At 45.1% G+C, this 57,671-nt stretch carries 43 protein-coding genes (2 of these 43 running past the window's edge); 15 read left to right on the forward strand and 28 right to left on the reverse strand.

Annotated elements, in window-relative coordinates:
• Window positions 1-1,017, reverse strand: the 5' portion of a protein-coding gene (ilvD, locus tag MJ595_RS00475; protein ID WP_263080562.1) for a dihydroxy-acid dehydratase. The gene continues 849 nt to the left of window position 1, outside the view; only the first 1,017 of its 1,866 coding nucleotides appear in the window; its start codon is at window positions 1,015-1,017; its stop codon lies off the left edge, out of view.
• Between the two features lie 248 nt (window positions 1,018-1,265).
• Here ilvD and MJ595_RS00480 point away from each other — a divergent pair, with 248 nt between their 5' ends.
• The gene (locus MJ595_RS00480) at window positions 1,266-1,826 is read left to right on the forward strand and encodes a hypothetical protein (protein ID WP_263080563.1); all 561 of its coding nucleotides are present in this window, start codon (window positions 1,266-1,268) and stop codon (window positions 1,824-1,826) included.
• A 128-nt stretch (window positions 1,827-1,954) separates the two neighbouring features.
• Here the strand turns inward: MJ595_RS00480 and pulA are convergent, their stop codons facing one another.
• Complete coding sequence (gene pulA, locus MJ595_RS00485) at window positions 1,955-5,182, reverse strand: pullulanase-type alpha-1,6-glucosidase (protein WP_263080564.1); 3,228 nt, start codon at window positions 5,180-5,182, stop codon at window positions 1,955-1,957.
• 232 nt (window positions 5,183-5,414) lie between these two features.
• Between pulA and MJ595_RS00490 the strand changes: the two genes are divergently transcribed.
• Window positions 5,415-6,014 (forward strand): acyloxyacyl hydrolase, encoded by a 600-nt coding sequence (locus MJ595_RS00490; RefSeq protein ID WP_263080566.1) that lies wholly within the window; start codon window positions 5,415-5,417, stop codon window positions 6,012-6,014.
• A gap of 13 nt (window positions 6,015-6,027) precedes the next feature.
• On the opposite strand, the gene MJ595_RS00495 is transcribed toward MJ595_RS00490, so the two are convergent.
• The 5 genes from MJ595_RS00495 to MJ595_RS00515 form a co-directional block, all read right to left on the reverse strand.
• The gene (locus tag MJ595_RS00495; protein WP_263080567.1) at window positions 6,028-7,260 is read right to left on the reverse strand and encodes a transposase; all 1,233 of its coding nucleotides are present in this window, start codon (window positions 7,258-7,260) and stop codon (window positions 6,028-6,030) included.
• Window positions 7,261-7,654: 394 nt separating this feature from the next.
• On the reverse strand, window positions 7,655-12,556 hold the full coding sequence (locus tag MJ595_RS00500; RefSeq protein ID WP_263080568.1) for a hypothetical protein: 4,902 nt from the start codon (window positions 12,554-12,556) through the stop codon (window positions 7,655-7,657).
• 91 nt (window positions 12,557-12,647) lie between these two features.
• The gene (locus tag MJ595_RS00505; RefSeq protein WP_263080569.1) at window positions 12,648-13,748 is read right to left on the reverse strand and encodes a hypothetical protein; all 1,101 of its coding nucleotides are present in this window, start codon (window positions 13,746-13,748) and stop codon (window positions 12,648-12,650) included.
• Window positions 13,749-13,909: 161 nt separating this feature from the next.
• Complete coding sequence (locus MJ595_RS00510) at window positions 13,910-15,028, reverse strand: hypothetical protein (protein WP_263080570.1); 1,119 nt, start codon at window positions 15,026-15,028, stop codon at window positions 13,910-13,912.
• Between the two features lie 219 nt (window positions 15,029-15,247).
• Entirely contained in the window at window positions 15,248-15,985 is a 738-nt protein-coding gene (locus MJ595_RS00515) for a hypothetical protein (protein ID WP_263080571.1), read from the reverse strand.
• A gap of 341 nt (window positions 15,986-16,326) precedes the next feature.
• Between MJ595_RS00515 and MJ595_RS00520 the strand changes: the two genes are divergently transcribed.
• The 3 genes from MJ595_RS00520 to MJ595_RS00530 all read left to right on the forward strand — a co-directional run bounded on the left by MJ595_RS00520 (window position 16,327) and on the right by MJ595_RS00530 (window position 19,633).
• The gene (locus tag MJ595_RS00520; protein ID WP_263080572.1) at window positions 16,327-17,550 is read left to right on the forward strand and encodes a hypothetical protein; all 1,224 of its coding nucleotides are present in this window, start codon (window positions 16,327-16,329) and stop codon (window positions 17,548-17,550) included.
• A 55-nt stretch (window positions 17,551-17,605) separates the two neighbouring features.
• The gene (locus MJ595_RS00525; protein WP_263080573.1) at window positions 17,606-18,940 is read left to right on the forward strand and encodes a transposase; all 1,335 of its coding nucleotides are present in this window, start codon (window positions 17,606-17,608) and stop codon (window positions 18,938-18,940) included.
• 114 nt (window positions 18,941-19,054) lie between these two features.
• Window positions 19,055-19,633, forward strand: a complete 579-nt coding sequence (locus MJ595_RS00530) for a hypothetical protein (protein WP_263080574.1) — start codon at window positions 19,055-19,057, stop codon at window positions 19,631-19,633.
• Window positions 19,634-19,664: 31 nt separating this feature from the next.
• Here the strand turns inward: MJ595_RS00530 and lipA are convergent, their stop codons facing one another.
• The 6 genes from lipA to mltB all read right to left on the reverse strand — a co-directional run bounded on the left by lipA (window position 19,665) and on the right by mltB (window position 25,241).
• Complete coding sequence (gene lipA / locus MJ595_RS00535) at window positions 19,665-20,654, reverse strand: lipoyl synthase (protein WP_263080575.1); 990 nt, start codon at window positions 20,652-20,654, stop codon at window positions 19,665-19,667.
• Between the two features lie 48 nt (window positions 20,655-20,702).
• Window positions 20,703-21,344, reverse strand: a complete 642-nt coding sequence (lipB, locus tag MJ595_RS00540) for a lipoyl(octanoyl) transferase LipB (RefSeq protein WP_263080576.1) — start codon at window positions 21,342-21,344, stop codon at window positions 20,703-20,705.
• A complete protein-coding gene (locus tag MJ595_RS00545; protein WP_263080577.1) occupies window positions 21,341-21,619 on the reverse strand; it encodes a DUF493 domain-containing protein in 279 nt (92 codons plus the stop codon). The genes lipB and MJ595_RS00545 overlap by 4 nt, the downstream gene beginning before the upstream one ends.
• Window positions 21,620-21,690: 71 nt before the next feature.
• Window positions 21,691-22,947, reverse strand: coding sequence for a D-alanyl-D-alanine carboxypeptidase (locus MJ595_RS00550; RefSeq protein WP_263080578.1), 1,257 nt, complete (start codon window positions 22,945-22,947; stop codon window positions 21,691-21,693).
• Window positions 22,948-23,112: 165 nt separating this feature from the next.
• Window positions 23,113-23,871 (reverse strand): septal ring lytic transglycosylase RlpA family protein, encoded by a 759-nt coding sequence (locus tag MJ595_RS00555; protein WP_263322430.1) that lies wholly within the window; start codon window positions 23,869-23,871, stop codon window positions 23,113-23,115.
• A gap of 158 nt (window positions 23,872-24,029) precedes the next feature.
• The gene (gene mltB / locus MJ595_RS00560) at window positions 24,030-25,241 is read right to left on the reverse strand and encodes a lytic murein transglycosylase B (RefSeq protein ID WP_263080579.1); all 1,212 of its coding nucleotides are present in this window, start codon (window positions 25,239-25,241) and stop codon (window positions 24,030-24,032) included.
• 151 nt (window positions 25,242-25,392) lie between these two features.
• On the opposite strand from mltB, the gene MJ595_RS00565 reads away from it, so the two are divergent.
• Entirely contained in the window at window positions 25,393-26,085 is a 693-nt protein-coding gene (locus MJ595_RS00565; RefSeq protein ID WP_263080580.1) for a hypothetical protein, read from the forward strand.
• A gap of 100 nt (window positions 26,086-26,185) precedes the next feature.
• On the opposite strand, the gene rodA is transcribed toward MJ595_RS00565, so the two are convergent.
• From rodA to MJ595_RS00595, 6 genes are all read right to left on the reverse strand, one after another.
• Window positions 26,186-27,325, reverse strand: a complete 1,140-nt coding sequence (rodA, locus tag MJ595_RS00570; protein ID WP_263080581.1) for a rod shape-determining protein RodA — start codon at window positions 27,323-27,325, stop codon at window positions 26,186-26,188.
• Between the two features lies 1 nt (window position 27,326).
• Window positions 27,327-29,114: a penicillin-binding protein 2 gene (gene mrdA / locus MJ595_RS00575; protein WP_263080582.1), complete on the reverse strand. Its 1,788-nt coding sequence runs from the start codon at window positions 29,112-29,114 to the stop codon at window positions 27,327-27,329.
• Between the two features lie 138 nt (window positions 29,115-29,252).
• Window positions 29,253-29,720 carry a 23S rRNA (pseudouridine(1915)-N(3))-methyltransferase RlmH gene (gene rlmH / locus MJ595_RS00580; RefSeq protein WP_263080583.1) on the reverse strand — a complete coding sequence of 156 codons (468 nt, stop codon included), beginning with the start codon at window positions 29,718-29,720 and terminating at the stop codon, window positions 29,253-29,255.
• Window positions 29,720-30,076: a ribosome silencing factor gene (gene rsfS / locus MJ595_RS00585; RefSeq protein ID WP_263080585.1), complete on the reverse strand. Its 357-nt coding sequence runs from the start codon at window positions 30,074-30,076 to the stop codon at window positions 29,720-29,722. Before rsfS ends, rlmH begins: the two co-directional genes overlap by 1 nt.
• 83 nt (window positions 30,077-30,159) lie before the next feature.
• Window positions 30,160-31,398: a glutamate-5-semialdehyde dehydrogenase gene (locus MJ595_RS00590; protein WP_263322431.1), complete on the reverse strand. Its 1,239-nt coding sequence runs from the start codon at window positions 31,396-31,398 to the stop codon at window positions 30,160-30,162.
• 197 nt (window positions 31,399-31,595) lie between these two features.
• Window positions 31,596-33,155 (reverse strand): response regulator, encoded by a 1,560-nt coding sequence (locus MJ595_RS00595; protein ID WP_263080586.1) that lies wholly within the window; start codon window positions 33,153-33,155, stop codon window positions 31,596-31,598.
• A gap of 155 nt (window positions 33,156-33,310) precedes the next feature.
• On the opposite strand from MJ595_RS00595, the gene MJ595_RS00600 reads away from it, so the two are divergent.
• Together MJ595_RS00600 and hrpB are read left to right on the forward strand one after the other, a co-directional pair.
• The gene (locus tag MJ595_RS00600) at window positions 33,311-34,198 is read left to right on the forward strand and encodes an NAD(P)-dependent oxidoreductase (protein WP_263080587.1); all 888 of its coding nucleotides are present in this window, start codon (window positions 33,311-33,313) and stop codon (window positions 34,196-34,198) included.
• Between the two features lie 3 nt (window positions 34,199-34,201).
• The gene (hrpB, locus tag MJ595_RS00605; RefSeq protein WP_263080588.1) at window positions 34,202-36,736 is read left to right on the forward strand and encodes an ATP-dependent helicase HrpB; all 2,535 of its coding nucleotides are present in this window, start codon (window positions 34,202-34,204) and stop codon (window positions 36,734-36,736) included.
• Between the two features lie 73 nt (window positions 36,737-36,809).
• On the opposite strand, the gene MJ595_RS00610 is transcribed toward hrpB, so the two are convergent.
• From MJ595_RS00610 to MJ595_RS00630, 5 genes are all read right to left on the reverse strand, one after another.
• Window positions 36,810-38,930, reverse strand: coding sequence for an efflux RND transporter periplasmic adaptor subunit (locus MJ595_RS00610; RefSeq protein WP_263080590.1), 2,121 nt, complete (start codon window positions 38,928-38,930; stop codon window positions 36,810-36,812).
• Window positions 38,931-38,933: 3 nt separating this feature from the next.
• Complete coding sequence (locus MJ595_RS00615; protein ID WP_263080591.1) at window positions 38,934-40,262, reverse strand: efflux RND transporter periplasmic adaptor subunit; 1,329 nt, start codon at window positions 40,260-40,262, stop codon at window positions 38,934-38,936.
• A gap of 3 nt (window positions 40,263-40,265) precedes the next feature.
• Window positions 40,266-41,075: an efflux RND transporter periplasmic adaptor subunit gene (locus MJ595_RS00620; protein WP_263080593.1), complete on the reverse strand. Its 810-nt coding sequence runs from the start codon at window positions 41,073-41,075 to the stop codon at window positions 40,266-40,268.
• A complete protein-coding gene (locus tag MJ595_RS00625) occupies window positions 41,041-43,206 on the reverse strand; it encodes a TolC family protein (protein ID WP_263080594.1) in 2,166 nt (721 codons plus the stop codon). Before MJ595_RS00625 ends, MJ595_RS00620 begins: the two co-directional genes overlap by 35 nt.
• Window positions 43,207-43,397: 191 nt before the next feature.
• Complete coding sequence (locus MJ595_RS00630) at window positions 43,398-47,990, reverse strand: DUF4347 domain-containing protein (protein WP_263080595.1); 4,593 nt, start codon at window positions 47,988-47,990, stop codon at window positions 43,398-43,400.
• Between the two features lie 218 nt (window positions 47,991-48,208).
• Here MJ595_RS00630 and MJ595_RS00635 point away from each other — a divergent pair, with 218 nt between their 5' ends.
• Complete coding sequence (locus MJ595_RS00635) at window positions 48,209-48,952, forward strand: FAD-binding oxidoreductase (RefSeq protein WP_263080596.1); 744 nt, start codon at window positions 48,209-48,211, stop codon at window positions 48,950-48,952.
• Here MJ595_RS00635 and MJ595_RS00640 read toward each other — a convergent pair.
• Both MJ595_RS00640 and MJ595_RS00645 read right to left on the reverse strand, forming a co-directional pair.
• Window positions 48,937-50,220 (reverse strand): hypothetical protein, encoded by a 1,284-nt coding sequence (locus MJ595_RS00640; protein WP_263080597.1) that lies wholly within the window; start codon window positions 50,218-50,220, stop codon window positions 48,937-48,939. The two genes, MJ595_RS00635 and MJ595_RS00640, sit on opposite strands and share 16 nt — an antisense overlap.
• A 32-nt stretch (window positions 50,221-50,252) precedes the next feature.
• A complete protein-coding gene (locus MJ595_RS00645; protein WP_263080598.1) occupies window positions 50,253-51,482 on the reverse strand; it encodes a bifunctional DedA family/phosphatase PAP2 family protein in 1,230 nt (409 codons plus the stop codon).
• Window positions 51,483-51,620: 138 nt separating this feature from the next.
• On the opposite strand from MJ595_RS00645, the gene trmH reads away from it, so the two are divergent.
• The 6 genes from trmH (at window position 51,621) to MJ595_RS00675 (ending at window position 55,785) form a co-directional block, all read left to right on the forward strand.
• On the forward strand, window positions 51,621-52,319 hold the full coding sequence (gene trmH / locus MJ595_RS00650; protein ID WP_263080599.1) for a tRNA (guanosine(18)-2'-O)-methyltransferase TrmH: 699 nt from the start codon (window positions 51,621-51,623) through the stop codon (window positions 52,317-52,319).
• A gap of 79 nt (window positions 52,320-52,398) precedes the next feature.
• Window positions 52,399-53,478, forward strand: a complete 1,080-nt coding sequence (locus MJ595_RS00655; protein ID WP_263080600.1) for a polysaccharide deacetylase family protein — start codon at window positions 52,399-52,401, stop codon at window positions 53,476-53,478.
• Window positions 53,479-53,538: 60 nt separating this feature from the next.
• Window positions 53,539-53,862 carry a cytochrome c gene (locus MJ595_RS00660; RefSeq protein WP_263080602.1) on the forward strand — a complete coding sequence of 108 codons (324 nt, stop codon included), beginning with the start codon at window positions 53,539-53,541 and terminating at the stop codon, window positions 53,860-53,862.
• A gap of 107 nt (window positions 53,863-53,969) precedes the next feature.
• Window positions 53,970-54,515: a hypothetical protein gene (locus tag MJ595_RS00665; RefSeq protein ID WP_263080603.1), complete on the forward strand. Its 546-nt coding sequence runs from the start codon at window positions 53,970-53,972 to the stop codon at window positions 54,513-54,515.
• A 46-nt stretch (window positions 54,516-54,561) separates the two neighbouring features.
• Window positions 54,562-54,864, forward strand: coding sequence for a hypothetical protein (locus MJ595_RS00670; RefSeq protein ID WP_263080604.1), 303 nt, complete (start codon window positions 54,562-54,564; stop codon window positions 54,862-54,864).
• 60 nt (window positions 54,865-54,924) lie between these two features.
• Complete coding sequence (locus MJ595_RS00675; RefSeq protein WP_263080605.1) at window positions 54,925-55,785, forward strand: hypothetical protein; 861 nt, start codon at window positions 54,925-54,927, stop codon at window positions 55,783-55,785.
• Window positions 55,786-55,812: 27 nt separating this feature from the next.
• Here the strand turns inward: MJ595_RS00675 and MJ595_RS00680 are convergent, their stop codons facing one another.
• Together MJ595_RS00680 and mpl are read right to left on the reverse strand one after the other, a co-directional pair.
• Entirely contained in the window at window positions 55,813-56,400 is a 588-nt protein-coding gene (locus MJ595_RS00680; RefSeq protein WP_263322432.1) for a UbiX family flavin prenyltransferase, read from the reverse strand.
• A 30-nt stretch (window positions 56,401-56,430) separates the two neighbouring features.
• Window positions 56,431-57,671, reverse strand: the 3' portion of a protein-coding gene (mpl, locus tag MJ595_RS00685; protein WP_263080606.1) for a UDP-N-acetylmuramate:L-alanyl-gamma-D-glutamyl-meso-diaminopimelate ligase. Its footprint extends 106 nt past the window's final position; 1,241 of the gene's 1,347 nt are visible here — the last part of the coding sequence; its start codon lies off the right edge, out of view; the stop codon is at window positions 56,431-56,433.

Consider the following 57,671-nt stretch of genomic DNA (forward strand, 5'->3'; position numbering starts at 1 on the left):
TGCCCGATCCAGCTCACCAAGAATAGCCATCACTCCACCAGCACGGTGAACATCTTCCATATGATACGTCTGAATATTAGGCGCCACTTTGCATAATTGCGGGACTTTTCGTGAAAGACGATCAATGTCTTTCATTGTAAAAGAAACCTTTCCTTCCTGTGCCGCTGCCAGGAGATGCAGGATCGTATTAGTGGACCCTCCCATGGCAATATCAAGACTCATGGCATTTTCAAAGGCTTCAAAACTGGCTATGGAACGTGGTAAAACACTGTAATCATTTTGCTCATAATATCGCCTGGTAATATCAACAATACGACCAGCCGCATCCAGAAACAGTACCCTCCGGTCAGCATGGGTTGCCAACATAGAGCCATTGCCGGGCAATGCCAGTCCCAGTGCCTCAGTGAGACAGTTCATTGAGTTGGCAGTAAACATGCCGGAACAGGAACCACAGGTTGGGCAGGCCGAACGCTCAATCTCAGCAACGGTTTCATCATCCGCATCAGAAGCAGCAATGACCATGGCATCCACAAGATCCAAACCATGACTGGCAAGTCGGGTTTTTCCTGCTTCCATAGGTCCGCCCGAGACAAAAATGGTAGGAATATTCAGCCGCATAGCCGCCATTAGCATGCCCGGCGTAATCTTGTCGCAGTTGGAGATACACACCAGTGCATCCGCAGTATGGGCATTCACCATATACTCTACGGAATCAGCAATAATATCCCTGCTGGGCAGGGAATAGAGCATGCCATCATGCCCCATGGCAATCCCGTCATCCACAGCAATGGTATTAAACTCCTTCGCCACAGCCCCATGTTTTTCAATTTCCCGGCAAACCAGCTGCCCCATATCTTTTAGATGAACATGCCCCGGTACAAACTGGGTGAATGAGTTAGCCACAGCAATAATCGGCTTGCCGAAATCATTGTCGCCCATACCCGTGGCACGCCATAAGGCACGAGCTCCAGCCATATTACGGCCATGGGTTGAGGTTTTGGAACGGTATGCAGGCATGAATCACCCTTAATATCTTGTCTTTCTTATTGTCCCTGGAAAACGGGCACCATTCCTTGGTGAGACTGGGGATTATAACGGATAAACCCTGTTATTTTAGAAGTAGTTTTGAAGTAATCTTTACTATCTAAAGAGAAGGGCGTTAGAGCCATCCCTAAATCATTACAATTTACACAATCCAGTCCATACTTTTTACTTTCAACTATTATTAATGACTCAAAAGCCGTTCAGTTTTAATAGAGCTACTTATGAAACATACAGTCATATTTTTTACCCTACTATTTTCCAGCAAGGCTTATTGCTTGTATTATTGTAGTTATGAATTTTTCACTAATCTTTTAAGCCAGATAAAAACTTTTTTTATTATATTTCTCATAGCTGGTAGTGAATCAAATATTCTCCATAATAAATTCGGAAGACCAGTACTCACCTCGTTAGAGGTGGAGCCTGGTAAACTAGAACCAATGTTTTCAATTCCCGAAAATGAGCTTCCAAATTATCGAAAAATTATAGATTATTCTTGCAATCATAGAACAGTAATTAAAGCCCCAAATGAAGAGGCTGAAAATTTTTTACTAAATCATAATAATAAATATGATGAGCGAGAAGTTGGCGTATGCACTATGATCCCCAGTAAAAATCAACTTCCTGAGTGTAAAAGAGGTCAAAAAAAAATCAAACTAAGCACTCCATTAGACTCTGACCCAGATCATTTTTGCCTATCAGTACCATATTCGGCCGCAAGAAAGGCAATCCAGCAACTCGATCGTCAGCATTGGACGAAAAAAACTAAACATGATGAATTATGACTTGCACTTGAAAAACTGAACAAGGGAATCCAGTACTATCAGTAAATAGTTTTAGGCATGGCCTTTGCGTCGCTCTGCTCCCCACATCTCGCTGGAGAGCGGAGCTTAAAGGCCTTAAAGATTATTCACTAACTTTTGACAAATATAACCACGCTTCGGGCTGGAATACTAAAACTACCATTTTTAAAAGCAGATTGTTTAACAACACTGTCGGTAGATTGTTGCTGTACTGGGTGTAACTGATAGCCAACCGCTCCCTTTACAGTCAAACTCTGACTTGCAGCCGTCGCATTAACCATCACCATAATCTTCTTATACTGGTTATCCAGATTCGTCTGGCTGTCATCCAGTTCCATGGCAATCAATCCTTTAACCTGCTGCGGACCAACATTATGGAATTTTACCACCTGACTGACCTGTTCAGCCGTTTTAAGATGGAAAAGCGGACTGGATTTACGAATATTCAGGTATTCCCTGAACATCTCAGCGGCAAACCTGGCATGCTGGCGATTAACCTGTGCTTCATCATTGGCAACGATTTTTCTAATCAAATCCCAGTTACCGGCATCCTTATCCCCACGTGGCAAACCATGATTCCAGGTATTATTCCAGTCCTGATCATCAAGGTTAAACATCACCTTGTTATACCAGTCACCAGAGTCATAGCTGTCCCGTTCCATAGACTTGGAGCGAAGGATATCGGAACCCATATGGATAAATGGCACACCCTGACTGAGTACAGGAAGGGCTAACGACAGCACATGCATACGCACACGATCATCTGTGGTCAGGTTTTCTGCCAGTTTATACTGGTGATTATCCCAAAGTGTCTGGTTATCATGCTTGGAGACATAGTTAACAGATTCAACCGGAGAGGCAGTATAACCCGCAGGCTGGCCGTTATAATCGATATCTTTGCCAAAAACCGTTTCTCCCTTGTAATTTTTTAAGGGGTAGTCCCTCAGGTTTCCAGCCATTCCCAGACGAATAATATCGATATTATTCAGTTCATTTTCGATTCGTTTATCATCCACATCCTGATTTAATTCATTTCTCACTTCCCAAAACCCACTGCCAAACCCCTGGGTTCTTCGAATGCCTTCGCCTCCATCAAAGGGACCACCGCCACGAACTGCATCCCGCAGGCGATCGGTAAAGGTGCCAATGCCAGTACCGTCCATATTTTTTTGTACCGCTGATTCACCGATACGGCCATTCGCTATTTCACCAAACTCCCAACCTTCACCATAGAGATAAATATCTGGATTGATTGCTTTCAACTCTTTCTGGATTTTCTCCATATTGGCTTTCAGGTGATGCCCCATCAGGTCAAAACGGAAGGCATCCACCTTATAATCCCTGACCCAGACTTTCAGGGTATCCACCATCAGCTTTTCCATCATGCTGACTTCGCTGGCAGTATTTGAACAACAGGTACTGGTTTCAACGGTTCCACTTTCAATATTCAGGCGCTGGTAATAATCAGGAACAATCTTATCCAACACTGATTTATCAGAGAGACCCGCCGCGTTGGTATGGTTATACACCACATCCATGACAATATGGAGTCCCATATCATTCAGCCCCTTTACCATGCCACGAAACTCTTTTACCGCTGTAATACCATCAGTTTTAGAGGCATAGCTATTTTCGGGAGCGCCATAATGATAAGGGTCATAGCCCCAGTTAAAGCTATCAAACGGGCGGAGGTAAGCACTTAATGCCTGAGCAGCTTCTTCATCTCCCCTGGTGGCTTCAAACACTTCACCGACGGTTTGGCTGGAAGCGCAATATCCTGCGAACAGATTGTCGTTTTGGATTTCAGGATTGAGTTCACAAAGCTTGTCAAAGCTATCCGTCAAATCAGCCACTTTTTCAGGATTTTCATTGACGGTGGCAATATCAAAGGCTGGTAATACCTGTACATAGGTCAGCCCGGCCTGCTGAAGCTTCTGTAAGTGCTTCATGCTGGGACGGTCAAACTCAGTGAAGGCGTTATATTTACCATTGTTTTGACCATCAACATTAGCAGGGCACTGCCCATCGTTGGCCTTATAGCTCAGGCCACAGTCGAAGGTGCTGATATCACGGATATGGGTTTCATACACGGAAATATCATTAGGCTTGTTTTTGCTGATATTGTCCCAACCCGCTGGCTTAAGGTCATCATCATCCAGATTAACAATCTGGGTAAACCTGCCATTCTCAGTGACAGCAAGGCTATAAGGATCAGTAACAGTGGTCGTTTCCACCTTCCCGGTATCACGACGATAGACTTCTACCTGATAGCGATAAAACTTCCTGTCCAGCTCTGCTTTAGAGCCAGAGTAGCTCCAGACACCTGTTTTTTTATCAAATATCATCTCCCCGGCAGTTAATGAGTCAACAGATGCTTCTGCATCACCCGCTAACAATAGTTTTACTGACTTTGCAGTGGGCGCCCAAACCCGCAGATCTACACGATCACCATTATATACAGCGCCAAGCTGCATGGAGCCAAGTTTCGTATTATCAAAGTAAAGGGCGTCCAGACCAAACCCGGCCTGCACCTCTGTGGCTTTCAGGGCTTTACCATCCTTGTCTTTCGCCAGAATCGCCAGCTGGCCTTTCAACATTGACTTCAGGTCAGTACCTTCTGGTAAAGTCCAACGTTGTTTTCCTGAAAGATAGGGATATTCCCCAGCCTCTTCAATGGGTAAAGTACCATCACTTTCCAGCATGATCCGGCGATCCACCGCATCCAGATCACTGCTATCACTATTATTAGTCAGGCCACCATTTCGGGCACTTACCAGTTCTACCTTCTCTGTTCCTGATGGTGCATCCCAAACCAGAGAGCCAGCTGTTACCAGATGAGCGGAGACCTCTGATAGCAGGGGCACAGTGATGGGTTCACCGGAAACTTTATTATATCCAGACACAGTATAAGCATCCTTACCAAAGCTTTTTACTGTGTATACCAGATCACTGCCATCGATGTCTTTTTCATCACCGGAATGCACAATAAATTTGAAATCCTGGCTATCATTTCTGTTGGCATTTAAATTGACAATAAAATAAGCGCCGTACTTACCATCAATGGCATCAGGCTTGAGAGGATTGCTCCAGTCTGTTAACTGACAGTTATTACCAGCATTGGCAAGGTCACAGCCACTGTCATCCCAGACATGTAGCCCCCAGCCATCATAATTATGATCCTGTCGCTGATAGTAAATTGCCACCTGATTCGATTTCAGGATAACACCGTTATTCTCATTGCTGCCGGTTGAAGATTCATTGTTGCTACAGCCTGCCGCCAGCAGACCAAAGCCGACAACAAAAGCAGCCATTGTGCGCGATGGCAATGTCATTTTCATACGGGTTGGTTTATTTCTTTATCAGTGAATAAGTAGCCGACAGGTTTTTATTGAAGTTATCCGGCGGATAAATCCTGACGTTTTTTGCTTTATGGCAGCTTGATTTAAATCATTGTGTAAGCGTTTCCATACAAAAACACCATTTAACTCATTATCACAATAGCCGCCTTTTAATACTTTCCCGTTTTGGATTAAAGTGAATCAGTCAACCATAATTATTAAAAGAAACATCATGATAAAAAAAATACTGTCGTTATCGCTGCTTTGCAGCTTGTATATACCTGCTGTACAAGCTATAGACCTAACCCCCAGCGGCCTGACTATAGGACTGGGTTCTTCTATTCATTTAGACAACCAAAAAGCAGACCTTACCGCTTATCGAACCAGCCTGGTCTGGGACTGGGATACCCCCCTGGTCACATTTTCCAGCTGGCAGCTGGGCGGTTACTTTGACCTTGCCCTTAACTACTGGAAAAGCAATCTGGGTTCATCCGATATCCGTAGCCCGGGTGCATCTGAAATAACCGCTGCCAGCTTCACCCCGGTATTTCGGCTGGAACCTGCAAACACCAATGGGTTGTCTGTGTTTTTTGATGCCGGGGTTGGACTCAGCTATTTATCGGATAAAGATATCCAACAGGAAAAACAATCCTCAGCCATCAATATGGGTGGGCGCAGCCAATTTGAAATACGAACCATGGCAGGAATCCAGTTTGGGGAAAGACAACAGTATGAAATAGCCTATGGCTGGTATCACTATTCCAATGCTGGCATTCATGATGAAAATGAAGGCGTTGATTTTCAACTTATTCATTTTGGATGGCGTTTGTGACATATTCCCACCACTAAGTCGCTGAGGCGGCTATAGTGGGGGCTTTTTGCGACCCGTACTGAGAAATATCAGCACCTTTCGCTGTAGAATCTGCGCTGACAGAACGCTCTACAGGGGAACTCTTTACACAATCGCTGTGTCCCAGCGAATCAGCTAAAGCGAAATCTCTTATGTTCATGGCAGCATTGATGTCTCTATCTGCCAGGTTATGACAAGAAGGGCATTCCCATTCACGAACAGACAAAGGCATTGATTCAGCTTTATAGCCACAACCATTGCAAACCTTGGAGCTGGGCCGAAAACGACCAATACGGATCAGGTTTTTACCATTCCAGCGGCACTTATAATCAAGCACAGAAAGAAAAGTACCCCAGCTCACATCCTGAATCGCTCTCGATAGCTTACGGTTTTTGACCATACCCTTGATATTCAGGTCTTCAACAGCAAAGGTGGTTACGTGACTTTTGATAGCCAGCCTTGCCGTTTCTTTCTGAATGAAGTCATAACGCCGGTTGGCTATGCGCTCATGCACGACCGCCACCTTGCGTTTTTGTTTTGCCCTGCCAGTAGAGCCTTTTTGCTTTCTGGAAAGTTTCTTTTGCTCTACTGCCAAACGATGAAGTGAGTTTTTCAAAAACCGTGGGTTATCGGTTTTGTTACCTTGGCTATCAATCAGCATGTGGTTCAAGCCAACATCAAGACCCACTGTATTTTCTGGCTCAATGACAGTTGGCACTGGATCACTGATGTCGTCGTCAACAAGAACGCTGGCGAAATACTTACCAGAAGGCGAGCGCTTGATGGTGACGGTTTTTACCTTTCCAGAAAAAGGCCGGTGCAGTTTTGCCTTTATGCCTTTTATCTTGGGAAGGCTAACAGTACCGCTATCAAAGCTAATCGATACATGCTGTGGGCACTGGTAAGACTGCCAGCCAGCATATTTCTTTTTGAATCGCGGGAACTTTGCCAGACCTTTGAAAAAATTGGAAAACGCCTTGTCAAGATTAGCCAGAGATGCCAGTAAGCTCTGACTATTGACCTCTTTCAGCCAAGGCTTATCAGTTTTTTTGCTGGATACCAGTTTATCTTGAAGGTCACGCTTGGAAAGGCTCTTTCCTGTTTCCTTGTAGTGCGCCTCTTTTTCACTGAGCGCCCAGTTGTAGACATGACGAGAGCATCCGAAGTGTTTTTCAATCAACACCCGTTGTTCTTGGTTCGGATAAAGCCTGTACTTGTATGCTCTCATGCCCTTACACCAACCCATACACCTTTTGCTCGATATGCACCCTAATATTATATCAGGCAAATTTATCAATAATTTGAAAACTGTCGCTAGCAGCCTGATAAGAAAGCAGTTCTCAGAACATTTCAAGGACTGCTATTGGAAACCGGTACTCTGGACGAGGGTATACTGTCTTATAACTGAGAGAGAAGTGGCGTTGTCAATATTAGCAGAGTACATAACAGAAACAGGAAAGGCCGGAGTAATGACAGCCCTCTACGGGCTGTTTGCTATCCATCTCCATCCAAACGGCAAAGCTACGCAATGCCGCTATGGATGGAGAATTCCGCAATGTTCGTTAAAAAAGACAACCCCCCGATTATACAACCGGGGGTCTCGGGTAGAAGAAAAGCCTTAACTAGCTATTCGCTATTTCAACGGCAACAGGCGTCCTTACTGACTGCCCGGCAACAGCAAAGGGGTTCGCTGCCTGACTGGTTAATTGTGAAGACTGCTTCTGTTGTTGATCACTGGAGTCCTGCTGGTCATTTTTACTGGCAGGCTTCCAGGTGGTGTTACCAAACAACAGTCCGGCACTGGCCAGGGTGCTGATAGTCAACACTGGTGCAATAATCCAGGGAACAGGTTTGGTTTTTACCAGATCAGTCAAGTCATCAAAGGCACCATCTCCAAAGAAGCCTTTAACCGGATCAGCCAGCTGCTTGCTGAAACTTCTGCCTTTTGCCGGCATCTCCGCGGTCATTTCTACGCCACTGGAGAGTTTCATGGATTTACTCACAACCTTGGGATTCAGGTCATCAAGCCCGGCCACCACAGAGCGAACTGCCCTGGCCTGATTCTTCGCCACCATCTTGCTTTTGGTCACCTTCGCCATACCGCCAGCGGCTTCGCCAACACCCGCCACCAGTGATGCCACACCAAAAATACCAGAGGCAAAGCCCAGGTTCTGTTCGGTATCCGAACGATCCCAGCCTTTTTTCTGATCCTGTATGGTCATGGAGTCCGCGGCAATACCCAGGGTATCACTGGTAACACCAAACACAGCACCCGCTACCCCCAAAGCTGCCAGCGCTGTTCCACCAGAAGCAACGATAGAGGCGGTAGCCGCTGCCAGCATCGCCAGATCCACCAGCAGGCAGAAGATGTTTAATCCCAGATCGGCACCGGCAGACATGGAGAAATGACCGGAAGGGTCCATGCGATTAACCGGATTCCCCAGACAGTACGCATAAGGATTAATACCACCACCAGAGAATGGACTCATGGAATCCGGCGTATTGAATCGCATCAATGATGGGTTATAGGCTCGATAACCATTACCCAGCAGATACCAGCCCGTATCCTGATCCTTCAGTTCCCCGTTAAACCCAGGCTGGCTCAGGTTAGCATCGGCTGCCTGTTCACCGTAGGCTGTATAGGGCTTGTCCCTAAGCTCACCACTGATTGTATCCAGCTCCGCCGTCACAGTGCCGTCTTTATCAAGTCCAAATAACCGTGTTTCACCACTGTCCTCTTTTCTGGCGGCCAGAATCTGGGAGCCGGAAACAAAGTAAGTGACACCATCTTCTCCAATCTTTTCATTAACCACACTGCCATCACGATAATAACGCGCCAGCAGGTCGCCACTAGCTAAGGTCTGCTCCACCAGCTGTCCCTGGCCATCATAGCGGTAGAGAGTTTCCTTACTGTCCAAATGAGTGATTTTTATCAAACGCCCCAATGAATCATAATCAAGCTGACGTCCCTGGTCGTCTTTAACCATTCGCCCAGCCCCGTCATACTCCAGCTCAGCAATGGCAGGATAATCAGAGTGGCTATTGGCAATGCGGGTTAGCTGGGTTGGGTCGCTGCCGGTATAGCTGAATGTGGCGGTATTGCTACCTCCATCAAATTCTGTGGTACAGCTGGTTATATTGTTCCACTGGTCATAACTGAAGGTTTGTGAATCAATGGCCTTGCCCAATGCATCCAATGGTTGTTCGGAGCCACTACAGCTATAGCTGATCAACCGGCGACTACTGTCATAACCAAAACTTTCATCCCTGAGTACCGTTTCACCGGACTTCAGGGTTCTGGTGAGTAACTGATCATTCAAGTCATAGGTCATGGTTAAAGTGCGATCTGACTGACCAGTGATTATCTGTGTCCGGCTGATTTCACGACCAAAGGCATCGTAGCCAAGGGTTGTTTTCAGCACTTTATCCTGACTCTGATCCGTCACGGTGACCTCTGAAGGTCGGCCACTGCTATCATAGCTCACAGCTGCTTTCAGGTTATCCTGTAAAATACTGGTTAACCGCCCCTGATCATCATAATCAAACTGATGGATACCATTGAGAACATCAGTAAAGGACTGGAGCTTCCCTCCCTGGGAAAACAGGTAACTTGCTGCTTTCTCGTCGCTGGCTCCCTTGTTATAGATTTCTGTTTTCAGGAGACCTGACGCACCATGCTCAATATCACGCCCCTGAGCGGCGCTATAAACAGTGGTTAATAAAGAGGACTGCTTGTCATAGTCAAAACTATGCTCTTCCTCACCCACAGTGATTTGTATCAGGCTATTCCCCAAATCAGGGCAGTAGTCAAATGTCAGCTTGTCACCGGTTGGTGTTTCCAGGGTAGCCGGTTTATCACTGCCTGCCCCATAGGTGCTGATGCTCTTGCGACCAGCCACCACGGATTCAGTGACACGGCCCAGACCATCAAAACCTTGGGTGCCAAACTCGGTGCCTGCCACTTTGACGGAAGCAGGCAAGACTTCGGTGGAATGATCTGCGTAAGCGGTTTCCTGAACAGAACCATCCGGACGGGTAATGTTAATCACCCGGTTTAATGTGTCATATTCGTAGGCTGTTGTATAACCCAGGGTATCCGTCTCTGAAATTTTTCTGCCAAAACCGTCATAGTCATAGCTGGCTACCGAAACAGACTTCTCCGCCTCAAGGTCGGCTTCACTGGCAAACCGCTCTATTTTTACCGGATTTTTAAACAGATCCCGGGTGGTACGGGTCAGCCCTTCTCCCTCAATACCGGTGAGGTCTGTCAGGGCAAAGGGATCAACACCACTTAACTCCCTGTGACCATCACTGTATTCAGTAACTGCCGTTTTTCCCCAGGCATCATATTCATAGCTTTTTCCGCTGGTAATCTGAACAGGAGCCTGCCCCTGCTCTTTCGCTTTAAGCCAGTCATAGCGATTTTCAGTAACTAACTGCCCCAGCACGTTATAACTGCTTTCCCGCAGTTTTCGGAAGGTGCCGGTATAACCGTTCTCATCAAACTCACCATCCTCATCCTGACATTCAACCTGAACAATACGACTGAGGCCATCGTAGGTTGCCCTGGCTTTCAGCCCATTGGCACCAGTAGTGGTCATCGTGGCTGGCGTAGATTCAGTGGCAAACACATATTCATAGACTCGTTTTGCCTCATAGTCCGTATCAGGCGCAACCACTTCGGTAGCCAGACGGCCCAGCACATCATAACTATAGGCTGTCACCACCTGCTGGGCATTTTTCTCTTCAAGGGTCTTTCCTGTCAGGCGGGAAATAGTGGTTTCAATACTCAGCGTTTCATCATCATGACCGGTCACTGTTTGTGTTTCAGTCTGATTATTATCATCAATGCTATAACTGTATTCTGTTGTTGTGGTCAGATCATTCAGTGTCTGAACCTGGCTGGCCTGCAAACCATGACTGTTATAGTCACTGGTATCATTAATATAGCTATACTCAACTTTGCCCAGCCCCTCACGAAGCTCCAGACTCTTGGTTATATACTGACTGGCTGCGCCACCGGAGGCCAGGGCAGGCAGGGCTATATAGTGATAATCAACGGATACCGGTACTGCATTACCATCACCCTCAATAGCGGCTGGTGTACGGGTATAATTTTTTACCTGTCGTATAAACCCATAGGGATCCTTCGGACAGAGGATTTCATTATTAAGGCTTTCACCTTCGGCAAGATAGTAGCTATAACTTTCAGAGACACCGGAAAAGTCTGCCTTATTTAACAGATTGCCACTTTCATCATAGGCACTGGTTTCCTTAAAGCTTCTATTCTGCTGACCTGCCGTGAAGGTAATGGTTCTTGATTTCTGCTGCTCATATTGCAGGGGCTGATCATCCAGTACAGCTGCATTATCCGAGTAATATTCATAAGTGGTGGTTTTAATATGGTCGCCACCGTCATAGGTTTCTGTCTGCTCCAACACCTGATGCAGTTTATTAAAGACATTAGTTTGCACCTTTGGATTATCACCACTGGGATCAACCGTCACCGTTGAGCCATAACGATAATCACGATCCACATCCCAAAGATTATCCGCCTGGCTGTTCCAGCTTTCCACCGGGCCAAATCCCAGGAAGTTGCTATCACCAAAATCCTTCCTGAAATCAAAACGGGTCAATACCTTGGGCTGACCCGCCCCCGGATCAACAATGTAGTCATATATAACAGGCAGATAATCAACGGGAGCACCACTAGGTAAACGGTGTCCTTTTTCCGGTGACGTGTAATGCATTTCTTCAGTCTGCCCGGTGGGTGAGCTGATTTCTGAAAGAAAATACATATTGCCACTGCTATTGCCATTTTGTTGCTCATAACTGAACTCAAAGGCACTATGATCGGGCAAGATTAAGCGGGTCAGACAGGCATTGCCATCAATAGCCAACTGGAACTGTTTTTCCTCAGAGGTATCAGGAAAAAGTGTAATCTCTATCTGGTGACTATCATCATAGTCAATGCTGATTAGCGCTTGACCATCGTCATTACTGATTTTATCCAGTAAAAACTGTCCTTCCATAGACTTATAATGGAAATTAAGCGCCCTGCCATCATCCTGTATTAACCGGGTCAGGTGAGCATTGCTCTCTTCAGGATTGTTGCCTTCAAAATCATGAACTTCAACCAGTCCCTCCTTGTGAATCACATACAGATGTTCTTTATCATCACTTTCCTGAACCTTTAGATCCAGCTGTTTATGGCTCAGGGTCCAGCCAGCATCAACCACCTTATAGGACTGTTTAGTACTCAAAGTCAGCTGTTTACTGGCTGCCGAGTAACCACCAAGATTCAGTGACCAGCCACGCCCCAGACGCATGGAGCCTACACCATTGGCAGTATCCATTGAGCCCATGGGATCAAAACCCAGGGTCAATTCAAAGTCAGGACCCAGGCCACCATTTCCAGACAGTTTCGCCAGCGTCACCGACTTGCTAACCAGACCGGTACGGGAGTCAGGCCCACCAGAAATAAAATTCTGCTGGTTAAATGCGGAAGAATATAAGTTTTCCATGGTATTTTTCTTATTGGCGAACCAGCAAGACAGGTTGAAACCTGTCTTGCTAATTAGTGTGAATAAGGAGAAAAGAAGAGTTTTTTAATTTCTATTCCGGCAGCTCAACCTTGGCACTGCTCACCGCCCAGTAGTGATACCAGTCACCTTTGTAGTCCCAGTTGAAATTGACGCGCATCCGGTTGCCATAGTTGTCCAGGATCACAAAATCCTGCATCTCAAAGTCGAAGTGATATCCCCCGGAATGAAGTTCCACACTGGTAGCCTTGCACATGGCAATACCATCGTGAACGTCGCTACCCACCAGCTCTGTGGTGGTGTCCCAGGGAGAACCGCCTCCCACCACCGTATCTGAATGACCACTGACGCCATTATGGTCATAATAAAACGCATAATTAGGCTCAAGTACTGCCACATGCCCTGAATTGTGCTCCAGAAAGATAGCGGCTTTTTTGCCTTTTTTACTGTGCATCATGGAAATCCAGCAATTGGTATTGTAACCATTTGCCAGGCATTTCACTTTAATACCCTTGTTAGCTTCCAGCTTCATGGGTTTATGGGAATCCGGAAGAGCATTGGGGCCATTGCTCTTATAGCAAAGGCTTCGTAATACATTAGAGCCATCATGGATACTTTTCACATCCTTAATATCAAAGTCCCCGGACTCGATATAAAACTCCTTGGTATGAACATAGACAGGAGCATCCACAGAAGTCTGTTCATCAGTACCGCCCAGCTTTGCTGCAAGGCGATACTCCAAACCGTAGTCTCCCTTTGGCGGCAGCAGATAATAAGGAACACGCCGGCCTGATACGCTTTTTAACCCTGCTGAGCTTGACTCAGCATAATCCAGATCATGCTGGAACTCATTGCTGCTTGCTGATGGTTGCCAGCCAGATAGTTCAGTGAGGTTATTGGAACTATCAAGCCTGTAGAACTTGATATTATCCTTCACATATTGATCCAGGGCTGCCAGGACATCTGGATCATTGTCATCAATATCATAGTCATCATAAGAGTAAGCAATATAAATACGGGACTGCATATTGCCATTAGCGTAAATGGTGGTTTCCTTTGCATTACTGTCTGAAATATCAGTATACAGCCCTCCCAGACTAAACTTATCCGGGTCGGGCGTGAACTCAGTGGCAGATGTCTTGTTGATCTTTGGGTCAGCGACTGCAATCGTCATAGCGAAACGCTCCTATTATTATTTATTGGAGATTACTGAATCTATTTCACTCTGCTTCCCTTCCCCCAAGATCCTTCCCGGGCAGTCCTTCATTCTTATTTTTACAGGCATTCTTATGGCACGTATAAGAATGCCAAAACAATCATTAATTTCTTGTTTCTTTACGGCCTCACCGGTTCTACATTGCAAACCTTCCAGTTTCCGTACCAATCATCTTCAGAATTAAAATCGCCCCAGTCGATATCAAAGTTTACATGGTTGCCATAATTATCGATTAGCTCATAACCTTTTGTGTGAAAGTCCAGTTTATGTTTTGCACCGTGTTTACTGGACACATTGACACTGGTTAATAACACCATTGCGATACCATCATCCGCTTCACTGGCATCCATGTCCTTCAGCTGATCCCAGGCAGAACCATTGCACTGAATCCAGTCTCCCGGGGGTTCATCCTCATTCTGAATATCAACCATCAGGTAGTAGTAATAGACCTCACGATCTTCGCCGGCATATATATTTTTGGGATGGCCTTCAACGATGATACCCGCCTTATCCCCATTTGGGGCATGGGTCATTGCTATCCAGGCATTAGGCTCATGATCTGCCACATAGTTATTAACATTCATTCCCTTATAGGTGGTGATTTTTTTTATCCTGTGACCATCAGGCACCATACTTCCACCATTATGGACATAACGGAGTACCCTTAAGGTTGCTCCACCAGAGCCACCCAAACTGTGAATTTCAAAGTCGGAGTCTTCTATCTCAAAATAGTGGGTATGAATAACCAACGGGGCATCAACCTCCGTTTGTTCATCAGTGCCTGTCAGTGTGGCACAGAGCTTGTACTCACTACCGGCTTCTTTGGCAGGGGGAATCAGAAAATAGGGTGTACGACGGCCATAAATACTCTTGTTTTCAGTGTCTGAACTTGTGTAGTCAATACAGTGTTCATAGCCATTATCAGTGGCAGAGGCCTGCCAGTCTGATGTTAAGTCGTGAAGGGTGTTTGTATCATCCAGCAGGTGGAAAACAATATTTGTCTTTATATAGTTATCAAGCGCGGCCAGAACATCCGGGTTAGTATCATCAACATCATCGTCATAGCTGTAACCAATATAAACGCGGGCCTGCATATTATTATTGGCGTAGACAGTGGTTTCCTTGTCATCTGCTGAGATATCGGTAAAAAGCCCATCAAGGGAGAATTTTGATGCGTCTGGCGTAAAGGAGTCTTTCATAACCTGACTCTTCACAGGCTTCGGAATCACGGCAGTCATAAGCGTTCTCTCCTGTTTTTTTTATTAAGAGATGCCCGTATTTATGGTGTTTTACTGAACTAAATAATGATAAAAAGGCCTATACCCCTGTCTATCAAGACACCTGAAGCAATACGACAAGAAGACCATACTATGTATTTGCGAAGGAAAATTGATACAGATCAATTAAAAAGCGGCAGGCAACAGGACTTTACATAAGTCACCCACCTGAATAGATGATCAGATATTTTCGCTCAAGTACCAATTAACGAAGTAACTTGGTGGAATGACATCCATATCAACCAATATTTCTGACTGATACTTTATATTATGTTCGCTATAGGGGTATTCAACAGATAGATCCAAATACGAGTCATAGTCACAATAGCCCATAGAATAAGAATTTCTTATAACCCTCCATATGGTATTCCCTGTATTAAGATTCCATAGCTGGCACTTTCCTTCTTGCTCTTCTTCTTTGTTCTTAGTAAGCAAAAAGCCTGACAATAATTTTTTTGAAAAATCCATTTCGGTCACAAGCTTCTTATTTGATGGTATCTTTACCCTCAATTCAGAGGGGTAAACGTATGTTTGCCTTGGATCAACCCTTATAAATATATAACCACTATCGGTATCTGTTTTTTTTACATCTTCGAGCGTTTTTCCCCCATAGAGAGATTGCAGTTCTGACTCTGGAGATGAGCGATCCACTTGCTCACAATACATAAAGGGCGCTCGAAAAAAACTATAACCGTGCTTTCCGCTCGCCCTCAACCCACTCTGCTTTATTAAAGCCTCATTTTCCTTTTTACACCTGTGCCAGACTAAAACACCCTTTCCTGAGGCTGGTTCTACAATACAGACATGCCTGGAGTTAAAGAGAATATCCTCTTTACTGATATCACCTCCAGCAAAACTCATTGTGCTGATAATGAATAGGGTTATAGACAACCGCAACTTAAGCTCAATTCTAACCACTCATGCCCCCTGCAAAATATAACAATGATACAGTAAAAGTAGATTATAAAGCAGAAAGTTCCAGGAGCTTGTCCTAGAGTAGCCTGGTTGTGTAAAATCAGGCCTTTTGCAATGTATCCAAGTGTTGAAGAAACGGTTGTCTCACTCCAAATTCAACGATAACCCTGCTGATTTTAATCAGTACCTGATGTTTCCCTCGAACATTTTCGATCTGTTGCCACCAGATCACGACTGTTTTTTGTTTGAAGACATCTTAGGAGAATTCCATATTGAAGACTAATATAAGATAATAGAATAAAACATATCCGGTATCACTTACTTTAATAAATCACTTATCATTCATGATCAACAAACACCCCCATAACCCATTACCATATAAATGCCTATCAATATTTTCACCTCTAAAAAGCCTAAACAAAAACAACATACTACCTTCTGCTTTTCTTATATTTCTATTTTTTATTTTTAATAGAGCACAAGCAGATAACTACCTTGGAATTCCACATCAGCAAGACCCTGACTTGGTAGTTTGCGTTTTACCAACTCAATGGGAAAATGGTCCCAACATAAAATACACTTTAAAATTTAATGGCTGGATTCGAGTTATAGCACATACTAATCTTATTAGTGGAAACAAGAATGATGGTTATTTTTTATCGACTACAAATCCTGACACAAGCTCTTCAGACCAGCTTCATGTTTATTATAAAGGCACCTCACCTGTACCAATTTGCTTTTCTCTAAGCAGCAATGGCATGCCAGACTCATTACTTCTTCAAGTAGATAGAAATAAAAGCTATCTCTCTACAGATTCAATGATATCCGCAATTTTTTCTGATCATGATGTATTTTGCAGAGAGTTTAGAAAATATCGACGAATTGAAATTATTACATTCAATCATAATCAAACTATTAGATATTCAGTCCTTATTTCCAGACATCATCTACGACCAATGCAACCAATAAGAGACAAAAACATAAATCAAAAAACAGTTAGCTATATACATTCAATAGAACACACGCACTGGCCAACAGTATTAGAACTTAATTCCAAATTAAACCAAACTTGCTTGCTGGGTATAACCCCCACCTTATTTCGCTATCTATACCTATCTAATGGAATAACTGAAACATCAGCCATACAATTAACAGATGCTATTGGTGTAGCATCCAACTTCATCAAAGATCTTTCTGAAAAAAAACATAACCAACCAAATACAAATAGAAAAGAGCTAATCAAAAAAAACAAAAAATGCAAAGATGATTTTGCAGACAGCATTGATACCAGGTTAACGGAATGGGAAAATATTTGCTTCACAGAAATCAGTCAAATTTTAGCAAACAAGGCCTTTCAAAGTTTAGAAAAGCCTAAAGTCAACCCATATTCCAGGAAACTCACAGAAATATCATCTATAGAGTCGCAAGAAAGTCAAAAAATTTTAACCCAAGAAAATGGCTCTTCGTTATTTCAAGCCATTGCTGAGTCTTACTCTAAACCAGCAATTCCCGCAGACTTGATTAAAGCCCTTAATAACAAGGGCTGTAGCTTGGTAGCCTCTTGCTAAAATCGCAGACTATCCGGTAGAATTTCACCACAATAATAATAACGATGCTCATGTTGTGCCGCTAACGAAACCAAGAACCATTGCTGAAAAACTGCTCAAAATAGTCTCTGATGAAGCGGGTCAAATTCCAGACTTTCGCAAGAAAAGCCAACATGACAAAATTGTCCTTCATGATGCGGTCATGAGTGGCCTGGCAGTCATGCACCTGAAATACCCTTCATTACTGGATTTTGATCAGGATTGTGTCAATAACCCAGATAGGCTCAAGAACTTAAAGTCGATGTACAATGTCAGCTGTGTCCCCAGTGATACCTATCTGAGGGATCTGATTGACCCTATCGAAACACGCTATTTAAGGAAGTTCTTTACCCGCCTGTTTGCCTTTGTGCAACGATCTGGGCGGCTTAAGCAGTTCACTTATTTTGAGGAAGGGTATCTTGCGCCTATCGATGGTACGGGGCACTTTTGCTCAGGGAAGATTAGTTGTCCTGAGTGTTGTGTAAAAAAGCCAGGCAGCAAAAATCCGCAATACTACCATCAGTTACTGGCCTGCTGTCTGGTAAAGCCGGGCAAGAAAGAAGTATTACCTTTAATGCCTGAACCCATCATCAAACAAGTTGATGCGTCAAAGAATGATTGTGAGAAGGTAGCGCTCAAGCGGCTATTGGCGAATTTATCCAGAGAGCATCCGCACCTGCCACTGGTTCTGACTTTTGATGACCTGTACTCAGATGGACCGACCATCAAGTTGGTAAAGTCCTTTGGCTATAGCTTCATTATGGTGGCAAAGGATTCAACCCATGAGTCGTTATACCAGGCCGTCGATGAGCTGGATTGTGCAGACAAAGTGGTGCGCTATGAATATACCGATGATAAAGGGTTTACGCACTGGTTCCGGTTTGTGAATGGTGCCCCCATTAACAAGTCACACCCGGATGTGCTGGTTAACTTTCTCGAATATATAGAAATTGATCCAGAGGGCAACAAGAAGTACGTCAACACCTGGGTCACGGACATTGAGCTTTCAGCCGAGAACGTGAATAAATTCATGCGAGGAGCACGCGCTAAATGGAAAATTGAAAACGAAACGTTCAATACACTGAAAACACAGGGCTACCATCTCGAACACAATTACGGGCACGGAAAGCAGCATCTGGCCAGCAATCTGGCATGCCTGACTTTTACGGCCTTCCTCATCAACCAGATAGAACAACTGTCTTGCAAGCTCTTCCAGGAAGCGCTCAAGATAAAAAAGTCTAAAAAGGCATTCTGGCATGCCATACGAGGGCTGTTTGACTGGTTCTGCATTGATAACTGGACAGACGTATTTACAGCTATCATTGAAGGGCGAAGTGTGAGCTTGAAGTTGCTGACTGTCGATACGACATAGAGCGTTGATGTTAGCCCTGTGACCTGTGTTACCTGTCATTAAAACCGACTGCCGATATAGCAGCAGTCTGGCTCTGTTCATCCGCGATAAAATCATTTTTAATTAACTGAAAATGTGCCAGCCGGAATCTGGTTTGCGGGAATTGCTGACTCTAAACAACTACCATTTTCCAATCGCATATCTGAGGAAGACATAAGGATTACTGTCTGCCAAATAACACATGAAATATGGCAGCTACAACTAAAAGAAGATATGGACAAGTTTAACCGGGCAAATGGTTTTAATCTTTCCCCACAAGAGTTATTTCCTACATACCTTAAAGAGCTACAAGATTTAACGGGATTTTCACCAGAAGAACTAAGAGAAATTTCACCCCACCTACCATCAACAATAGAAATAGAGCCAGGACTTTTGCCATTAATTCAAAAAGTGGTGGATGCCCCCATCCATATCTACTCAAAGGGATCATATAATATTGAAGTTTTCGACGATGATTTATGGGCAGAAAAAGCACCTCACTTAAACCAGTTTTTAAAACATAGAAACGAAAGCGTCAGACTCACTTTGTTCCCCCCTCTATCTAAATCATCTACAGTTGCTCTTTGGCAAGATTTCTCAAAAGATAACTCTTGTCGTTATTTTTGTCTCACTAACCACTCATTTTGCAATAGAAAGGAAGGCCCGAAAGACTAATCCTCCGGACACAATATATCAATATAGTCAGTTATAACCCCACGTTATTTTTCTGGAGCACCTGTTCGGCTCGATAGCTGGAACGGACAAAAGTGCCTGACACCACCTCAAGGAAGCCTTTTTCCAGTCCCCACTGACGATACTTTTCAAATTCCTCAGGGGTAACATAACGGTCAATGGGTAAATGATTTTTGGTGGGCTGGAGATACTGACCAAAGGTGACAATATCAACACCAGCGGCTCTCAAATCATCCATAGCCTCCAGAATTTCGTCTTCTGTTTCCCCCAATCCCAGCATCAGGCTGGTCTTGGTTAACACATCGGGACGGTACTTCTTGGAGTATTCAAGAACCGCCAGAGTTTGCTCATAGCTGGCACGGGGGTCGCGTACCGGGTGAGTCAGCCTCTTCACCGTTTCAACATTTTGGGCAAAAACAGCGATACCACTATCAACCACCGTTTCAATACAGCTGAAATCACCCATAAAGTCCGGTGTTAATACCTCAACATCGGTTTTGGGATTCACCTCTTTTACCTTTCTGACCACAGCAGCATAGTGACCTGCACCACCATCAGTAAGGTCATCACGGTTGACAGAGGTCAGCACCAGGTATTTCAGCCCCATATGTTGAACGGTCTCGGCAGTGCTTTCTGGTTCATTTTCATCCAGCCAGCCTTTGGGATTGCCGGTATTCACTGCACAGAAGCGACAGGCACGGGTACAGACATCCCCCATCAGCATGATGGTGGCAGTACCAGAACTCCAGCATTCATTGATATTGGGGCACATGGCCTCTTCACAGACAGTGCTCAGCTTATGCTTGTGCACAACGGCCTTCACTTCCTTATATTGAGAGCCATACTGAGCCTTAATGCGCAGCCATTCCGGCTTTCTTTGAATGGGCGCAGAACCTCCATGACTGGCCTTTATGCCATTTTTTATGGCCGTGATGCCCCGGTCATTGACGAACTTGGCTCCGCTCTCAATCTGAACAGCGGGAATAAGGTTTTCATCGCTCATAGAGTGAACGCCACAAGTAAATAGTTATATCTAGATTATGATAAACCGCTAGTCACTGGAATACTGTATATCCGTATAACTGCCCAGCTCAGTCATCAGAGATTCAAGCAGGGCATTAGCAGTATTAGCCATAGAGGCCTTGGGATAAAGTGCCTTGAGGGTAGTAACAGGCTGGCCCACATAGCCACAGGGATTGATTCGCTGAAAAGGTTCCAGATCCATATCGACATTTAAGCTCAACCCGTGGTAGGAGCGCATTTTTCTGAAACGTAACCCCAGCGATGCAATTTTGGCATTATCTATATAGACGCCAGGTGCATCCGGCTTGGAATAGGCCTTGATATTATAACCATCCAGCAAACGGATAACGCTATTTTCCAGCGCCGTTACAATTTTTCTCGGGCCGCTGCCACTTCTGCGAACATCCAGCAACAGATACATAACCAGTTGACCGGGGCCATGGTAAGTCACCTGACCACCCCGATCCACCTTTATGACGGGAATATCACCCGCTGCCAGGACATGCTCTGGCTTTCCTGCCTGCCCCAGTGTAAACACCGGATCATGCTCCACAAACCAGATTTCATCGGGTGTATGCTCATCCCTCTGCTCTGTGAAGGTTTTCATGGCCTGCCAGACAGGCTCATAGGCCTTCCTGCCAAGCTGACGGACACACAGTGACTGACTCATAGCACCATTTGAACCCGGCCACTGGCCTTTAACTCTTCATGGAGAGCCTTAAGCTGTTGTTCTCCCGTCGCACGAATCACCACATGAACAGAAAAATACTTTCCGGTGCGACTGGCCTTTACATCCGCCTTGCCATCAAAGTCCCGCGCATGTTTTTTTACTACACGCACAACAAAATCCTTAAAGTCCGGCGCTGCTGCTCCCATTATTCGAATGGGGTAGTCACAGGGAAAGACTATCTTGGGTGCGTCCTGATTGTTACTGCTATCAGCCATATCACTTCTACTGTTTTAAATGAAAATGCAGTTCCCGGAAGGAGCTGCATTTTCCGCTCATGGCTGTTTAATTAGGAAAACAAGCCGCTAAAGAAAAGCATAATTGTATCCCACAGCCGTTTAAAGAAGCCACCTTTCTCAACTGCTTGCTGGGCAAGCAGGGGTACTTCTTTAATCACCTCGTCTTCCAGCATCACTTTGACCTTGCCCACCTTCTGCCCGATGGCTATGGGTGCAATCAGGTTTTGATCCACCTCCATAGTGGCCTTAAGTTTTTTGCCGGTGCCACGGGGCACGGTGACAACTAGATCCCTGTCGATGCCAATGGATGTTTCATCAGCGGTGCCTTTCCAGACTTTTACCACCTGCAGCGGTTCACCGCCTTTTTTGATATCTACATTCTCAAAGAAACGAAAACCGTAAGTGAGCAGTTTCTGTGCTTCCTCTGAACGTTGCTTCTCACTGCTGGCACCCAACAGGACTGCCACCAGGCGTCGATCATCGCGGTGAGCGGTCACGGCAAGGTGATAACCCGTTGCTTCAATATGACCTGTTTTAAGGCCATCAACATAAGGGTTTGTCCACAGCAGGGTGTTCCTGTTAGCTTGTCTGGCCAGAGGCTTGCCCGTTTTTTTATCGACGCCATACTGATAGTACTTCTGGCTGTACAGCCCATAATACTCTGGATAATCCTTAACAATGTGGCGAGAAAGAGTGGCCAGGTCTCTGGCTGTTGAATAATGATCAGAGACAGGCCAGCCCGCTGCATTGCGGAAATGGGTATTATTCATCCCCAGTTTCATGGCGGTGCCATTCATTAACTGGGCAAACGCATCTTCACTGCCAGCAATATGCTCTGCCATGGCAACACTGGCATCATTACCGGAAACAATGATAATCCCCTTCATCAGTTCTTCAACCGGAACCCGTTTGCCCACCTCGACAAACATCGTGGAACCACCCATGGACCAGGCTTTTTCACTGATAAGAACCTTATCATCCCGGCTTATATTACCTGCGTCCAGCTCGGCCTCTGCAATGTAAGCTGTCATCATTTTAGTGACACTGGCAGGATGCATTTTTTCATCGGGGTTTTCTGAAGCCAGCACTTCACCGCTATCCGTATCCATCAAAACATAGCTTTTCACGGCTATTTTGGGAGGAGAAGGAATCAGGGCTGAAATTTTAGCCTGTGCCTGGCCTGTACCCAGGCACATCATCACAGCAACCAGTCCGGCTATTTTTTTTACAGGGGATAGAATATTGCTCATCCAGATTAATGACTCTCTAAAAAATAAACGGAATCCCGGGAGAACGAGATAAAACATGTTGTTTTTTTCGAAGATCCCCAGACCCTGAAAGCTTATGGAGAGAAATGATAAGGTTTTCTGAATAACTACGCCATATGGAAAAAACAGATTGAGTCACTCTTTAGCCAAAAACCGCTCATCAAAGCGCTTCGCTGAATTGTAAAGCCCGAATTTACAAAAAGGTTACTCATAAACAATAAAGGGGGTGTCATAGCGTGATTCAGCTAACTGTTCCAGCAACTCCTCCATATGCTCCGGGCTTTCAACAGGACCAACCCTCACTCGATAATAAGGGTTCACCTCATCATCATTGGCAACAATACTGACCTTAACGCCCAATTTATCAAATACCTCTCTGCGTAACACATGGGCATTATGGAAGTTTTTAAGGGCCGCTAATTGCAGGTAAATCAAGGAATCCTCATCTTTCTTCCTCTCTTTGGAAGTCAGGAATGCACCGGGATCAATGCCTTCTATCTTGACTTTAGAGACACCGCTGTTGGCAAATCCCAACTTCTTCGCTGCAACATACGAAACATCAATCAATCGGTCATCTTTAAAAGGGCCTCGATCATTAACCCTCAATACCACAGAACGGTTATTTTCCAGATTGGTTACTTTGACGTAGGAAGGCAGCGGCAGGGTTTTATGGGCTGCCGTCATCTTGAACATATCGTAAACTTCACCATTGGCAGTTTGCCTCCCGTGGAACTTGGTTCCATACCAGGATGCGATCCCCTCCCTGGAGTAACCCTTAGCGGTTTTAAGGGGTTTGTAGCTGACTCCTCTCAATTTGTAGGGGCTGTGCTTGAGTCGCCCGGAGTGTGGTTCTGGCACCGCATCAGGTATCAAAGAGACATCCACGTGTCCCTTGGGTGGCCCATCTTCTTCTGTTGTGGTGGTTGCAGTGGTTGTACATCCACCAAGGGCGGCGGCCAGCATACCAAAAGCCCAGTAGCGAAATCTTGACGATAAATTTTCCATAAGCGCTTCTGTTTTTAGCAATTGTATCATGAGACCCCGACAGCCATAGGCACATACAGGCTTCTTTACCATTACCATAGAAGAGGCCTGAAGTTGAAGGCACAGGAGCTTACAGGTCATGTCTTGCCGGTCTCCGGAACCTGTTCCTTTACCTGTGTGGCCGCATGGTTATAGCCTGATTTTACCTCTTTTGCCAACTGCACAACCGCCATGGCATACATCTGACTTGGATGATAACGAGTGATGGCATAGTAATTAGTAAAGCCAAGCCAGTATTCAGGGCCTTGCTCCGCCTCCAGGGTTATAGTAGTGGCTTTCTTTACCTCTGGAGGCAAGGCCATGTCTGGATACCACCCCATTTTTCCTAATTCTGCAAGGGTTTTATCCGGCCTGAGACTTGAAGCCTGAGGAAACTCATTGGCAATACGGGTTTGATCCCTGACTTTGGATACCACAGGCATTCCCTTTTGCCACCCCAGCTTACATAAATAGTTTGCCACACTGCCAACGGCATCTTCGCTATAATCCCAGATATTGGATCGTCCATCGCCGGTAAAATCCACAGCATACGTCCGATAGATGGATGGCATAAACCGGGGAATCCCCATGGCCCCGGCATATGACCCCCTGATGTTTTCAGGGTGCTTTATTTTCTGCTCCAGAACCAGCTTGAGAAATTCTTTCAATTCGTTTTTAAAAAACTTATTCCGGGGTGGATAGTCAAAACTGAGTGTGGTAAGCGCATCCAAAACACTAAAACCACCGGTCTGGCGACCATAAGCTGTTTCTACACCCAGCACTGCGACAATAATACTGGCCGGTACACCGTACTCTATTTCTGCCTGCGCCAAGGCCCTGGCATTCTTTTCCCAAAATACAATACCCTGGTTGATGCGTTCAGTCGTCAGAAAAATTTTATGGTAATCCTTCCACGCCAATTGATTTTCAACTTTACGCCCCATCAATTCCAAAGCTTTGTCTGACCTTTTGGCAAGACCAATAACCCTTTCAGTATCTCTCCTTGGGAGCTGCTCTTTTGCTTCAAGATCCCTGATAAATAATTTCACATCTGAACGGTTAATATAACCAAGATATTTATCACTGTGTTTTACCTGGGTATTTTTTTTATCCGGCCGTACCATTATATGTGATGCAAAAACTGACTCCACAGAGAAAGCAACAGATATAAACGACACGATAATTAATAATAAAAAAGGATAAATTACGGATATTCTTTTTACACCCGAATCACCGATACTACCGGGATAGTTATCACTTTGAGGCATAAAAGAAGCATCATCAAAATAAAAAGTTTTCAACCTGGCCATGAAAGTCGTCTCATGTCGTTGAATAGTGCAGACAGGCTGATAACTTTACCTCATTATTAACAAATAGGAAATCTCGAAAAATTACTCCTGCTCCCTGCCCTCTTGTCTATGTTACTAGCTCCAAACCTGACAGACAGTATGAGGCCTGACCATGAAGTTAAGACTATATTCTCAAATTTTACTTGGGTTGTTTTTAATAGCTTCTTTTTGTACCTCTAATGCTGGCCCAGGGTCAGAAGATGAAATACGCTTATTATCTGCAGCTTTTATTGAAAATAATTCTGGAGAAAGAAATGGTGATATTCAGGCTATTTTTATGGAAGATGGATATGAAATACCTACATTAACCCATAAATTTGCTCGCGAACAAATACTCAATGCTGTACAAAGACGTCATGAAAAAGCCATACGTGTCAACTATCTAGCTACTGGGTATGGCGTTTTAGTTGTCAAAGCTGAATTAGACTCTGATGGAGAAAATGATGAAGTTGCAGAAGAAATATATGTGCAACTAAAGTTTAGAAACAAGCCTAAAGCAGTAGAGCTATATACCGATGGAACTCTCAAATTAAGTGAAGAAGACACCACAGATAAAAAGCTTGTATTTGAAAGGGTTAATATTATGGGTGCTAAACCTATTATCATTCCTTTAACACGGCAAAGTGAATTGGCAGATAAAAAATGGTGTACAACTGTTGCACATCTTGCCAAAGAACAAATTTCTCAACTAAAGAATGACAAAAGCAGTTTTGAGAATGATGAAGATTATGAAAAATATAAATGGTGCTGGACATCGCTAACCGAGCAAAACCTTGACTCTGATGAAGATGATAACAAGGAGTGAAAACTGTCATATCAATAGAGCTATTCATTTTTAGCATGAATAACAGAATAATTCCCCCTGGAATCTTCCAGGGGAGCACCGTTAAAAGACCAACAAAAAACTACCTCAAAAAACTCCGATCCGTATGAATAGACATTAACATCCCAAACCCGGCCATCAAGGTAACCAAAGAGGTTCCTCCTCTGCTTACCAGAGGCAGAGGTACGCCAACCACAGGTAAAATACCACTGACCATGCCAATATTTACAAAGACATAAACAAAAAACGTCAATGTAATACTTCCTGCAAGGAGCCGCCCAAACAGGGTTTGCGCATGAAGGGTGACATAAAGCCCGCGACTGATAATCAATGCATACAGGGCCAGCAAAATCAAACATCCCAGTAAACCAAACTCTTCTGCCAATACTGCAATAATAAAATCGGTATGACTTTCAGGAAGAAAATCCAGGTGCGACTGAGTACCTTCCATCCACCCCTTACCATAAAGGCCGCCCGAACCAATGGCCACCGTGGACTGGATAATATTCCAGCCTGATCCCCAGGGATCACGCTGGGGATCAAGGAAGGTCAAGACTCTCTGCTTTTGGTATGCATGCATAAAGTAATGCCAGAGAACATAGACCGAGGGCACAGCCAGCAGAATAGCGGAAAAAATTAACCGCTTGCGAAGTCCCGCCAATAAAAGGACAAATATGCCTGAAGCCCCTATCAAAAGAGCGGTTCCCAAATCAGGCTGTTTAGCAATCAGGACAGCCGGTACACCGATAATGGCAAGGGATATAACCACATCACGCAGGGAAGGGGGCAAGGGTCTCCTTGCCAGATAACTGGCCATAACGATAGGCATGACCAGTTTGATAATCTCTGATGGCTGGAAACGAAATCCCGGCAGCTGTATCCAGCGCTGAGCCCCCTTTGACTCAATCCCATGGACCAAAACCACCAGCAGCAATACGACACCAGCAATATAAAACCAGCGAGACCACTGCATCAGCAGCCGGGGCGGAACCTGGGCTACACTCACCATCACCACAAAGCTGATCAACAGGTAGATCGCCTGCCGGATAACGATGTTTATTTCCTTGCCGGTTGCACTATAAAGAATAAACAGCCCGGCACCCGAGAGCAGCAATAAAAAACCAATCAGGATAAAGTCAATATGCCAGCGTAAAGACCAGCTGGCCGCTCTCCCGAATCCGCTTCCACTCTGCAGCTGCCGGACAAAATCCGGTTTAGACATACTATTTCACAGCTCCCTGTAACTTTGGCAATAAATAAGAATCTATCACTTTACGAGCCACATTGGATGCGCCTGAGTTGTTCTCCAATACCACAGAAATGGCTATCTGCGGGTCATCTACCGGGGCAAAGGCAATAAACAGGCTATGATCCCGCTCAAACTCTTTGAGTTTTTCTGCATCATACTCTTCACCCTGGGCAATACTGACAACCTGAGCGGTTCCGGTCTTTGCAGCCATAGTGTATTTAAGCCCACGCCCTATACGCCAGTGAGCTGTTCCCCTGGGGGCACTAACCACCTTTTCCATGGCATCAATGACAGTCTCCCAATTTCGTTTGCCACCAACCGTAATATCCCCGCCCCAAACCTTTTGCTCATGGTCTTCAACGGTATTTTTCACAAGTATGGGTTGAATATGTCGGCCTCTATTGGCAATTAGTGCGGTTGCTTCAGCCAGTTGCAGGGGAGTAGCCAGCATATAACCCTGCCCGATAATGGCAATAACTGTCTCCCCCGGATACCAGGGCTGACCATAAAGCCCCCGCTTCCAGGCTTTGGAGGGCAGTAAACCCGGGCGTTCTTCTCCGATATCAATACCTGTCCTTCGACCAAAGCCAAACTGACTGGCAAATTCATGCAGTCCATCAATACCCAGCTTGCCCGCCTGGTTATAAAAGTAGGTATCGTTAGAAACAACAATGGCTTTCTCCAGATTGACCCAGCCATGCCCCTGCCGCTTCCAGTTACGAAACCGGTGCTCACTACCAGGCAGTTGAAACCAGCCCTTGTCAAATACCCGATGTTTAGGCCCGACAATGTCATTTGCCAGTAATGCCAGCGCCATAATGGGCTTGATGGTTGAAGCCGGCGGATACTCTCCCAAGCTTGCCCTGTTATAGAGCGGTCTTTCTATATCCGTATTCAGACTCTTATACGTTTTTGAGTCAATACCGGTAACAAACAGGTTGGGGTCGAAGGATGGGTTACTCACCATAGCCAGAACCCCACCCGTCCTGGGGTCAAGTGCAACCACAGCCCCCCGCCGACCTTCCATTGCTTCAATGGCTTTACGCTGTAAATCCGTATCAAGATATAATGTCAGGTCCTGACCGGGTACTGGCTGTTCTTGTTTGAGCACACGCAAAACCCTGCCCCGGGCATTGGTTTCAACCTCTTGATAGCCAGGCTTACCCATCAAAATATCTTCATAATATTTTTCCAGGCCAATCTTCCCGATAGTATGAGTACCGCTATATCTTGCGGCATCGAGATTTTTAAGCTCCCTGTCATTGATCCGCCCCACATAGCCAACACTGTGAGAATATAGTGAACCTTCCGGATAATAGCGCACCAATTCAGCATTAATTTCAACACCGGGCAACCGAAATTGATTCACTGCAATTTTAGCAATTTCCTCATCCGTCAGATCAAACTTCAATGGCACCGCCTCAAAAGGCCGTCCCTGCCTGGATCGACGACGATAGCGACTCAGTTCATTCTCGGTAAGCGGTATCATCTCTGCGATAGAGTCCAGTAATTCATCCGTATTTTTTACGCGCTCGCGCACAATGGATAGAATATGGCTGGATCTGTTCATTGCCAGAAGCTGACCTCTACTGTCGTATATCAGCCCCCTGGTTGGAGGTAATGCCCGAAGATGCACACGGTTTTCATCGGACTGGGTAGACATTTCACTGTAGCGAATGATTTGAAGATAAAAGAGCCTGGATATGAGACCTGCAACCAAAAGCAGCATAAAGCCCACAGCAACCCAAACCCTGGTATTCACAATTTTTTTTTCGGCTTTATGATCCTTTAAAGTCTCTGCCGACATATGCGCAGTACTCAGTCAATGATGTTTTACTGGAAAATGCCACAATCCTGTTCAATCCTGGCGGCACTTTCCGCGAATGACGATTGGGGTCAGTTATTTATGATAGGGATGGTTATTCAGTATGCTCCAGGCACGGTAAACCTGCTCGGCAACAATAACCCTGACCATAGGATGGGGCAGAGTCAGGGGAGATAAGGACCAGCGTAAGTCTGACCGCTGTAAACATCGGCTATGCAATCCTTCCGGGCCACCTACCAGCAAACTTACATTACAACCTGAGTGAAGCCATCCACCCAGCTTATCCGCCAGTTGTTCTGTAGCCCAGGGTTTCCCCTGAATTTCAAGAGTAACGACGATATCCCCCTGACCAATAGCAGCAAGCATCTGTGTCGCTTCTTTTTCTTGTAAACGACAGATATCAGAGCCTTTGCTTCTGCGTCCCAGTGGAATCTCCACAAGCTCCAGCCTAACATCCTTTGCAAGCCGTCGGCTGTACTCCCGGTAGCCCTCTTCAACCCATCCTGGCATCCGGGATCCCACTGATATCAGCCTGACCCGCATCAGGATTGCTCACTGGTACTCAGTACACCGGCACTGGCATTATCCCATAACCGCTCAAGATCATAGAACTGTCGGGTGGCTGGTAACATAATATGGGCAACCACATCACCCAGGTCCACCAAAACCCACTCAGCCTTATCCGCTCCTTCTGTCCCAAGAGGGCGAACACCCTGTTTTTTACATTTATCAATCACATTATCAGCAAGGGACTTAACATGTCTATTGGATGTACCACATGCTATAACCATATGGTCAGTGACACTGGTAAGATCCGCCACTTTAAGGCTAACAATATCATTGCCCTTTAACTCATCCAGGGCATTAACCACCAGCTTTTTCAGTTCATCAGCGTGCATAAATTGCCTTCAGTTCCTCATTTTCATCAAAGTAATCGGGCAGATTCTCAGTCTTTTCATGGATTAATCAACGTGGAAATCCACTACTTACGTATATGACCATCACCCAGAACAATATATTTCTGGCTGGTAAGCCCCTCCAGACCAACAGGCCCTCTGGCATGGATCTTATCCGTAGATATGCCTATCTCAGCTCCCAGTCCATACTCAAAGCCGTCCGCAAATCGTGTTGATGCGTTAATCATTACCGAGCTGGAGTCCACTTCCCTGAGAAAACGACGTCCCTTGGAGTAATCTTCAGTGATAATAGAATCAGTATGGTGTGAGCCATATCGGTTAATGTGAGCAATGGCTTCATCCATATCCCGTACAACCCTGACTGCCAGCACCGGCCCCAGGTATTCGGCCATCCAGTCCACCTCCATGGCCGCAATGGCATCAGGAAGGGTGTCGCAGACCACCGGGCAACCTCTCAGTTCCACGGCTTTCTGCCTGAAACCGGCAGCCAGCTCAGGTAACAGTGTTTGAGCCAGTTGTTCATGAATCAGCAGGGTTTCCATGGCATTACAGACGCCATAACGATGGGTTTTTGCATTGATAGCGATCCTGACAGCCTTGGTTATATCAGCCCGGTCATCAATGTAGACATGACAAATTCCATCCAGGTGCTTGATCACCGGTACACGGGCATCCTTACTAATTCGCTCAATCAAGCCTTTGCCACCCCTGGGAATGATGACATCCACAAACTCAGGCATGGTTATCAAGGAACCCACCGCTGCCCTGTCCGTTGTCTCAACAACCTGAACAACGCTGTCTGGCAATTCCGCCTGCTTGAGTCCAGCTTGAATACAGGCCGCAATGGCCCGGTTGGAATAGATGGATTCTGATCCACCCCGAAGAATAGCGGCATTGCCGGATTTCAGGCACAGGCTGGCAGCTTCCACAGTTACATTGGGGCGGGATTCGTAAATAATGCCAATGACACCCAGGGGCACTCTCATCCGACCCACCTGAATACCGCTTGGTACATATTTCAGGTCATCAATGGCTCCAATGGGATCGGGTAGTCCTGCAACCTGCTTTAACCCTTCGATCATTCCATCAATTCGGGAATCGGTGAGTTCCAGCCTGTCAAGCAGCGCATCATCCAATCCAGCCCTGCGACCATTATCCAGATCTTTTTGATTGGCCTCTTTAAGTCTTGGGCGTTCTGCGTCAAGGGTATCAGCAATCGCCATCAATGCCCGGTTTTTCTGGCATGTTTCAGCCCTTGCAATAAGGGCGCTGGCTTCTCTGGCAGTTTTTCCAAGCCTGCGCATATAGCAATCGACGTTTTCAGACACTCAGTGATTCTCCACAGCCTAACTGGATCGGACACAAATTATATCTTCTCTCTTACGGATATTGCATCAACAGAGCCAATAGAGAGTCGTTAACGGAGAATAGCATGGCACTATGCTTCCAATTAACCCTTTACTGACCGCCGGTTGATGCAGGATCTCAGCATAAAAATCCATCAGTCAGCCGCCACCGGCATGGTAAATTCGAAAATAGTTCCACCTTCCGGGTGACGCTGAAAGTTCAAGCGACCTCCATGAGACTGGATGATCGAGTGACAGACTGAAAGCCCAATCCCCATACCATCCTGCTTGGTGGTATAAAACGGTGTAAACAGCTTTTCCTCCGCATCTTCAGCAAGCCCATAGCCCCTGTCAATAACAGAGACCTTCACAAAAGCCTCGCCTTCCATTCGGGTTGTGACCTTGACGCCAATAGGGCTGGTTTCCAGACCTCTCATTGCCTCCATACCATTTCGAATAAGATTCAATGCCACCTGCTGAATCTGTACCGGATCAACTTTTACCTTTGGAAGAGCCTCACCAAGCTCCAGATGAATTTCCATATTGTTATTTCTGGCATCCACTTCAGCCAGTTTATAGGTATCACTGATCAGCTTATTCGGGTCTACACGCCCCAAAACATGATCCGGTTTTTTCACAAAGGAACGAATGCGGGAAATGATATCGCCAGCCCTGCGAGCCTGGTTATTTATCTTGACCATTGCTTCGCTGATGCATTCATCCTTTATCTCCAGGCGAGCAAGCATTCGCCTGGCAACCTGGGCATAATTGGAAATGGCTGTCAGAGGCTGGTTCACTTCATGGGCAAAACCCGCCGCCATTTCTCCCATAGTGCTTAGCCGGGAGACATGGGTCAGTTTTTCCTTCTGTGCATCCAGTTCATCCAATGCCCTTTGCAGCGCTTCCTTTTGTCTTTTTTTCTCGGTAATGTCCTTGAATACAACCACTGCACCCGTTGCCTCCCCATCCTCCATAATAGGAGTACAGGAGTAACTGGCAGGAAAAGGGGTTCGATCTTTGTGCCAGAACGTACCGTCTTCCACCGATTTAGCGACGCCCTTATTGATAGCTACCTGAATAGGGGCAAGAGTCTGGGCATTTTCCCCCCCGCCGCCAACCATTAAACCGATCAAATTGCATCCGTCCAACTCATCAATGGACCATCCTGTCATCATGGCAGCCGCATGATTGGCAAAGGTGATATACCCCTGGTTATCCAGCCCGAAAATGCCTTCATTCATACTCTCCAGAATTCTTTCTTTATCTTGCTCCAGTTGCCGGTTACGCTCGGAAAGCGCTCTTTCGAGCCGGTGAATCTTGAGCTGGGTTTCAACGCGGGCAATGACCTCTTCAGCCTGAAAAGGTTTTGAAATATAGTCTACAGCACCGGACTCAAGTCCCCGGACCTTATCCTTGGTATCATCCAGCGCAGAAAGAAAGATAATGGTTATATTTTCTGTCTCGGCATTTTCTTTAAGTTGACGACAGACTTCATAACCATCCATCCCCGGCATCATAATGTCCAGCAGCACCAGTGCTGGCTTCGCTTTCAAGGCAATTCTAAGGGCGCTTTCACCGTTCTTGGCAATAAGGAGCTTATAGCCACGCCCGCTAAGTGTTTGCAAAAGCATTTGCAAATTAGTGGGATTATCATCCACAAGCAGGATCCGGTCCGCTTCAACTACTGGTACGGTAGGTGCTTCAGCAACATACATCTCAAACAAACCCTAATACTTATATATCGCTTGCCGGACAATAAATGACCGGAAAATAACAGGATGGCATCGTTCACAGGATTCTGCCTGATATTCATTATGCTTCCAAATGACAAATACAGGTAGTATTGCCCTAATTGTTTTCGGAGTTGAATATGAAAGTACTGGTAATAGGAAGTACAGGAAAAACAGGCCATGAGCTCTGCATGTTACTGAAGGAAAAGAATATTCCCTACGATGCCCCCGGCCGCAAAGAGCTTGATCTTGCCTACCCGGAACAAATACAGTCCTGCCTTAAGCACTACAAGCCCGATATTGTTGTCAACGCTGCCTCGTACAATAATCCTGGGCAAGCTGAAATAGAACCCGCTTATTGCTTCAGAATTAATAAAGATGCAGTGGCGGAAATAGCCGACTACTGTAATCGACAGGGGTGTATCCTGATCCAGGTGTCCACCTACCGTATCTTTGATGGCATCCAAAGCGAACCTTATAGTGAGCAGGACACACCAAACCCCTCCAACGTGCAGGCCATCAGCCGCTGGCAGGCAGAGCAGGAAATCCACAAGCGTTGTGCCAGGCATATTATTCTTCGCCTCTCATGGGTTATCAGTGAAAGGCGAAACAATATGCTGGCCAAACTGCTCGACCAGTTAAGTTGCCACCAGGAGGTAACGGTAACTTCAGATCAACTGGGTTGCCCAACCCCCGCAGAAGATGCTGCCAGAGTCATTATAGCCATTATCCAGCAGCTGGACTGCGGAGCCGATGTCTGGGGAACGTACCACTATGCATCCACTGAAGCCGTATCAGAGAATAGCTTTGCAGAAATTGTCACCTTGGAAGCCTCTCACTACCATCACCTTAAAGTTAAAAAGCTTAAGATGAATAAGATGGATAACCGCAAAGGCGTGTTGCCACCCGCCAATGCCAACCTGGACTGTAGCCTTATCCTCAATACCTTTGGTATTCACCGAAGACCCTGGCGTACTGCCCTGTCAAAAATTATTTACTCCTATTTCCAAAATACACCTTTTTCTTGATCAATGTTTTTAGACAGCATCCCCAAATTACCCGTTTCAGAGATCCTGCCCGAACTCGGTATTAACCTGAAACAAAACCACACCGTAATATTGCAGGCAGCAACCGGTGCCGGTAAAACAACCCTGGTTCCTTTGTATCTACTCCAATCAGGTTTTATAAAAGGCAAGATTTTAATGCTGGAGCCAAGGCGCATAGCCACTTCAGCTGCTGCCGCCAGAATGGCCAGCCTTCTTAATGAAGTCACGGGCAAGACGGTGGGCTATCGTATGCAAATGGATAGCCAGGTTAGCAGTCAAACCCAAATAGAAGTGGTCACTGAGGGTATTTTCACCCGAATGATACAGACTGACCCGGAACTGTCCGGCATTGGCCTGATCATCTTCGATGAATTCCATGAACGCTCCCTACAAAGCGACCTGGGACTTGCCCTTGCCCTGCAAAGCCAGGAACTAAGGGATCATCCCCTCAAAATACTGATTATGTCAGCAACCATTGATAGCAAAACCCTTGCCCAGCAGTTGTCAGCACCTGTTATCAATAGCAAGGGCTTTTTGCATCCTGTTGCTACTCACTATCTCCACAAACCACTAACAGACCGGCGGTTTCATACTATTTGCCAGGCAACGGCGGCAAAAGTCAAACAAGCCCTGAGTGAAGCAACCGGTAGCATCCTGGTATTTCTTCCGGGAAGTGGCGAGATCAGACAAACCTATCAGTTACTGAAGGACAGTTATCTTCCGGTAAATATTAAGCTTTATCCATTATTTGGTGAGATGTCCCTGGAAAAACAGCGACAGGCCATTCAGCCACCGGTCAATAACGAAAGAAAAATTGTGCTGGCCACCAATATTGCCGAAACCAGCCTGACTATTGAAGGCATTTGCATTGTTATCGACTCAGGACTTTCACGGCGGGCTTTGTATAATCCCGGAACCGGAATGAATCAACTGGTCACCCGACGTTTAAGTCGTAGCAGTGCTGACCAGCGAAAGGGCCGGGCAGGAAGACTGGAACCCGGTATTTGCTATCGCTTATGGACCCAAAGCGAACATCAACAGCTGGAAGCCAGTGACCCACCGGAAATACTGGAAGCTGACCTTACGCCTTTGGCCTTGGAGCTACATGCGTGGGGGTGCCAACAGCCAGAAGAATTGTTTTGGCTAGACCCGCCTGTCCCAAGCCGTTATCAACAAGCTCTATCATTACTGAAGCAACTCAATGCCCTTGAAACTGTTGATAACCAAGGATTCAGAATTACCAGACACGGCCAGGAAATGGTAAAACCGGGAACCCATCCCCGTATAGCCCACATGCTGCTGTTGGCTTATTCCGAAAATATTTATGATACCGGATGCCGGCTTGCAGCGATTCTCTCTGAAAGGGATCTGCTCCGGGGAACTAAAGACCTGTCGGCAAATATTCACTTACGGCTTGATCTTTTTGAAAAAGGAAATACCTCTGACCACGATAAAGCAGGCCTGGCCAGGGCAAAACGTCTACTCACCCAATGGCAAAGAAGAGGTTCATCCTCCACTTCTGAACACATCAGCAACCACAGCGCAGCACGTTTATTGCTGACAACCTGGCCCGACCGATTAGCAAAGCGCCGTGGACACTCAACAACCTACCTGACAGCCACTGGCCAGGGAGCCGAACTGAAACCTGATGACCCTCTGGCAGATTATGAATACCTGGTTATCCCGGATATGGGCGGCCATACATCCCGACGCAATGCTTCTGTTTTCCTTGCCTGTCCCGTTGACAAGTACCTGATTTATGAAGTGCTCACAGACCAGATTGAAGAATCAGAAGACATTTTCTGGGATAGCAAGCTGAAACGGGTTACAGCCACCTCCTGCGACAAGCTCGGAGCCATAACCCTTGACCGGCAAAATATTTCCCGCCCGGCACCAGAAAAAGTACAGGCAGCGCTACTGGGGGGCATTAGAGCGGAAGGACTAAAAGCCTTACCCTGGGATAAAGCATCACTTCAGCTAAAAGCCCGACTATGCTTTCTGGGGCAGCTTAATCATCACCTAACTGAACCCTTGCCAGATTTTAGTGATACAGGGCTGATAACAAACATCAATGAATGGCTGGCTCCCTATCTACAGGGTATAACCCGACTGGAGCAATTGGGCAGGCTTAATATGAGCGAGATTATAAAATCACGACTCAGCTGGCATCAGCTGCAAATCCTGGATGCCGAAGCACCGGAAACCTGGCAAGTACCCAGCGGCTCAAAAATCCGGATTTGCTACGATAAGCGGGAAGAACCCAAGCTCTCTGTGCGCCTGCAGGAGCTGTTTGGTCTGGACGCAACCCCCCGTATTGGTTTTGGTGAACACCCTCTCACTATCGAATTGCTATCACCCGCCCGGCGCCCTGTACAAATTACCCGGGATCTCAAAAATTTCTGGCAAAAAACCTACCTTGAGGTTAAAAAAGACTTAAAGGGACGTTATCCAAAACATTACTGGCCTGATGATCCGGCCACAGCTGAGCCAACAAAATATACCAAACCCCGGCGTCAATAATTTTTCAGGAGGCTTATATCCCCGCCTGATTGCATCCGAAGATGCATAAAGGCGAGGGTTTACAGCGATTTTTCTAAAAACCGCTTTCACGAATTAGTAAGGCACCAAAACCCGTTATGACTTTTTGCAACCAACTAACCGAGTCTCCTTCAATATGTACGACCCCATCTATATGCCATGATGGCATTGAGAGTTCTTCTATTGGGTTAAGAACAACACGATAATAGGCTTGCTTAGGATATAGACTATCTTCTCCATTATTTAATGTTCTGACAGGAATCTCCCCACCATAAATTGATGCCATGGCAGGATAGGGCAGCTCGATAACGGCAGTTTTATCAATAGATGATACAGATATATTGATTTTTCCCATATCTCCAGTTGAGGGGATAAATAATGCTTTAGCCCCTAGTGCTATTTTATTAAGTAAGTCCTCAGGGATCATGGCATGAATCTTAATTTCCGTATCAGAAGCCAATACGGCAATGGGTTTATTTTTTGAAATCCATATCCCATCATGCAAATCAGCTATTCTTGTAATACGCCCCGAATAAGGGGCTATTATTGTAAGACGCTGAATCTTTAAATGGATACCACTCAAACGACTATTCAACTCTCCAATCTGCTGTTTAATAATTTCAAGTGAAGCTCTGTTTGCATCTGCCCCCACCTGCCTTTTCAGGAGTTTTTTCTTCAGCATAATTTGTTGAAGTAACAATTGATATTCTTTTTTTAATACTGGAGAATCCAATACAAATAAAACATCCCCCGCTTGAACCTGATCTCCAGGATTAACATTAACATGAGTTATCACAGAAGACTCCGGAGGGTAGATATCTATCATTTTATGGGGCACAATAACAGCTTGAAAAGCTAATGAATTCGTCCATGGTACAGATATTAAAATAAATAACGAAAAAAGCAGAAAAACGGTTCTTGCAGTGCAGGAATTCCATGAAATATTAGCTCTTCGTCTATACCATTGCAATACTTCTGAGTATATTGGCAAAAGAATAAACCAGATTATTTCAACAAGAAACAAAATAATTCCAAGTGCCTTGAAAACAAAGTAATAGACCAAAACAGCAATACCCAGAAAAAGGAAAAACCTGTAAATCCAGGTACACCAGGCATACCCAATAAAAATACGCTTTCGTACAGTAGATAGGTTTTCGGGGGGATTTTCTTTAAAACCAAACAACCATTCACGCAACCCCCAACGCCCCATTGCAAAGGCACGGGGTTGTAAATTCTCAGCCTTTAACCAATCAGAAAGAAAATAATATCCATCAAAGCGCATGAATGGGCTAAGATTCACAGCCAATGATGTAATCCAGCTGGTAGTGGCAATAAAAAATGCAGCACTCCGGGCCAAACCATCAGGAAAAAAGCTCCAACAAAATGTTGCCAGCATAGCTATATGTACTTCAACCTTAATACCGGCAATCACTATTGCAAGCCTTTCACGATGATTCTTTAGACGCCATGCATCTGTCGTATCAGTATAAAGAACAGGAAACAAGACAAGAAATGCAACTCCCATTGAAGAGACTTTACACCCCCTTCGTTTTGCAGCAAAGGCATGTCCTAACTCATGACCACTTTTAATAAATAAAAGGGTTATTAAATAAAATGCAAAACCATCCCACGAAAAGAAATACAAAAAGGTTGACTTAAACTCCTCCCATTGACGAATAACTAAAAAAACACCAATTATCCCAAGCACGCGAATTAGAATAATTATTCTACGATCTAAAAAATTATTAATCCATGGAACTGTACGATCTAATAACTCATCTGGACGAAAAAGTGGGATTTTAATAAATAAATAGTTATGGATAATCCAACTCAGCCAATTCTTTTCAACCATTCCTTTCCTGATCAGAGAATCTAACCCCACCTTATCCTCAACAAGAACCAATTCATTAATTTGCAAAAAATGAACAAACCCCTCTACTTCCCCTTTACTAACATCAAGGCTAAAATAATCGCTAACATAGCGAATAAACGCATTAACTTCACAATTTTTTTTCCATGCGCGTATTAAACGCAACCCCTTGAATCCCAGACTAAAATAACGATTGCGAAGAGGGTCATAAACCACCCACCCATCTGAGCCATCTTCTTGCTTTGGGCCTTCCAGTATTTGCAAGTCCTCGCGCAAACCAGGCAAATATAATACTTTATTATCCATAGCCTAAATACCCCACCATTGCCTGAATGCAGTAATTGGCCTTCGGAATAAATAGTAAAATAAAGTAACGCTACTACCATAAATTTTGGCCGTACCTTTCAAGCCTATCCTGGGATAGTTATTTAAATTCTCGGTAAACAAGGCCTTTACCTTATAAGCCAGCACCCCATCAGGTGTCACCTCAGGTTTAAAGTTAGCATGAATCACTTGGGCATCCAAAGAGTTGATGGGATTAGTATCAAGAAATAGCTTAACCTTAGCCCCTGGCTTTATAACAATAGCGTCTTTTACCGGTAATAAAATAACTATCTCTAGCTGTTTTGGGTCAGCAATACTTAAAACTCTCTCACCAATAACTACGGGCCGGCCATGCCAATTCTGTGGATTATTAACAATGGCAATACCTGAACGGCCTGAATAAACAGCTGCTTTGTTAAGTTGTATCCTGGCAAAATCCCTCTTTATCTTTTGCAAAACCAATTGTGCCTCAAGCTCAGCCACAAGACTATTATGCTGGGCATTGATAAACCCAGATTGACGAGCTTTATGCAGTTCTGCTTTCGCAACTAATAACGCCTGTTGTGCTGTATTTAAATTATTTTCAAGCTCAACTGAATCAAAATTAAGAAGTAACTTACCAGGCTCAACTTTTTCACCGGGCTTAACCAAAATGGACTGTACAACACCTTTCAAGGGAGCAGTGATAATTGTAGGATTTGCAGGTGCTATCTCAGAGGGTGCCAGCACAGTCAAGTGAACCGGTATAAGCGTTATACTAAGTAGAACAGCACAGCCAGCCAACTGATGATATTTATTTTTTATTTTCCTGATCAGCTTCTTTATAATCCTCTGTCCCGAAGAGAATGCACCAATAGCATGACCATATGTTTCTCCTAGATGAGATATAATCTTAATATCATGATCAGTCCACTGTGTCTCTCGGGTTAGAATCAGTACCCCCTGAAATCCACTGACTGCCGATATTAGCGGAACCCAAAGCCAAAAGTGAGGAATAATGTTTTTCTCAAAACCAGGAAGATTCCTTGCATCAATCGAATGAACTTCAGAAGACACCTCCTCACTTATTTTCTTTTTAGCTATGCGCTCAAGCCAGTGCACTAATGGGGTGGTCCGGTCAGAGGATGTTATATTAGAGCATAATGACACATTTAAATTATTTTTCCCATTTCCCAGTATTAATACAGCTTGAATATAGGAAACTATACTTCGGGTTTCATTAGCAATAATATACTGCAATTCAGTCAGGGTTTCTGCACAGCGGACATGGTGCTCAATGGTTAATAATCTGGATAAATTATCAGCTGAAGGCATAGGTTAAAACCTGGCTGTTCCACTCATCCCGGGCAACAGAAAATGATGTTTTTCGGCAAACCGGGCCCGTACTGAAACAGTTTGGCTAACAGGATCAACAACAGCTCCTGCTGTAATAATAACCACTGGAATTGACTTTCCAGTTTCATCAATTGTTATTTGAAAATAGCGGTCTTCTTTTAGTTCAGAAAGTTTTTGTGAGGGAAAAATAAGCTCAACTTCAAGATCATTCGTACCCACAATTTCAAACAACTCCTGTTGTTGACTTACACTCTCATGCTCATTTCTAAATAACTTTACAATTCTCCCGTCATAAGGAGCTTTAATATGACAGCGCTTCACATTTAACTGCGAAATTTTAAGTTCTAGCTCAGTCTTTTTCATTTTTGCTTCAGAAATAGCAATTTCAAGTTTCCCTATTGAACTCAAAGACTGTAATTTTCGATCATTATCTAATTTTATTTTTGCCAGATCATACTCAGCTTTTACCTTTTCTTTCTGTGCTTGAAAAAGCGTACAATCAAAAGCAACCAGGGTTTCCCCTTTTTTAAATCCCTCCCCAGCTCTAAAGGGAAGTTGTATTATTCTAGCAGAGATTTCACTGGAAATGATTGCTCTACTCATAGCAACAACCACGCCCCTGGACTCCCGGTCATAATCTTCTGTACTTAGATAACCTTCCCCTGTCAGATTTTCTTTTGCATAACCTTGATATGAACTAAAAATCAACCAAATAAAAAGGAACCCAGGAAAAATTCTTCCCGGTACTTTTTTCCTACTATACTTCACTAGCAGCGATTTCTTCTCCATCATCTGCTTTTTCACCACTCTGTTCCAAGGTTTTTTTGAAGCTGATAGTAAATTCTTGTTTGCTAAGTGCTCCATAACTATCCCTTGCAACCATTAATAAATTAACTGACTGAATATTTACAGGGGGATTTCCAGAGATTGTCATATCTTCTGCATTAAAGCTCAACCACTGGGGCAAAGACCTTGATCCTAAAAAGCTTGAAATTTCTAATCTGTATTCAAGTGGATCACCATCGGGATCTTTAAACACGTCTTTATCAATAAATGCTTTAAAATACCCTGTATCATCCAAGGCAAACTCCTGATCAGGAATGGAATGAACTATTTCAGGTACATCATTCGTATCAATCATCGGCAATGAGAACTGATCAGTAGCTGAAATACTATTATTCGTTGCCGTAACACGAATTTGCAGCGACTCTACTGAGGTAGCGGGAGGGTTACCGGAAAAAGTCCTGCTTGCAGGATCAAACATTAGCCAGTCCGGTAAGGCGTTGCCATTGGCCAGTTCTGCTGAATAACGAATAGACCCGTTCAGATAAAATGTATCTTCTGCCAATGTAAATTCTTGAGGACCGGCTCCTTGAAATGAGAAATCCTGTTCATCAATAGGCTTGATAACCAGGCCAACGCCCCCTTTCTGCCAAGTTTCAAGCGTCTGCTGGATTCCACCAGCCAAAGTAGAAAGGCTATTATCATAGGTTTCTTTAGGCATAGGGTCCAGGCCCAATGAAGAAAACACCGTTCCATAACTATTCTGAAGTTCTGCATAGGCTGTATCCCTTCTTACTTCTGCTACCAGACTTCCTAATTCCTCCCGAATAACGCCCATACTTCCAACTTTCTCAACCTGTCTGGATATACGAGTCTGCTCCCTTATCCGGTTGGAAACATCCAAGTATTTTTCAGCCGTCAGGTATTCCTTTTTGGCCTGGTTAAAGCGGATATTGGCGATATGAACCTGGGTCAGAATAGCCATTGAAGTAGCAAGCCGTTGTTCATTTGCCAAATCCTGCTGGATCTTAGCCGCTTTTTTCGATTTTGGCCCCTTAAATGCCTTGAATAAATTCCAGTTTACAACAGCCCCATAGTCAGTCCATTCACTGTTCAGAAGATACTGATTACTGTCATAATGAAGTCCGGCAGTCAATGACAGACCTGGAAGCATTTCCAGCAAAGCTGCTTTGACTTCATCCCTGGAAATTCGGTTTTGATAGCGACTTTCCATCACTTCAGGACGCTTAACAAGAGCTGTCTTCTCCATGGTAGAAAGATCCATTTTCAGTACAGGCATCTTCATTTTGGGTATTTCCAGGGTAAACTTTTGACCCGGCCTCAACCCCATAAGACTAGCCAACTCAGACCGAGCGCTTATTAGCTCTTTTTGCAACGGTAATAAATACCTTAGAGCATCCAACAGTTCTCTTTGATAACTTAAGGCTTCAATAGGAGACTTAAGCCGCATTTTTTCTATGTGTTGTGAATCCGACAATGCCTCATTGGTCTGATTAATGAGCTGCTCTATGCGTGAAGATAAACGATCGGCAGATATAGCGCGCCAATAAGCATAACGAGCCTGTTGTATAATGTTATGGATAGCTTTTCGCTCGCGCTCTTTGGCTATCAAATAGCGATCAGCCTGCTGCTCTGCACGTACATATGAAAGACCGAAATCCAGTACATTCCAGGTAAAAGCGATATCTGATGTTTCTTTTCGCTTTCCTTGGGAAACAGAATAGGAAGGATCATTATCAAGTGGCCGTGGCTGGCCATTTTCAAAGGTAGTACTCGCTGATGCGGCATATTGGTTTCGTTCAGAATAACCAGCACTGACAGCCAGCTCCGGCAACATATTAAAACGGGCAAGATCCAGCTGATTGCTAGCAAGAGCGGCTTCCATTACCTTCAGTCGTTGCTCACGGTTGTACTTTACCGCCCTGGCAATAACCATACTTAAATTTAGTGGAGAGTTAATAGCTTCGTGGTTTTCACTGAGAACCTTAAGATCATTATTTGCTTCCAATAATACACTTGAATGATCAATCACTGTTGGATTTATAGCGCAGGCTGACAATAAAGATGTGCTAATGACCAAAGATAATCTGTACTTTTTGCTGATAAAGTAATTATCCATTTTTAATACCAATTCCAAACTTTTTCTTTTTATCGGAATCTTATGGATAACCTTTAATAAAAATCCCTCTGCTTAAATTCTCTATCTGACAACTCTCATCTGTTGTCTTAAACCGTTATTTAAAAGTAGGCTATCCTTGAAGTAGTCACTACTATCCAAACAGTTTCTTGGCCTTCATAGAGCTTTCAGAATCAACTCTCTATGCTTAACTCATTCATCAAATATACACCGTATTTTTCACTATTTTCTAACTCACTGGCTATCTGATTCGAGAAAGGTATAAAGTGATTGGAGCTTGCCTCAGTATCAATACTATTCAAACTAGTATCGGGGTTATCGCCATCCAAATCCAGCTTGACATCCAACTCCCGAACATTCCCCAGACTGTCTTTACCGATAACTTTCAGATCAAGCGCATTGACGCCTTCTGGCACCTTTCCTGTTATAGTCCCGTTTGATGAATCAATCTCAAGCCACTCAGGTAGTGGTGAACCATCAGCCATAACAGCTTCATAACTAACAACCGAATTATCACTAATGGTGTCTTTAACCTGCATCGTAAATTGCCGCTCAATCAGCTTTAGACTCGCCACGGCAAATTCCGGCTCTCCCCCATCGGTTGCTTTGTTATCTATCAGCACCTGGCCATCCTGACCCATTTTTATGCTGGCTATATTCCTTGTTGCCAGTGTAGAGTCCGCTGTACTCTGGCTAGAAAATGAAACCTGCCCATTACTGCCAACATTAACTTCTGTGGATTGAGCCTCAATGGCAGCATCCTCTACTGTAGTTTCAGCATTATTGCCCTTATCAGCGCTTTTAGCAGGAGTTTCCGGGGCATCCTTTCCTGACTGTTCAGATGACAGTTCATTTTTAACCACAGTCTCTGCGTTTTCAGACTCTTTTGAAAGGTCAGCTTCTATTGGCACATCAGAGTCACCGGATAAAAGAGAGTTCTGGTTAGTGCCACTTCCCTCAGCACCAGAGTTGTTAACCCCAGATTGATCAAGAGGTTGTGATCCATTGATATTGTCTGCGGTCACTTCCGGGCTATTAGCCTGATTTTCATTGGTTAAAGAAGTAGAGGCTGAAACGTCCTGATTAGCATCCCTGCCAACAGTATCAGATATTATCTGTTCATTATTACCGGCACCCAAATCAGAGCTTGCCAGATCAGTAGCCGGACTCACAGGAACGGAAGGATCACTATTAGTGAGAGGGTTCATAAACAGCGAGCCTATAGTGGTTTCACTGTAAACACTTCCCTCGGCATTACCTGACAATAACTGAGCAGAACTCATTGTACTGTCACTTTTTATACTCCCCTCTGAACCTTCACTGCCACGTAATTCAGCTTTTCCATCATTGCCGCCAATAAGGCCAAAATCATTGATTTCCGGTGCTTTAGGTTCAGTATTAACTACATCATTGCTAGCGGCTCCACCAGGAGCATCTGAAATAACAGGATCACTGACCACCACAGGTGTTACACTGATATCGAAGCTTGTCTCAGCAGATAATTCGCCATCGTCTGCTGTAATCGTTACTTCATGCAACCCTCCTGACTTTGGATTACCCGATACCATGCCTGTTGCAGCATCAAAAACCAGGCCCTCAGGAAGTCCGTCAGCACGATAGGTTAATGGCTCGCTTTCAATATCCACAAATGTATCAGCACCGATCACGAAGTTGACGCTCTCTCCCTGAAGAAAGGATTGGCTAGCTATCTCTTGCTGTTGCTGAGGCACATCATTGACAGGACTGATATCTAAATTAATAGTGCCCAGGATATTATCGTTTCCCCCACCTGAACCTGTATTGCCTCCGTCATTAACAGTAACGGTCAATATGGCAGCATTATCACCATGGGCATGGAGTTCACTGAGATACTCCACAGCACTCTGGTTGTCAATAAATGCATTGATATCACTGACTGAGCCTGTGAGAGTCAGGGTATCCGAGCCTGAACCAGCCACAGTGATACTATTGTCACCGGAGGCTTGGAGAACCCCCGCGCTGGTTGAAAGGGTTAATGTTATATCACTGTCTGCCGAGTCCACATCAGAGAGGTCAATAGCTGATAAATCAACAATAGACACAATATCTTCGGTCACTGTGATATCTTCAGGAAAACCCGTTGCTATAGGGTTATCATTAACAGGGTTAATCGAATGAGATAATACAACCGTAGCAACAGAATAAGCCGAACTGTCTCCATGATTTGATGTGTCAATCGTTCCAGCACTATTCACGGTGATACTGGAATCAATCAGGCGAACTTCCAGCGTGGGTGCTGAACCATTAAAGTTAGCAGTTGGCAAAAAGCGCAGCTTATCCGAAGCTTTAAGAGAAAATGCCACTGTTTCTCCGGTTACGGCTGACAGATTACTCCATTGTGCACCATCATCTGTAGAATACTGCCACTCACCTTTAGTTAAGTCAGGGGTATAACTGGTAATAGCTACACCTGCCAGTGTATTTGATGATGAACCACCACTGACCACATCCAACGCATCTGAAAAGTTACTTGAAAAGAGATTATCTATCGTTTCACCTGAGGGGGTAGACGTATCTTCATCTATTGCCAGCAAGGTGGCCGAACCTGATGCAACAGGCGCATCATTGACAGCAGTGATATCGAGATTGATCGTTCCCAAAACGATATCACCCCCTCCCCCTGAACCAACATTACCTTCATCGTTCACCGTCACTGTCAGTACTGCCGCATTATCACCGTTTGCATGCAGGCTGCTAAGGTATTCCACAGCATTCTGGTTGTCGATAAACGTATTGATATCACTGATTGAGCCTGTGAGAGTCAGGGTATCCGAGCCTGAACCAGCCACAGTGACATTACTATCACCGGAGGCTTGGAGAACCCCAGCGCTGGTTGAAAGAGTGAGAGTAATATCACCGTCTGCCGAGTCCACATCAGTGAGGTTAATAGCCGATAAATCTACGGGAGAAACCTCATCTTCGATCACACTGATATCCGAAGGCAGGCCGGTAGCCCCTGGATCATCGTTAACTTGAACAATATTAACTGTTGCTGAAGACGTTACAGTGTTGGCACCGGCAAGAGCGCTATTTTGTGCAGTGACAGTGAGTGTTTTACTGGCAGGAGGCGCATCAGAGTCATTGCTATACATCAACCGTTGGGCGATTGACGTAACATGACTGTCGTTAATGGTTGCCGGCGGATTTTGCTGTGTAACCACAACATCATCAATATAAAGCTGAGCCCCTGCCGCCCTTCCACCTGAGTAGTCATAAGTACCTGATACAAAAACAAAACGATAATCCCCAGCCTGCTGCACTGTAATACCTTCTGTAGCCCAGGTTGTTGATTCCCCAGTACTATTCCCCGTCCGGTTAAGTATTGTTTCGGTATGGCCTGTATTGACATCAAGAATATAGCCAAAAACATCAAAGGCATCCCCACCTCCCTGAGCCTGCCACTCAAAAGAGACCGTATCACCACTGGTAAGGGCGACAGTACTATTGGAGTAGATATAAGGCCCCCGAACAATGTCATAACCACTTAGCGTTGTCATGCCGCTGCTTGTCATTCGGACAGAAAACCCTTCTCCATCATTCTGTACCGAATCAAGGACTGTAGTAAGAGTACCTAGCCTGGTTGGCGTATTTTGGTCTGTGTAGCCTCCACCAGGTTTATTAGTAGGCCATAGGCCATCTACAGGGGTCGCCCAGCCGGCTATGGTATCCGTACCAAACTTCACCTGCTGATTGATTGCAGTCCAGCCACTAATTGTCGTATCACCTGCACTTCCTGTGGAAAAGTTATTATTATCAAAACTATTGGAAAAATTAACTCTGAGTTTTTCGCCATTTTGCCCATTATAGGTTGAGTCAATACCGCCTACGACAACCGCAGCGCTACCATCACCAATGTATACCTTGCTTCCAACAATAGACAGCTGGCCATTAGCAATGGATGCCTGGTTATCAGTACTAAGGGTCAAGCTATCCGATGAGTCCAGTGCAGAAAGATCAAACTCAATATAGCCTCCACCATAATTATTACCGCCCGAAAAACTAACATCAGCGTCAATAATATAAGAGGGTGCCTGCTCAGTATAAGTGGAGTCACTTAATTCCGAGATAACGGGTGTATCAAGAGACCCCGTATAATTCTCAGCCGTGATCGAAGCCGCTTCAATGATTCCTGTAGCGTATTCTAGCTGCCAATCCCCACCAAAGCTCTCCGAGCCTGTGGTGTCATCAGATGCAGCAACATCTGCCTTGGTAACAACGGCTATTTCCTCCACAAAAGCCTTTCCCGAATCACCTTCAGAAATATTGCAGCCATAAAGCAGCAAATCACCTGAGGATGAGAGGGATTGGCCAATCTGGTCAAGCTGTATGGAGTAGTCTGATAGGTTATCTCTTCCAAGGGTTGTGGAACCCAATGTCATAACACCTTGAGATCCATGCCCAATTATATGAATGGCACCAATACCGCTTCTACCCTGGAGTATTTCGGCAATTTGGTTAAAGCCATCTTCCGAAGCATTAATAACATGAGTTTCCGCATCACCGGCAGCATCAACAAGGGTGTTGTAATCAGGTAGTGCAGAATCTATAAAGACCAACTCTTTTGCAGATGCTTTCTTTGATTCAGTGGCCAGCTGATCATTATTTTCTTTAGTGGGCTGGAAATCCGCGTCAGTTGCAGCCTGTGCTGCGTCAGATATAGCAGCACCATCAAATAGTATTCGGGATTCCAAGGCTCTGATAAGGGGGTTATATGATTGAGATTCCATTTACAAGCACATCCCTGTTGATCATAATGAATTGTTTTGCCACTATTAAATGGCACTTATTATTTTAAGTATTAGTAGAGACCGTTATAAAAATCCATAAAATCTCACAGAGTACAAATCAAGAATTCAGAGTTTTATTAATGACTGGTTTGCTAATCAGGCCATTTCTGAACTCACTTTCCCGCATTAAGTGTTTGATCAAATAGAGAGGCCAAACCATGCCCCGTCCTCAATTTCCGGTTATATTGACTGATAAAAAGCGACTAAGTCATAACACCCTGGAGCTGGCCTTTGAGTTCGAGGGCGGGGCGCCATTTGATTATATTGCCGGTCAGTTTGTTCAGTTACTGTTTCAATATCAGGGAAAAGAGCATAAACGCAGCTATAGCGTGGCCTGCTCCCCTGAATCCTTTCAAGATTCGAGGTGCCTGACCATTGCCATTGGCTTTGTGGAAAACGGGGCTGCCTCCTGCTTCTTCCGCGATGCAGAGCCAGGGATCAGACTCATGCTGACCGGTCCTTTTGGGGTATTGGTATTACCGGAAGAACTGCCTGGACAACTCATCCTTGCAGGAACAGGTACCGGGATTGCACCTTATCGAGCGATGATTCCAAAGCTAACCCAATTAGCCGGGCAAGGGCAGTCTATCAGCATTTTGGTGGGAGCCCGTACCCATAACGAGCTGATTTATCATGAAGACTTCAGGCTGTTAGCGGAGAAATGCTCTACTATCAATTACCGCATTTGCCTGAGCAGAGTAGCACCTTCCAGCTTGCAAGACAGTGAGTTTACTGGCTATGTCCAACAACAGTTCAGCTCCCTGTCCCTACAAACTGACAAAGATATTGTTTTTCTCTGCGGTAACCCGGGAATGATTGATGCTGCTGCCGCTCAGCTTAAAGAAAAGGGGTTTAGCACAAAACAGGTACGACGGGAAAAGTATGTTTATTCGGGACATTGACTGTTCTGCGATTCCACGAGCTGCTTAAGAACCCGGGATAAGGGAACTGCTTCCAGAATTACAACTTTATGTTCACTTATATGCTCCTCAAGATCATCGAGGCCAAGGAAGCTTTGTCTACACTGGGAACATTCTTTATTTATATGCACAGTCTGAAAGTGGTTTAACACTTCCTGACAGCTGGCATAAAAATGCTCGGAGTCTCCACATGAGGGATTACAGATAAAACACGTTGCTGTTGTATGCCCAGTCATATGATTTTCCACACCATGATATTCCATAGCAATATCACACCCTGGAATGACACAGCGGACATTTTCATGACAATGCACTTTCCCTTCACAAACTAATAACTCCCCACAGCTAGAACATTTTTTTATCCGTTTATGTTTCTTTTGGAGGTGTTCCTGATATTGACTGCATTGAATATTTTTTTTACATTCACTGCATTTAACTGTCAGGTAAACAGCAATATCATTTCTAAATGTCTTTGGAGAAGAGTTGATAAAGAACTCCTTATTATCTTTGTTAATTATCAACAATAACCTGCAAACCGTTTCCATATGATTCATAGAATGAGTTAAAACATCACTATTTCTTATTTCTTCATTACATTTATTACAAAAAAATACTGAGCGAGGGCCTTTCCTGCAGTATGGGCAATTTGACTTATTCTTTATAGTGACAACACAGGTGCTGCATAATACTTGCTGGCAACACGCTGTTCTATGAGATAAGTAGTTATTTTCTCCGCATACGACACACATCAGAGAGTCATCAATACTATTCCAATTATTTTTGCCACCTTCTGAATCCTCCCTGACTGATTCTTCACTGGATTGCTCCTCCAGAGCAACTGCCTCAAGTCTATTATTTTCACTTGTACTAGTAACGGACTCATCATTAACAAATCCTTGATTAACATAAGCAGGCTCAGGAGGGCAATCATCTTGAGATACTTCGTGATTAGCCTGCTCACACAATCCTGATTCATCGAATAACCTGGCAAGAAAAAAGGATTCCGAGTTAGGCTCATCAGAAACCTCAATATCAACCGGACCAGAAGCTTCAGCATCAGCAGAGAGATCCTGCTCAGCAATAACAACAGCAACAGGACAACCCTGGTTAGAAACGGCTATGGCCTCCCCCTCCACGGCACTTGTTTTTTTGCAGGTATTACAGCAAAAGCAGAAACAGAGAATACACGCTTGAGCCTGACCGCCAAGAAAAGCACCAAGAACAGCACAGCACTGAACCAACACACTCAATACTCCGCAACAAAATCTTTATCTAGCGTAGTTTAACTTTTAAAAACCCTCCTACTATCGAGATAACAGACAACAAAAAGCCCCGCCAACCCTAAAAGAAATCCAGCAGCAACATCCCCCACCCAGTGGACATTTAACACCAACCGTGAAAGCCCTGTGAGAAAAACAAGCATAAGGCTGGTTGATAGCACCAAAACTTTTGGCACATGAGCCAGTGACTTACTGAGTTGAATACCCAGCCAAAGCAAAACAAAAGTAGCCTGGGCGGTATGGGCAGAAGGAAATGAAAACGGGTCAAGATGGTTTGCCACCGATGGCCTTGGACTACCTACGCCCCATTTCAGTGACCATAAAACACATTCCATTATTAAAAATGACAGCAGCCAAAGTATCACCATCTTATGCCGTGACTGATTCAGGTTCCATATGACCCAGACTAATACCGGCAACCATAAAACCTTCAAACTGCCCAGCCAGGTTAGCCATACCATGCTCTCCTGTAAATAAGGCATACGAATGCTGTCAATCCATACGCCCACACAGCTATTCAATGGCTGTAACAGGCCTGTGCACTCCATAACCAGTAATACTAATAAAACACCCAGTGAAAGGACTCCCAGCCAACCATATAATTTCCCTGCTGAGATAAACCGGCTTTTTAACCACATCACTAACGTAGGTATAACAATGGCAGCCACCACCAGTGCCATGATCAGGCTGAAAAACTCCACCGGTACTGCACCATGCATCTGGACAGCTGTACCGGCCAGATAACCTGGCATTAAATAAACAGGCGCCCAGGGAATAGCCGATAAAATATTAACGATATAAAACCGTTTCGGAGGCATATCCAGCATCCCGGCAACAACCGGGACAACGGGCCGAACCGGGCCAATAAATCGTCCCAGGGCAATACTGAGATCACCATGGTTATGAAAAAAAATCTCCCCCTTGGTCAACCATTCGGGATGTTTATTAAATGGCCACCAATATCGAACCCGTTGATGGTAGTGATACCCCAACTGAAAACTGATGCCATCACCAACAGCAGCACCAACCACTCCCCATATCAACATGGATAGCGGATCAAGAGCCCCAGCTCCCGCCATGGCCCCTAAAGCAAACATAATGGGTACACCAGGCACCAAAAGTCCCACAATCACCAGAGACTCAACCAATGCCATAAAGGCAATGGCAGGACCCAACCAATCACTATTCAGCTGAAGCCAGGACTGAATTACCTCAAAACTGGGAAGATACATGCTCTGTTCAACATTCCTTAAATAGCAGTTTTTATCTCGCTTCGATTACCCTAGTCATCTTAGAGCGGATTGAGAAGGGAGTTGTCTTACAACACCCTGCCCCCTAAAATACTGTAGAAGCATCTGACGGAAATGCCTATGACCCCGGAACGCTACCAAAAATTCCGAGCTATCCTTGACCGCCGTCAGCCTGATCTTACTGTACTGACTGACCAGGTTCATAAAAATCATAATCTCTCCGCCATTATCCGAACCTGTGATGCTGTCGGCATCCATCAAATCCATATCACTCAACCTAAAAAGGGTTATCGCCATTTTCGAAGGCGTTCCATGGGCAGTCACCAATGGGTTGACCTCCAATTCCATAACAGCATTAAAGATAGCGCAGCTTATTTAAAAAGCCGTGGTTTCAAAATTTATGCGGCACATTTTTCAGATAAGGCAATCCCTTTCAATGAGGTTGACTACGCCGTTCCCTGCGCCCTTTTATTGGGCGCAGAAAAAAATGGGGTAAGCCCGGAAGGTGCCAGGCTGGCTGATAAGCACATTATTATTCCCATGCAAGGCATGGTTTCCTCTTACAATGTCTCGGTGGCAGCAGCCATTATTCTGGTAGAGGCACAAAGGCAGCGCCTGGAAAAAGGAATGTACGATCATGTTAGGCTAACTGAGGCGCTTTATAATAAAACCCTGTTTCAATGGGGATACCCTGAACTGACCCGATATTGTGATGAACGGCGATTAGCATACCCGGATATTAATGATTCCGGCCAATTAATTGACCCATCCGGCTGGTATGCAAAAGTCAGGGCATATCAACAGCCAGCTATTGAATGATAATATTATTTGTTGATTTTAGGAGCTGATTACTTAACAGAACCTAATGACCCCGAACTTAAAGCTAAAGGACTGGCCTGTGCTTAAATACCGACAAGTATCCTTCCTGTTATTCCTGTTTTTTTCCATCCTGGCTTTGCCCAAAATAGCATTGGCCGATCACCATGCGGTAATTCTTCAATATCACCATATCAGTGATAAAACACCGAAAAGCACCAGCGTTGCTCCGGAAACCTTTGCTGAACACCTGGATTATCTGGAAAAAAATCATTTTAATGTCCTGCCCCTTACTCAAGTCACCGAAGCATTACAAAAAAAAGCCCCCTTGCCGGATAAAGCAGTGGTCATCACCTTTGATGATGCTTACCTGAATATCTATGAAAATGCTTTTCCCTTGTTGAAGAAAAAAGGCTGGCCCTTCACTTTGTTCGTCAGCACAGAGCCTGTTGACCGAAACTTCGGCGAATTTTTAAACTGGTCACAAATCCAGGAAATGACCAAATATGGAGCCTCCATTGCCAATCACACCACAGCCCATGACCACCTGGTGGAGATCAGGAAAAATGAAAGCACCACGAGCTGGCTTGATCGGGTGGAAAAGGACATAACTGCCACTGAGCAGCGGATACAGGAAAAAACCGGCCAGAGTCTCAAACATTTTGCCTGGCCCTATGGTGAAGCCACGCCAGAACTCCGGGCCTTGATCAGTAAGCTCGGGTATATTGGGCTGGGACAGCAGTCCGGGGCAGCAGGCTACTATTCTGACTTTACCCGGCTCCCGCGCTATCCCATGGCTAGCTCCTATGCTGACATGAATAAATTCAAGCTAAAAGTGAACAGTCTACCCCTTCCAGTCATTGCCCAGATGCCAGACAGCTCATTAATAACCCGGCAAAACCTGAAGCCGAGGCTGGAACTGAGCCTGGAAAAGGGGCCTTACCAGAAAGATCAACTTCGCTGCTATGCCACTGACCAGGGTGAATTGGAGGTCAAATGGCTTGATAAAAACAAGACCCGTTTCGAAACCACCGCAAAAAGCCCTCTTCCAGAGGGCAGAAGCCGCTACAATTGCACCGCCCCTTCCAACAGTGGTAAACAGTATTATTGGTATTCTCATACCTGGCTAAGACTGACGGAAAGTGGCAAGGCCAAACACTGACGATAATAAAATAGCTCTTCGGGCTAACCGAAGAGCAGCATATTTAAGAGTCCAATAATAATGAAGTATCTTCCTCTATTGCTAACGCTTTCCTTTCTGATGGGCTGTTCTGATGACCCCCTATCAACCAATGCTCTCTCTCCAGAAATGACAACAGCCAGAAACAAAGCCCTGACCCTTTGCTCTGGCTGCCATGGCCCATCGGGAATAGGTACGTCAGACCTGATTCCAAACCTGGCTGGCCAGAAAAAAGCATATATGGTTAAACAGCTGATGGATTTTCAAAGGGGTGCTCGAGGCAACCATCCCCCCATGAGGCATATTGCCGGGATTTTGACAGAAAAAGAAATTGAGTTAATCAGTGAATATTACTCAACACGTTAAACCAGCAACAACAGTTAGAGGTTGTCTATAGTTAGAGTAATGTCAGCTAACAACCTGCTTATCTCTCTGGAGAATGGAATAATTTACACTTAGCAAGGAGCAGTCCCATGTCAGACCCTAGAATCAACCGTCAAAATAGTTCACCTATATCAAGTGACATGAACAGAACACCACTTGAAAGACGTGAATCAAGGTTTAAAGGATTCAGGGTATGGGTTACTACTTCCAGAGTGTACCATTCCCTCACCAATAATGTTGTTACCCGCCCTGTAATAGGTTTTTTCAAAGATATTGGTGACCGTTGTGTCACCACCTACAGAGCCCTCAAAGCACTACCCAAGTCCGTTTCAGAATTTGCCAAAAACAACCCCTGGAAATTTACAGTGGCAACAGTACTAGGATTCCCCATGCCTTTCCTGATCGGCTATTTGATAAAAAAATCCGTTGATACAGGCAAACAACGTACTATGGGACCCGTAGGCCCTGATGAACCTCTTGACCCAGTAAGCAAGTGGGAACCGCGACCAGAAGTAAAAGCAATGATAAAAGGTCCCTTTGACGGGAGTCATCCCCCTGCCGATGCGGTCAAAACCCCTCGTCCTTATATTCCAGTTTTGCATCACCCTGAAGAGGGCTACAAGGATAAAAAATAATAATCCTGCCGATAATAAAAACTTAATAGAAAAACTGGAATTAACAATGAACGAAGATACCGTCAAAAAACTGGCACTAATTATATCCGCCAACTGTATAAAAGAATCAGTGATCGAACAGTGCCATACCAATAATAAAATCTCCGATAAAGAACTGAATGCTTTTAACCAGCAAATGTCTGATAAAATCTATACTTTTTTAACCTACCTCCTTAATAAACCAGCCAACGAATATACCGTTATGATGGAAGCAATGGCAAAAAATTATCCCACCGCCTGGCCATTGCCCAATCTTGATACAAGCTTTCTTAATCAAACAAAGCAAACAAAAGCCGCAGACAACATCTGATTCCCATAGTTATCACTATTAGCATCTATAATTTTTATCTTTTATACAGGTGCTAACCCAATGAAACGCCACTCAAGACTCATGCTATGGATAGCCATCATGCTAATTATCCCCATCACTCAAGCCATGGAAGACAGTCTGTATAGTGAACTGGATCAACTATTGACCCTGCTGGAAGTACCCCATCAGCAAAACCTTGAATCCATGATCTCAGCCACACAAAAATGGCGACGCAAGCCAAATCAGGAACGCTGGGAAATGTCAGATATTCATCTTTCCAATGCCACAGAAAAAAAAGTGATCAGTCACCTGGCCCGTATGGGTATCCTTGATGAACTCAGACCCAGGCAAAAACACTATGACTATGCTTTAGTGTTAGGTGCCACAGTTCCAAGGATGCAGCGACGACTGGAGCAGGTGATATTATTATCAAATCGGGGCTTTCAGTTTAATCAGATTATATTTCTGGTGGGAGAACGTCCACTGACACCGGAGGTTGATCAGGTAGAAGAGCTGATGAAAAAGGCCGTCGGGTCATCCACCCAGGAATCAGCCCGACCATTAACAGAAACTGAAGCAGCCCGAATGCTTTGGTTGACCATTTCACTGCCTCTAGCGATCAAAAACAGTATCTCCGCAGTGTTTGTTAACACTCCAAGGAAATGGGTAATAACACACTGGGAAAGACCCAATACCCGGGACACCCTCAAGCAATGGATACAGTCAGCTCCGCAGCCAGGCACTGCCCTGGTGATATCCGATCAGCCCCATGCTCTTTACCAGCTTGAGGTAGTCAAGCAAGAGTTACCTGAAGGGTTTCATGTAGAAGTTGCAGCAAAAAGCGCCAACCCCGAGGCTAACCTGGCACTGTATCTGGACGCTCTGGCTCTCTGGCTCAATAACATGCAAAAAGCCCAGTAAGACACTTTACAGTCCAAAGAGTCCTCTTCAAGAGCAATCCGCCCCCCAGCTGGGCATTAATGTTTGCTCAATACCCAATTGCCCCAGAATCCGCGCCACAACAAAATCAACCAGGTCATTCACAGATTCGGGCTTATTGTAAAAACCGGGTGATGCGGGAAGAATAACCGCCCCCATCCGGGTCAGCCGGAGCATATTTTCCAGATGGATCTCGGATAATGGCGATTCCCTTGGGACAATAATCAACTTGCGACGCTCTTTCAAAGCCACATCGGCAGCACGCTCGATCAAATTATTGCTGGCACCATAGGCAATCGATGAAAGCGTACCCGCACTGCATGGGCAAATAACCATCTTGCCGGGTGCGCCGCTGCCAGATGCCACCGGAGCCATCCAGTCTTCCTGGCTAAACACCTTAATCTGGTCTTTATTAGCGCCTGTAAGCTGTTCCAGCTGATGCTGTATGGATTCCTCACTGCCATACAAACGGATGGACGCTTCAGTCTCTAAAACCACCTGGGCAGCCCTGGATACCATAAAATAAACCCTGGCTCCCGAAGTAACCAGACATTCCAGTAACCGGATACCGTATTGGGCACCGGATGCCCCGGTCATAGCCAGGGTAATGACTTCAGACAAGGATTATTACTCCTCTAGCGCTTTAACAATTCTGCCATGAATGCCCTCAAATCCACCATTGCTCATAATCAGCAGGTGTTCTCCGGACTTTGCGGTATCCTTCAGATAACGGACAATACCTTCAGTGGAGGACATTATACGAGCAGGCACAGGACTGTGTTCAACCACTTCCTCCAAAGGCCATTTAAGCCCTTCCGGACGAAACCAGATAACTTCAGATGCTGTTTCAGTGGCCTTGGCCAAAGCTTGTCTATGAACGCCCATCTTCATGGTATTTGAACGGGGTTCTATTACCACCCGCACCGGCTGATCCCCCACACGGGCCCTCAATCCTTCCAGGGTTGTGGCAATAGCCGTAGGGTGATGGGCAAAATCATCATATACTTTGACTCCGGATACCTCTGCCAAAAGTTCCATTCGCCTTTTCACGCCCTGAAAATCACAAAGGGCCGCACAGGCTGTTTCAGGAAGCACTCCCACATGCCTTGCAGCAGCGATAGCAGCCAGGGCGTTGGCCACATTATGATGCCCCGTCTGGGACCAGTTCACCGAACCACAGGGTTTTCCTTTGTACAGCACCTGAAACCGGGAGCAATCAGCATTCACAGAATTCGCTGACCAGTTTTCCCCAAGTGTTTCCAGCTCGGACCAACAGCCCATAGCCAAAACCTCATCAACCGCTTTCTCACCCGCTGGTGCAATAATTCGCCCGGTGCCGGGAACGGTTCGAATCAAATGGTGGAACTGCTTTTGAATGGCAGCCAGATTTTCAAAGATATCAGCATGGTCAAATTCCAGGTTATTAACCACCAGGGTACGAGGCCGATAGTGGACAAATTTGGATCGCTTATCAAAAAACGCCGTATCATACTCATCAGCTTCCACAACAAAGAATGGCGTATTTCCCATCCTGGCAGAAATGCCAAAGTTAGAGGGAATACCACCAATCAGAAAGCCCGGTGACATACCCGCAGCTTCCAGTATCCAGGCCAGCATACTGCTGGTAGTGGTTTTGCCATGGGTGCCAGAAACGGCCAGTACCCATTTATCAGTCAGGATATGGCGGGCAAAAAACTCCGGACCGGATGTATAGGGCAAGCCTTTATCCAGGATATACTCAACGGCAGGATTACCACGGCTTAATGCATTGCCGATAACCACCAGGTCAGGCTCTGGCTTTAAATGTTCCGGGTCATACCCCTGCATCAGCTCAATACCGGATTCTTCAAGCTGAGTGCTCATGGGAG

The organism is Endozoicomonas sp. Mp262 (assembly GCF_025643335.1).
Lineage (GTDB): Bacteria > Pseudomonadota > Gammaproteobacteria > Pseudomonadales > Endozoicomonadaceae > Endonucleibacter.

Bases quoted from the DNA above. Each gene is read 5' to 3' on its own strand.
- MJ595_RS00480 (WP_263080563.1), top strand. From the start codon at position 1,266: ATGAAACATACAGTCATATTTTTTACCCTACTATTTTCCAGCAAGGCT.
- pulA (WP_263080564.1), bottom strand. From the start codon at position 5,182: ATGAAAATGACATTGCCATCGCGCACAATGGCTGCTTTTGTTGTCGGC.
- MJ595_RS00490 (WP_263080566.1), top strand. From the start codon at position 5,415: ATGATAAAAAAAATACTGTCGTTATCGCTGCTTTGCAGCTTGTATATA.
- MJ595_RS00495 (WP_263080567.1), bottom strand. From the start codon at position 7,260: ATGAGAGCATACAAGTACAGGCTTTATCCGAACCAAGAACAACGGGTG.
- MJ595_RS00500 (WP_263080568.1), bottom strand. From the start codon at position 12,556: ATGGAAAACTTATATTCTTCCGCATTTAACCAGCAGAATTTTATTTCT.
- MJ595_RS00505 (WP_263080569.1), bottom strand. From the start codon at position 13,748: ATGACGATTGCAGTCGCTGACCCAAAGATCAACAAGACATCTGCCACT.
- MJ595_RS00510 (WP_263080570.1), bottom strand. From the start codon at position 15,028: ATGACTGCCGTGATTCCGAAGCCTGTGAAGAGTCAGGTTATGAAAGAC.
- MJ595_RS00520 (WP_263080572.1), top strand. From the start codon at position 16,327: ATGATCAACAAACACCCCCATAACCCATTACCATATAAATGCCTATCA.
- lipA (WP_263080575.1), bottom strand. From the start codon at position 20,654: ATGAGCGATGAAAACCTTATTCCCGCTGTTCAGATTGAGAGCGGAGCC.
- lipB (WP_263080576.1), bottom strand. From the start codon at position 21,344: ATGAGTCAGTCACTGTGTGTCCGTCAGCTTGGCAGGAAGGCCTATGAG.
- MJ595_RS00545 (WP_263080577.1), bottom strand. From the start codon at position 21,619: ATGGCTGATAGCAGTAACAATCAGGACGCACCCAAGATAGTCTTTCCC.
- MJ595_RS00550 (WP_263080578.1), bottom strand. From the start codon at position 22,947: ATGTTTTATCTCGTTCTCCCGGGATTCCGTTTATTTTTTAGAGAGTCA.
- MJ595_RS00555 (WP_263322430.1), bottom strand. From the start codon at position 23,871: ATGCTGGCCGCCGCCCTTGGTGGATGTACAACCACTGCAACCACCACA.
- mltB (WP_263080579.1), bottom strand. From the start codon at position 25,241: ATGGCCAGGTTGAAAACTTTTTATTTTGATGATGCTTCTTTTATGCCT.
- MJ595_RS00565 (WP_263080580.1), top strand. From the start codon at position 25,393: ATGAAGTTAAGACTATATTCTCAAATTTTACTTGGGTTGTTTTTAATA.
- rodA (WP_263080581.1), bottom strand. From the start codon at position 27,325: ATGTCTAAACCGGATTTTGTCCGGCAGCTGCAGAGTGGAAGCGGATTC.
- rlmH (WP_263080583.1), bottom strand. From the start codon at position 29,720: ATGCGGGTCAGGCTGATATCAGTGGGATCCCGGATGCCAGGATGGGTT.
- rsfS (WP_263080585.1), bottom strand. From the start codon at position 30,076: ATGCACGCTGATGAACTGAAAAAGCTGGTGGTTAATGCCCTGGATGAG.
- MJ595_RS00590 (WP_263322431.1), bottom strand. From the start codon at position 31,398: ATGCGCAGGCTTGGAAAAACTGCCAGAGAAGCCAGCGCCCTTATTGCA.
- MJ595_RS00595 (WP_263080586.1), bottom strand. From the start codon at position 33,155: ATGTATGTTGCTGAAGCACCTACCGTACCAGTAGTTGAAGCGGACCGG.
- MJ595_RS00600 (WP_263080587.1), top strand. From the start codon at position 33,311: ATGAAAGTACTGGTAATAGGAAGTACAGGAAAAACAGGCCATGAGCTC.
- hrpB (WP_263080588.1), top strand. From the start codon at position 34,202: ATGTTTTTAGACAGCATCCCCAAATTACCCGTTTCAGAGATCCTGCCC.
- MJ595_RS00610 (WP_263080590.1), bottom strand. From the start codon at position 38,930: ATGGATAATAAAGTATTATATTTGCCTGGTTTGCGCGAGGACTTGCAA.
- MJ595_RS00615 (WP_263080591.1), bottom strand. From the start codon at position 40,262: ATGCCTTCAGCTGATAATTTATCCAGATTATTAACCATTGAGCACCAT.
- MJ595_RS00620 (WP_263080593.1), bottom strand. From the start codon at position 41,075: ATGATGGAGAAGAAATCGCTGCTAGTGAAGTATAGTAGGAAAAAAGTA.
- MJ595_RS00625 (WP_263080594.1), bottom strand. From the start codon at position 43,206: ATGGATAATTACTTTATCAGCAAAAAGTACAGATTATCTTTGGTCATT.
- MJ595_RS00630 (WP_263080595.1), bottom strand. From the start codon at position 47,990: ATGGAATCTCAATCATATAACCCCCTTATCAGAGCCTTGGAATCCCGA.
- MJ595_RS00635 (WP_263080596.1), top strand. From the start codon at position 48,209: ATGCCCCGTCCTCAATTTCCGGTTATATTGACTGATAAAAAGCGACTA.
- MJ595_RS00645 (WP_263080598.1), bottom strand. From the start codon at position 51,482: ATGTATCTTCCCAGTTTTGAGGTAATTCAGTCCTGGCTTCAGCTGAAT.
- trmH (WP_263080599.1), top strand. From the start codon at position 51,621: ATGACCCCGGAACGCTACCAAAAATTCCGAGCTATCCTTGACCGCCGT.
- MJ595_RS00660 (WP_263080602.1), top strand. From the start codon at position 53,539: ATGAAGTATCTTCCTCTATTGCTAACGCTTTCCTTTCTGATGGGCTGT.
- MJ595_RS00665 (WP_263080603.1), top strand. From the start codon at position 53,970: ATGTCAGACCCTAGAATCAACCGTCAAAATAGTTCACCTATATCAAGT.
- MJ595_RS00670 (WP_263080604.1), top strand. From the start codon at position 54,562: ATGAACGAAGATACCGTCAAAAAACTGGCACTAATTATATCCGCCAAC.
- MJ595_RS00675 (WP_263080605.1), top strand. From the start codon at position 54,925: ATGAAACGCCACTCAAGACTCATGCTATGGATAGCCATCATGCTAATT.
- MJ595_RS00680 (WP_263322432.1), bottom strand. From the start codon at position 56,400: ATGACCGGGGCATCCGGTGCCCAATACGGTATCCGGTTACTGGAATGT.